This is a genomic window from Streptomyces sp. NPDC017936, assembly GCF_044328485.1.
Classification (GTDB): Bacteria; Actinomycetota; Actinomycetes; order Streptomycetales; family Streptomycetaceae; genus Streptomyces.
This window is the reverse complement of the sequence record NZ_JBIRHK010000003.1, coordinates 497,721-554,116: the sequence shown is the minus strand read 5'-3', so window position 1 is coordinate 554,116 and position 56,396 is coordinate 497,721. Positions and strand designations below refer to the sequence as shown.

Annotated in this window: 50 protein-coding genes, 3 tRNA genes and 1 pseudogene (2 of these 54 cut by a window edge); 29 read left to right on the top strand and 25 right to left on the bottom strand. The window is 72.1% G+C overall.

Going from position 1 to position 56,396, the window contains the following annotated elements; genetic code table 11:
- The 4 genes from ACH4F6_RS09040 to ACH4F6_RS09025 form a co-directional block, all read right to left on the bottom strand.
- Positions 1-221, bottom strand: the 5' portion of a protein-coding gene (locus ACH4F6_RS09040; RefSeq protein ID WP_397959236.1) for a type II toxin-antitoxin system VapB family antitoxin. Its footprint begins 13 nt before the window's first position; 221 of the gene's 234 nt are visible here — the first part of the coding sequence; its start codon is at positions 219-221; its stop codon lies off the left edge, out of view.
- A 332-nt stretch (positions 222-553) separates the two neighbouring features.
- A tRNA-Ile gene (locus ACH4F6_RS09035) sits at positions 554-630 on the bottom strand.
- Between the two features lie 192 nt (positions 631-822).
- Positions 823-895 (bottom strand) — tRNA-Asn (locus ACH4F6_RS09030).
- Between the two features lie 5 nt (positions 896-900).
- A tRNA-Asn gene (locus ACH4F6_RS09025) sits at positions 901-973 on the bottom strand.
- A gap of 155 nt (positions 974-1,128) precedes the next feature.
- On the opposite strand from ACH4F6_RS09025, the gene ACH4F6_RS09020 reads away from it, so the two are divergent.
- The 4 genes from ACH4F6_RS09020 to ACH4F6_RS09005 all read left to right on the top strand — a co-directional run bounded on the left by ACH4F6_RS09020 (position 1,129) and on the right by ACH4F6_RS09005 (position 6,716).
- Positions 1,129-1,434 carry a YtxH domain-containing protein gene (locus ACH4F6_RS09020; RefSeq protein WP_397959235.1) on the top strand — a complete coding sequence of 102 codons (306 nt, stop codon included), beginning with the start codon at positions 1,129-1,131 and terminating at the stop codon, positions 1,432-1,434.
- Positions 1,435-1,485: 51 nt separating this feature from the next.
- Positions 1,486-2,940, top strand: a complete 1,455-nt coding sequence (locus ACH4F6_RS09015) for an FGGY-family carbohydrate kinase (RefSeq protein ID WP_397959234.1) — start codon at positions 1,486-1,488, stop codon at positions 2,938-2,940.
- A gap of 114 nt (positions 2,941-3,054) precedes the next feature.
- A complete protein-coding gene (locus ACH4F6_RS09010; protein WP_397959233.1) occupies positions 3,055-4,788 on the top strand; it encodes an ABC transporter ATP-binding protein in 1,734 nt (577 codons plus the stop codon).
- The gene (locus tag ACH4F6_RS09005) at positions 4,788-6,716 is read left to right on the top strand and encodes an ABC transporter ATP-binding protein (RefSeq protein WP_397959232.1); all 1,929 of its coding nucleotides are present in this window, start codon (positions 4,788-4,790) and stop codon (positions 6,714-6,716) included. Before ACH4F6_RS09010 ends, ACH4F6_RS09005 begins: the two co-directional genes overlap by 1 nt.
- A gap of 222 nt (positions 6,717-6,938) precedes the next feature.
- Here ACH4F6_RS09005 and ACH4F6_RS09000 read toward each other — a convergent pair whose 3' ends face one another.
- From ACH4F6_RS09000 to ACH4F6_RS08980, 5 genes are all read right to left on the bottom strand, one after another.
- A complete protein-coding gene (locus ACH4F6_RS09000) occupies positions 6,939-8,195 on the bottom strand; it encodes a sigma-70 family RNA polymerase sigma factor (protein ID WP_397959339.1) in 1,257 nt (418 codons plus the stop codon).
- A 126-nt stretch (positions 8,196-8,321) separates the two neighbouring features.
- Positions 8,322-10,223, bottom strand: coding sequence for a DNA primase (gene dnaG / locus ACH4F6_RS08995; protein ID WP_397959231.1), 1,902 nt, complete (start codon positions 10,221-10,223; stop codon positions 8,322-8,324).
- Positions 10,224-10,380: 157 nt separating this feature from the next.
- On the bottom strand, positions 10,381-11,646 hold the full coding sequence (locus ACH4F6_RS08990) for an NAD(P)/FAD-dependent oxidoreductase (protein WP_397959230.1): 1,266 nt from the start codon (positions 11,644-11,646) through the stop codon (positions 10,381-10,383).
- A 143-nt stretch (positions 11,647-11,789) separates the two neighbouring features.
- Positions 11,790-13,094 (bottom strand): deoxyguanosinetriphosphate triphosphohydrolase, encoded by a 1,305-nt coding sequence (locus tag ACH4F6_RS08985; protein ID WP_397959229.1) that lies wholly within the window; start codon positions 13,092-13,094, stop codon positions 11,790-11,792.
- 86 nt (positions 13,095-13,180) lie between these two features.
- Entirely contained in the window at positions 13,181-14,047 is an 867-nt protein-coding gene (locus tag ACH4F6_RS08980; RefSeq protein WP_397959228.1) for a sirohydrochlorin chelatase, read from the bottom strand.
- Positions 14,048-14,227: 180 nt separating this feature from the next.
- Here ACH4F6_RS08980 and ACH4F6_RS08975 point away from each other — a divergent pair, with 180 nt between their 5' ends.
- Positions 14,228-14,905, top strand: coding sequence for a vancomycin high temperature exclusion protein (locus ACH4F6_RS08975; protein ID WP_397959227.1), 678 nt, complete (start codon positions 14,228-14,230; stop codon positions 14,903-14,905).
- Positions 14,906-15,206: 301 nt separating this feature from the next.
- The gene (locus ACH4F6_RS08970) at positions 15,207-17,768 is read left to right on the top strand and encodes a molybdopterin-dependent oxidoreductase (protein WP_397959226.1); all 2,562 of its coding nucleotides are present in this window, start codon (positions 15,207-15,209) and stop codon (positions 17,766-17,768) included.
- A gap of 40 nt (positions 17,769-17,808) precedes the next feature.
- On the opposite strand, the gene ACH4F6_RS08965 is transcribed toward ACH4F6_RS08970, so the two are convergent.
- Entirely contained in the window at positions 17,809-18,495 is a 687-nt protein-coding gene (locus tag ACH4F6_RS08965) for a DUF6215 domain-containing protein (RefSeq protein WP_397959225.1), read from the bottom strand.
- 134 nt (positions 18,496-18,629) lie between these two features.
- A complete protein-coding gene (locus ACH4F6_RS08960; RefSeq protein ID WP_397959224.1) occupies positions 18,630-20,276 on the bottom strand; it encodes a M4 family metallopeptidase in 1,647 nt (548 codons plus the stop codon).
- 169 nt (positions 20,277-20,445) lie between these two features.
- Between ACH4F6_RS08960 and ACH4F6_RS08955 the strand changes: the two genes are divergently transcribed.
- From ACH4F6_RS08955 to ACH4F6_RS08945, 3 genes are all read left to right on the top strand, one after another.
- Positions 20,446-20,880: a gamma-glutamylcyclotransferase family protein gene (locus ACH4F6_RS08955; RefSeq protein WP_397959223.1), complete on the top strand. Its 435-nt coding sequence runs from the start codon at positions 20,446-20,448 to the stop codon at positions 20,878-20,880.
- A 578-nt stretch (positions 20,881-21,458) separates the two neighbouring features.
- Positions 21,459-21,989 carry a hypothetical protein gene (locus ACH4F6_RS08950; RefSeq protein WP_397959222.1) on the top strand — a complete coding sequence of 177 codons (531 nt, stop codon included), beginning with the start codon at positions 21,459-21,461 and terminating at the stop codon, positions 21,987-21,989.
- Positions 21,990-22,119: 130 nt separating this feature from the next.
- Positions 22,120-22,743, top strand: coding sequence for a class F sortase (locus tag ACH4F6_RS08945; protein ID WP_397959221.1), 624 nt, complete (start codon positions 22,120-22,122; stop codon positions 22,741-22,743).
- A 159-nt stretch (positions 22,744-22,902) separates the two neighbouring features.
- Here the strand turns inward: ACH4F6_RS08945 and ACH4F6_RS08940 are convergent, their stop codons facing one another.
- Positions 22,903-23,685: a sulfite exporter TauE/SafE family protein gene (locus ACH4F6_RS08940; RefSeq protein ID WP_397959220.1), complete on the bottom strand. Its 783-nt coding sequence runs from the start codon at positions 23,683-23,685 to the stop codon at positions 22,903-22,905.
- Between the two features lie 535 nt (positions 23,686-24,220).
- Here ACH4F6_RS08940 and ACH4F6_RS08935 point away from each other — a divergent pair.
- From ACH4F6_RS08935 to nirD, 3 genes are read left to right on the top strand one after another with little or no spacing between them, the layout of a single operon-like run.
- The gene (locus tag ACH4F6_RS08935; RefSeq protein WP_397959219.1) at positions 24,221-25,450 is read left to right on the top strand and encodes an NAD(P)/FAD-dependent oxidoreductase; all 1,230 of its coding nucleotides are present in this window, start codon (positions 24,221-24,223) and stop codon (positions 25,448-25,450) included.
- A complete protein-coding gene (gene nirB, locus ACH4F6_RS08930; protein ID WP_397959218.1) occupies positions 25,451-28,060 on the top strand; it encodes a nitrite reductase large subunit NirB in 2,610 nt (869 codons plus the stop codon).
- The gene (gene nirD / locus ACH4F6_RS08925) at positions 28,057-28,416 is read left to right on the top strand and encodes a nitrite reductase small subunit NirD (RefSeq protein ID WP_397959217.1); all 360 of its coding nucleotides are present in this window, start codon (positions 28,057-28,059) and stop codon (positions 28,414-28,416) included. Before nirB ends, nirD begins: the two co-directional genes overlap by 4 nt.
- A gap of 106 nt (positions 28,417-28,522) precedes the next feature.
- Here nirD and ACH4F6_RS08920 read toward each other — a convergent pair whose 3' ends face one another.
- Positions 28,523-29,449, bottom strand: a complete 927-nt coding sequence (locus ACH4F6_RS08920) for an oxidoreductase (RefSeq protein WP_397959216.1) — start codon at positions 29,447-29,449, stop codon at positions 28,523-28,525.
- Positions 29,450-29,612: 163 nt separating this feature from the next.
- On the opposite strand from ACH4F6_RS08920, the gene ACH4F6_RS08915 reads away from it, so the two are divergent.
- From ACH4F6_RS08915 to ACH4F6_RS08900, 4 genes are all read left to right on the top strand, one after another.
- Positions 29,613-30,770, top strand: coding sequence for an alkaline phosphatase PhoX (locus ACH4F6_RS08915; RefSeq protein WP_397959215.1), 1,158 nt, complete (start codon positions 29,613-29,615; stop codon positions 30,768-30,770).
- A gap of 494 nt (positions 30,771-31,264) precedes the next feature.
- The gene (locus tag ACH4F6_RS08910; RefSeq protein WP_397959214.1) at positions 31,265-32,032 is read left to right on the top strand and encodes a hypothetical protein; all 768 of its coding nucleotides are present in this window, start codon (positions 31,265-31,267) and stop codon (positions 32,030-32,032) included.
- Positions 32,033-32,238: 206 nt separating this feature from the next.
- On the top strand, positions 32,239-33,009 hold the full coding sequence (locus ACH4F6_RS08905) for an SCO4225 family membrane protein (protein ID WP_397959213.1): 771 nt from the start codon (positions 32,239-32,241) through the stop codon (positions 33,007-33,009).
- A 653-nt stretch (positions 33,010-33,662) separates the two neighbouring features.
- Complete coding sequence (locus ACH4F6_RS08900) at positions 33,663-34,361, top strand: hypothetical protein (protein WP_397959212.1); 699 nt, start codon at positions 33,663-33,665, stop codon at positions 34,359-34,361.
- Between the two features lie 108 nt (positions 34,362-34,469).
- Here ACH4F6_RS08900 and ACH4F6_RS08895 read toward each other — a convergent pair whose 3' ends face one another.
- Positions 34,470-35,279, bottom strand: coding sequence for a GntR family transcriptional regulator (locus ACH4F6_RS08895; protein ID WP_397959211.1), 810 nt, complete (start codon positions 35,277-35,279; stop codon positions 34,470-34,472).
- A 300-nt stretch (positions 35,280-35,579) separates the two neighbouring features.
- Here ACH4F6_RS08895 and ACH4F6_RS08890 point away from each other — a divergent pair, with 300 nt between their 5' ends.
- Both ACH4F6_RS08890 and ACH4F6_RS08885 read left to right on the top strand, forming a co-directional pair.
- The gene (locus ACH4F6_RS08890) at positions 35,580-36,017 is read left to right on the top strand and encodes an ATP-binding protein (protein WP_397959210.1); all 438 of its coding nucleotides are present in this window, start codon (positions 35,580-35,582) and stop codon (positions 36,015-36,017) included.
- A 458-nt stretch (positions 36,018-36,475) separates the two neighbouring features.
- On the top strand, positions 36,476-36,706 hold the full coding sequence (locus ACH4F6_RS08885; protein WP_397959209.1) for a hypothetical protein: 231 nt from the start codon (positions 36,476-36,478) through the stop codon (positions 36,704-36,706).
- Between the two features lie 117 nt (positions 36,707-36,823).
- Here ACH4F6_RS08885 and ACH4F6_RS08880 read toward each other — a convergent pair whose 3' ends face one another.
- Positions 36,824-37,222: a hypothetical protein gene (locus tag ACH4F6_RS08880; RefSeq protein ID WP_397959208.1), complete on the bottom strand. Its 399-nt coding sequence runs from the start codon at positions 37,220-37,222 to the stop codon at positions 36,824-36,826.
- A 143-nt stretch (positions 37,223-37,365) separates the two neighbouring features.
- Between ACH4F6_RS08880 and ACH4F6_RS08875 the strand changes: the two are divergent.
- Together ACH4F6_RS08875 and ACH4F6_RS08870 are read left to right on the top strand one after the other, a co-directional pair.
- Positions 37,366-37,593: pseudogene (locus ACH4F6_RS08875) on the top strand (helix-turn-helix domain-containing protein); the annotation flags it as partial.
- A 492-nt stretch (positions 37,594-38,085) separates the two neighbouring features.
- The gene (locus tag ACH4F6_RS08870; RefSeq protein ID WP_397959338.1) at positions 38,086-38,484 is read left to right on the top strand and encodes an ATP/GTP-binding protein; all 399 of its coding nucleotides are present in this window, start codon (positions 38,086-38,088) and stop codon (positions 38,482-38,484) included.
- 249 nt (positions 38,485-38,733) lie between these two features.
- On the opposite strand, the gene ACH4F6_RS08865 is transcribed toward ACH4F6_RS08870, so the two are convergent.
- Together ACH4F6_RS08865 and ACH4F6_RS08860 are read right to left on the bottom strand one after the other, a co-directional pair.
- The gene (locus ACH4F6_RS08865; RefSeq protein ID WP_397959207.1) at positions 38,734-39,963 is read right to left on the bottom strand and encodes a tyrosine-type recombinase/integrase; all 1,230 of its coding nucleotides are present in this window, start codon (positions 39,961-39,963) and stop codon (positions 38,734-38,736) included.
- Positions 39,964-39,969: 6 nt separating this feature from the next.
- Positions 39,970-40,389 carry a helix-turn-helix transcriptional regulator gene (locus ACH4F6_RS08860; RefSeq protein WP_397959206.1) on the bottom strand — a complete coding sequence of 140 codons (420 nt, stop codon included), beginning with the start codon at positions 40,387-40,389 and terminating at the stop codon, positions 39,970-39,972.
- A 139-nt stretch (positions 40,390-40,528) separates the two neighbouring features.
- Here ACH4F6_RS08860 and ACH4F6_RS08855 point away from each other — a divergent pair, with 139 nt between their 5' ends.
- The 9 genes from ACH4F6_RS08855 to ACH4F6_RS08815 all read left to right on the top strand — a co-directional run bounded on the left by ACH4F6_RS08855 (position 40,529) and on the right by ACH4F6_RS08815 (position 49,844).
- Positions 40,529-40,750 carry a DNA-binding protein gene (locus tag ACH4F6_RS08855; RefSeq protein ID WP_397959205.1) on the top strand — a complete coding sequence of 74 codons (222 nt, stop codon included), beginning with the start codon at positions 40,529-40,531 and terminating at the stop codon, positions 40,748-40,750.
- 89 nt (positions 40,751-40,839) lie between these two features.
- Positions 40,840-41,322, top strand: a complete 483-nt coding sequence (locus ACH4F6_RS08850) for a hypothetical protein (protein WP_397959204.1) — start codon at positions 40,840-40,842, stop codon at positions 41,320-41,322.
- Positions 41,319-42,920 (top strand): phage/plasmid primase, P4 family, encoded by a 1,602-nt coding sequence (locus ACH4F6_RS08845; protein ID WP_397959203.1) that lies wholly within the window; start codon positions 41,319-41,321, stop codon positions 42,918-42,920. Before ACH4F6_RS08850 ends, ACH4F6_RS08845 begins: the two co-directional genes overlap by 4 nt.
- Positions 42,917-43,084, top strand: coding sequence for a hypothetical protein (locus ACH4F6_RS08840; RefSeq protein WP_397959202.1), 168 nt, complete (start codon positions 42,917-42,919; stop codon positions 43,082-43,084). The genes ACH4F6_RS08845 and ACH4F6_RS08840 overlap by 4 nt, the downstream gene beginning before the upstream one ends.
- Positions 43,081-43,326: a hypothetical protein gene (locus ACH4F6_RS08835; protein ID WP_397959201.1), complete on the top strand. Its 246-nt coding sequence runs from the start codon at positions 43,081-43,083 to the stop codon at positions 43,324-43,326. The genes ACH4F6_RS08840 and ACH4F6_RS08835 overlap by 4 nt, the downstream gene beginning before the upstream one ends.
- The gene (locus ACH4F6_RS08830; RefSeq protein WP_397959200.1) at positions 43,323-43,901 is read left to right on the top strand and encodes a hypothetical protein; all 579 of its coding nucleotides are present in this window, start codon (positions 43,323-43,325) and stop codon (positions 43,899-43,901) included. Before ACH4F6_RS08835 ends, ACH4F6_RS08830 begins: the two co-directional genes overlap by 4 nt.
- Positions 43,898-44,725, top strand: a complete 828-nt coding sequence (locus ACH4F6_RS08825; RefSeq protein WP_397959199.1) for a hypothetical protein — start codon at positions 43,898-43,900, stop codon at positions 44,723-44,725. Before ACH4F6_RS08830 ends, ACH4F6_RS08825 begins: the two co-directional genes overlap by 4 nt.
- A 355-nt stretch (positions 44,726-45,080) precedes the next feature.
- The gene (locus ACH4F6_RS08820) at positions 45,081-45,416 is read left to right on the top strand and encodes a hypothetical protein (protein ID WP_397959198.1); all 336 of its coding nucleotides are present in this window, start codon (positions 45,081-45,083) and stop codon (positions 45,414-45,416) included.
- Between the two features lie 375 nt (positions 45,417-45,791).
- Positions 45,792-49,844 (top strand): hypothetical protein, encoded by a 4,053-nt coding sequence (locus tag ACH4F6_RS08815; protein ID WP_397959197.1) that lies wholly within the window; start codon positions 45,792-45,794, stop codon positions 49,842-49,844.
- A gap of 132 nt (positions 49,845-49,976) precedes the next feature.
- Here the strand turns inward: ACH4F6_RS08815 and ACH4F6_RS08810 are convergent, their stop codons facing one another.
- The 8 genes from ACH4F6_RS08810 to ppdK form a co-directional block, all read right to left on the bottom strand.
- Entirely contained in the window at positions 49,977-52,175 is a 2,199-nt protein-coding gene (locus tag ACH4F6_RS08810; protein WP_397959196.1) for an FtsK/SpoIIIE domain-containing protein, read from the bottom strand.
- An 88-nt stretch (positions 52,176-52,263) separates the two neighbouring features.
- Positions 52,264-52,443 carry a DUF6257 family protein gene (locus ACH4F6_RS08805; RefSeq protein ID WP_397959195.1) on the bottom strand — a complete coding sequence of 60 codons (180 nt, stop codon included), beginning with the start codon at positions 52,441-52,443 and terminating at the stop codon, positions 52,264-52,266.
- 2 nt (positions 52,444-52,445) lie between these two features.
- Positions 52,446-52,751 (bottom strand): hypothetical protein, encoded by a 306-nt coding sequence (locus tag ACH4F6_RS08800; protein ID WP_397959194.1) that lies wholly within the window; start codon positions 52,749-52,751, stop codon positions 52,446-52,448.
- Positions 52,748-53,452 carry a hypothetical protein gene (locus tag ACH4F6_RS08795; RefSeq protein ID WP_397959193.1) on the bottom strand — a complete coding sequence of 235 codons (705 nt, stop codon included), beginning with the start codon at positions 53,450-53,452 and terminating at the stop codon, positions 52,748-52,750. Before ACH4F6_RS08795 ends, ACH4F6_RS08800 begins: the two co-directional genes overlap by 4 nt.
- 190 nt (positions 53,453-53,642) lie before the next feature.
- Positions 53,643-54,011 carry a DUF6907 domain-containing protein gene (locus ACH4F6_RS08790; RefSeq protein WP_397959192.1) on the bottom strand — a complete coding sequence of 123 codons (369 nt, stop codon included), beginning with the start codon at positions 54,009-54,011 and terminating at the stop codon, positions 53,643-53,645.
- Complete coding sequence (locus ACH4F6_RS08785; RefSeq protein ID WP_397959191.1) at positions 54,008-54,322, bottom strand: hypothetical protein; 315 nt, start codon at positions 54,320-54,322, stop codon at positions 54,008-54,010. Before ACH4F6_RS08785 ends, ACH4F6_RS08790 begins: the two co-directional genes overlap by 4 nt.
- A 115-nt stretch (positions 54,323-54,437) precedes the next feature.
- Positions 54,438-54,986, bottom strand: coding sequence for a DUF6907 domain-containing protein (locus ACH4F6_RS08780; protein ID WP_397959190.1), 549 nt, complete (start codon positions 54,984-54,986; stop codon positions 54,438-54,440).
- A 625-nt stretch (positions 54,987-55,611) separates the two neighbouring features.
- A protein-coding gene (ppdK, locus tag ACH4F6_RS08775) for a pyruvate, phosphate dikinase (protein WP_397959189.1) crosses the window boundary here: on the bottom strand, positions 55,612-56,396 show its final stretch. Its footprint extends 1,963 nt past the window's final position; the window shows 785 of its 2,748 coding nt (coding positions 1,964-2,748); its start codon lies off the right edge, out of view — the gene reads right to left on this strand; the stop codon is at positions 55,612-55,614.

Sequence of the window (56,396 nt, the reverse complement as noted above, 5' to 3'; positions counted from 1 at the left end):
TCGCGCCGCGCACGCTTCTCGGCTTCATGCGCCGCTGCGGCCTGCTCGAACTCGCCGCGCTCACCTCGCGCGGCCAGCTTCTCCGCGGCCTCAAGCCTCCTGATCCGCGCCACGTAGTCCCGAAGCGCCGCGTTGACGGTCTCCTTCTTCGTCGTGGCACCCATGAGCCGCATGGCCTCGGCCAGCGCCTCGTCGTCGAGATCAATCTGCGTGACGGACATCGGACACCCCCAACATCCACGATGTATGCATCCAAGATACGTCACCAACATCGGACGCAGCCATCGATCACCAACAGACCACGCGAGGGAAGCGTGCTGGATGTCGGGGCGTTCCCATGGGCCGCTTCCCGCCACGGGGCGAGCCGGCGGAGACCTGCTCGACGTCGACACGAAATACCGCGTAGGCGCCATGCCCGACTTGACCGGAATCGGCGTCCAGAATTCGTCCAGACGATCATGAAATCATGATCACGACAGGGTCGCCAGGCCCCCCACACCCTCGCCGCAACCGGCAAAGCTACTGGTCAGAAGGTTTCTTCTCACGTAGCGAGTGGTGGGGCGGGTGGGACTCGAACCCACGGCCGACGGATTATGAGTCCGCTGCTCTAACCGGCTGAGCTACCGCCCCATAGCGGCGTGTCGCGTACATGCGTGCGCGCCGTCTGCCGCAGCATAGCCGCTCATACGATCTCACGCTCCACCTGGTCCGACGTCGCACGACCAGGAGGACCGCGCTGCGACCTGCACGGTTCCCGCCGACGGGAAACCGATGGGGAGACCGACATGAAAAAGGACCCCTGTGGGGTCCTCGATCACGATGCTCCCCCGACTGGACTCGAACCAGTAACCTGCCGGTTAACAGCCGGCTGCTCTGCCAATTGAGCTACGGAGGACCGAGCTCCCCCGACTGGACTCGAACCAGTAACCTGCCGGTTAACAGCCGGCTGCTCTGCCAATTGAGCTACGGAGGAATGCCTCGTCGCATCGAACGTACCTCCCTGGGTATTCGCCAGGGGGCGGGCGCTCGCTGCGACACATACATTAGCGCAAGCAGGGGGGTGCTCCGCCAATCGGTTCCCCCGGCACCGATGCCGCACCACAGACCTCCACGGGAAGGGTGGCCGTCATGCGCTACCGGCTCACGTTCGTCGTCGGACTCGCCCTGGGTTACGTCCTGGGCACGCGAGCCGGACGCGAGCGCTACGAGCAGTTGAAGAAGTCGGCCCAGCAGGTCGCGCAGAATCCCGCGGTGCGCAACACCGCGGAGTCGGCGGCCCAGCAGGGCCGCCAGTTCGCGGGCCGGGCCTACCACGTGGTGAGCGCGAAGGTCGGGGACCGCATGCCGGACTCCGTCGCGGACCGGGTGCGGTCCCTGCGGGAGCGCTCCGCGCACAGCAACGGCTCGGACGACTGGGGCACCAGTAACACCTAGAGGTGCCGGAGCCGACACGGCCACCCCTCGCGGTGCGGCAGAATTTTCGCCATGGGGATAGTCGCCGGGTTGGACAGTTCGCCCGATTTCACTCGTATCGTCGTCTGCGACACGGACACGGGGGCCGTGCTCAGGCAGGGATATGCGCCGCATCCGGTGGAGAGTCCTCAGGCCGGGGGACGGCCCAGCGACGTCGATCCCCAGGCCTGGCTGCTGTCCCTCGGGGAGGCCGCCGGCGGCGGGCTGCTCGAGGGCGTCCAGGCCATCGGGGTGTCCTCGCAGCAGAACGCGGTCGTGCCGCTGGACGCGCAGGGCAACACCGTGCGGCCCGCGATGGTCGGCGGCGACAAGCGGGCGCAGGTCGCGGCGGCCGATCTGGTGGACGCGCTCGGGGGACGCGGGGCGTGGGCGCAGGCGGTCGGCTGCGTGCCGCAGGCCGCGCAGCCGGTGACCAAGCTGCGGTGGCTGGCGAAGAACGAGCCCGAGGCGGCGATGCGGACCGCCGTGCTGATGCAGGCCCACGACTGGCTGGTGTGGCAGCTGCTCGGGCGGCCGGTCCGCAGGACGACCGACCGGGGCGGGGCCTCCGGCACCGGGTACTGGTCGGCGGCGACCGGCGGCTACCGGCCCGACCTCGTCGAGCTGGCGCTGGGTCACCAGGTGATGCTGCCCGAGGTGATCGGGCCGTCCGACGCGGCCGGCACCACACCGGAGGGGCTGCTGATCTCCGCCGGCACCGGCGAGACCATGGCGGCGGCGCTCGGCCTCGGGCTCGGGGTGGGCGACGCGGTCGTCTCGCTCGGCGCCTCCGGGTCCGTGATGGCGGTGCACCCCGAGGCGCTCGTCGACCAGGGCGGGATGATCACCTCCCTGGCGGACGCGACGGGCATGCACCTGCCGGTCGTCACCACCCTGAACGCCGTACGGACCCTGCGCGGGGCCGCCGAACTGCTCGGGGTGCCGGACCTGGAGGGTCTGTCGGATCTGGCGATGAAGTCGACGCCGGGGTCCCACGGGCTGGTGCTGCTCCCCTATCTGGAGGGTGAGCGCACGCCCAACCTGCCGCACACGGCGGGCACGCTGGCGGGGCTGCGGCGCGAGTCGATGAAGCCGGAGCACTTCGCGCGGGCCGCCTTCGAGGGCATGCTGTGCGGGCTCGCGGACGCGCTCGACGTGCTGCGCGGGCGGGGCGTGGAGGTCCGGCGGATCTTCCTGCTCGGCGCGGCGGCCGAGCTGACGGCCGTGCAGGCGGCGGCGCCCGCCCTGTTCGGGGCGCAGGTCGTCGTACCGCAGCCCGCCGACTACGCGGCGATCGGGGCGGCGCGGCAGGCGGCCTGGGCGCTCGGCGTGTCGCAGGGGACCCTCGATCCGCGGACGCCGCCGGCCTGGCAGGGGGCGGCGGCCCAGGTGCTGGAGCCGGGCGAGGAGCTGGCCGTGGGACAGGCGGTGCGGCAGCAGTTCGTGTCGGTGCGGGAGCAGACGCATCCGTCGGCGTTCCGCCAGTGACGGCCAAAAGCACGTCCGCGCCGGGTTAATCGGTTGAGGTAACGCCGGTGGGGTGTCCGACGATAGGGGCCACGGGCAGCCCATGCCCCTCCCGCCGACTCCGAGAGACGTAGCGTGCTCATACGACTTCTGCGGACCTATCTCAGGCCCTACAAGAAACCCATCACCCTGTTGGTGCTGCTGCAGTTGCTGCAGACCTGCGCCACCCTCTACCTGCCCACGCTGAACGCGGACATCATCGACGACGGCGTCGTGAACGGGGACACCGGATACATCCTGTCCTACGGCGGCCTGATGATCGGCGTCTCGCTCGTGCAGGTGGTGTGCAACATCGGCGCCGTGTACTACGGCGCCAGGACCGCCTCCGCGCTCGGCCGGGACATGCGGGCCGGCGTCTTCGACCGGGTCCAGTCCTTCTCCGCGCGCGAGGTCGGCCACTTCGGCGCGCCCTCGCTGATCACGCGGACCACGAACGACGTCCAGCAGATCCAGATGCTGGCGCTGATGACGTTCACCCTGATGGTGTCGGCGCCGATCATGTGCGTCGGCGGCATCGTCATGGCGCTCGGTCTGGACGTGCCCCTGTCCGGGGTGCTGGTGGGCGTGGTGCCCGTGCTGGGCATCTGCGTGACGCTCATCGTGCGGCGGCTGCGGCCGCTGTTCCGGTCGATGCAGGTGCGTCTGGACACGGTGAACCGGGTGCTGCGCGAGCAGATCACCGGCAACCGCGTGATCCGCGCCTTCGTCCGCGACGAGTACGAGGAGCAGCGCTTCCGGCAGGCCAACGCCGACCTCACCGACATCTCGCTGAAGGCCGGCAACCTGCTCGCGCTGATGTTCCCGGTGGTCATGACCACGGTGAACCTGTCGTCGATCGCCGTGGTGTGGTTCGGCGCCCACCGCATCGACAGCGGCGGGATGCAGATCGGCGACCTGACCGCGTTCCTCGCCTACCTCATGCAGATCGTCATGTCCGTGATGATGGCCACCTTCATGTTCATGATGGTGCCGCGCGCCGAGGTCTGCGCCGAGCGCATCCAGGAGGTCCTGGGCACGGAGTCCAGCGTGGTGCCGCCGAGCGCGCCGGTGCGGGAGCTGCGCCGGCACGGGCACCTGGAGATCCGGGGCGCGGGCTTCCGCTATCCGGGCGCCGAGGAACCCGTGCTCAAGGCGATCGACCTGGTCGCGCGGCCCGGGGAGACGACCGCCGTCATCGGCTCGACGGGCAGCGGCAAGTCCACGCTGCTCGGGCTGGTGCCGCGGCTGTTCGACGCCACCGACGGCGAGGTGCTCGTCGACGGGGTGCCGGTGGCCGACGTCGACCCCCAGGTGCTGGCGCGGACCGTCGGGCTCGTGCCGCAGAAGCCGTACCTCTTCGCGGGGACGGTCGCCAGCAACCTGCGCTACGGCAATCCCGACGCGAGCGACGAGGAGCTGTGGCACGCGCTGGAGGTGGCGCAGGCCAAGGAGTTCGTGCAGAAGCTGGAGAACGGGCTCGACTCCCCCATCGCGCAGGGCGGGACGAACGTCTCGGGCGGTCAGCGGCAGCGGCTCGCCATCGCCCGCACGCTCGTGCAGCGGCCGGAGATCTACCTCTTCGACGACTCCTTCTCGGCGCTCGACTACGCCACCGACGCGGCCCTGCGGTCGGCGCTCGGGCGGGAGACCGCCGAGGCGACCGTCGTCATCGTCGCGCAGCGCGTGGCCACCATCCGGGACGCCGACCGGATCGTCGTGCTGGACGAGGGGCGGGTCGTGGGCACGGGAACGCACCGCGAGCTGATGGCGGACAACGAGACCTACCGGGAGATCGTGCTCTCCCAGCTGACGGAAGCGGAGGCTGCCTGATGGCGGGGCCCATGGGGCGGATGATGGCCGGGAGCGGCCCCGAGAACCGCTCGCTGGACTTCAAGGCGTCCGGGCGGCGGCTGCTCGCCCGGTTCGAACCGGAGCGGCTCACGCTCTACGGGATGCTGTTCTGCGTCGTGGTGAGCGTCGGCCTCAACGTCGCGGGGCCGAAGATCCTCGGCAGGGCCACCGACCTGGTCTTCGCCGGCATCATCGGGCGGGAGATGCCGGCGGGGGCGAGCAAGGAGCAGGTCCTCGACTCGATGCGGCAGCGCGGCGAGGGCGACGTCGCCGACATGCTCCGGAGCACGGACTTCACGCCGGGCGAGGGCATCGACTTCGGCGCCGTCGGGAACGTCCTGCTGTTCGCGGTGGCGGTGTTCCTGGTCGCCGGTCTGCTGATGGCGGTGGCGACGCGGCTGGTGAACAGGGCCGTGAACCGCACGGTGTACCGGATGCGCGAGGACGTGCAGACGAAGCTGTCGCGGCTGCCGCTGTCGTACTTCGACAAGCGGCAGCGCGGTGAGGTGCTGTCGCGGGCGACCAACGACATCGACAACATCGGGCAGACCCTCCAGCAGTCGATGGGCCAGCTCGTCAACTCGCTGCTGACGATCGTCGGTGTGCTGGCGATGATGTTCTGGGTGTCGTGGATCCTCGCCCTGGTCGCGCTGGTCACCGTGCCGCTGTCGGCGGTCGTCGCCACGAAGGTGGGCAAGCGGTCGCAGCCGCACTTCGTGCAGCAGTGGCGCTCCACCGGCCGGCTGAACGCGCACATCGAGGAGATGTACACCGGCCACACGCTGGTGAAGGTGTTCGGCCGGCAGCGCGAGTCGGCCCGGCAGTTCGCCGAGCAGAACGACGCGCTGTACGAGGCCGGGTTCAGGGCGCAGTTCAACAGCGGGATCATGCAGCCGCTGATGTTCTTCGTGTCGAACATCAACTACGTGCTGGTGGCGGTCGTCGGCGGTCTGCGGGTCGCGTCCGGGTCGCTGTCCATCGGTGACGTGCAGGCCTTCATCCAGTACTCGCGGCAGTTCTCGATGCCGCTGACGCAGGTCGCCTCGATGGCGAACCTGGTGCAGTCGGGCGTCGCCTCCGCCGAGCGGATCTTCGAGCTGCTGGACGCCGAGGAGCAGGAGCCCGACCCGGTGGCGGGCGTGCGGCCCGAGGAACTGCGCGGGCGGGTGGCGCTGGAGCACGTCTCGTTCCGCTACGACCCCGACAAGCCGCTGATCGAGGACCTCTCGCTGGTCGTGGAGCCCGGCCACACGGTCGCGATCGTCGGGCCGACCGGAGCGGGCAAGACGACGCTGGTCAACCTGCTCATGCGGTTCTACGACGTCTCCGGCGGGCGCATCACCCTCGACGGCGTCGACATCGCCGCGATGTCCCGGGACGAGCTGCGCGCCGGGATCGGCATGGTGCTGCAGGACACCTGGCTGTTCGGCGGCACGATCGCGGAGAACATCGCGTACGGGGCGTCCCGGGAGGTCACCCGGGGCGAGATCGAGGAGGCGGCGCGGGCGGCGCACGCGGACCGGTTCGTCCGGACGCTGCCCGACGGCTACGACACCGTGATCGACGACGAGGGCAGCGGGGTCAGCGCCGGCGAGAAGCAGCTGATCACCATCGCGCGGGCGTTCCTGTCCGACCCGGTGATCCTCGTCCTCGACGAGGCCACCAGCTCCGTCGACACCCGTACCGAGGTGCTGATCCAGAAGGCGATGGCGAAGCTGGCGCACGGGCGGACGTCGTTCGTCATCGCTCACCGGCTGTCGACGATCCGGGACGCGGACACCATCCTCGTGATGGAGAACGGGTCGATCGTCGAGCAGGGCGCGCACGCGGAGCTGCTCGCCTCCGGCGGGGCGTACGCCCGGCTGTACGAGGCGCAGTTCGCCCAGGCGGTGGCCGAGGTGGACTGAGTCGGCGCCCGGCGCCGGGCCCGGGCGGGGGGTGGGTGCGCCGGCCCGCGCGTGCGGGGTGCCGCCGCGCCCACCCGTGCCGCCCGGGGCTCCCCCAGGGCCTCCAGGCTCTGGGGGAGGCACGACTGCCCGCGGCCACGGCGGCACGAAGGCGCCGGGAGCCGCGCGAGCCGGAAGGGGCGCGGGGAACCGCGCGACCGGCCCCGCCGGCCGGCAGCCGCCCTAGTCCAGGTAGCCCCTCAGCTGGTCCGCGAAAGCGTGGTCCCTGAGCTTGTTCAGGGTCTTGGACTCGATCTGCCGTATCCGCTCCCGCGTCACCCCGAAGATGCGGCCGATCTCCTCCAGGGTGCGCGGGCGGCCGTCGGCCAGGCCGTAGCGGAGCTGGACGACCTTGCGCTCCCGCTCGCCGAGCGTGGAGAGGACCGCCTCCAGGTGCTCGCGCAGGAGCAGGAACGCCGCCGACTCGACGGGGCTCGCCGCGTCGCCGTCCTCGATGAGGTCGCCGAGGGCCACGTCGTCCTCCTCGCCCACCGGGGCGTGCAGGGAGACCGGCTCCTGGGCGAGGCGGAGGACCTCGCCGACGCGTTCCGGCGGCAGGTCCAGCTGGCCGGCGACCTCGTCGGCGGTCGGTTCGTAGCCGCGTTCCTGGAGTATGCGGCGCTGGACGCGGACGACCCGGTTGATCAGCTCGACCACGTGGACGGGGACGCGGATGGTGCGGGCCTGGTCGGCCAGGGCCCGGGACATGGCCTGCCGGATCCACCAGGTGGCGTACGTGGAGAACTTGTAGCCGCGGGCGTAGTCGAACTTCTCGACCGCCCGGATCAGGCCGAGGTTGCCCTCCTGCACGAGGTCGAGCATGGTCAGGCCGCGCCCGACGTACCGCTTGGCCACGGACACGACCAGCCGCAGGTTGGCCTCGATGAGGCGGCGCTTGGCCATGCGGCCCCTGACGACCAGCCGGTCGAGGTCGACGGCGAGGTCGCTGTCCAGGTCGGGGGTGCTGCTCAGCTTCTCCTCGGCGAAGAGGCCGGCCTCGACGCGGCGGGCCAGTTCCACCTCCTCGGCCGCGGTGAGCAGCGGGATCCGGCCGATCTCCCGCAGGTACTGGCGGAACAGGTCCGAGGACGGGCCGGCCGTCTCGGCGGCGCGGGGCGCGGGCGCCCCGACGGGCTCGACGGCCTCGGGGAGGTCGGAGGGTTCGGGGGCTTCCTCCAGCGCCTCGGCGGGCGGGCCCTGCGGTTCCGCGGGCTCCGTGTGCTCGGTGCCGGGGTCCGGGCCGGCCTCCGCCGGCGTCCCCGTCTCCGTCCCCGGGTGGTGCGCGGCGCGGTTCTGCGGCGGGACCGCGGCCAGGACGTCCGGCTCGGCGTCCGGTTCCGTGTCGTCGGCGGCGCTGCCGGTCGTGCGGTGGGTCTGCGTCAGAGTCTGGGTCTGCACGGGGGCGACCTCCAGGATGATCGCTGCTGAGGTGAGCGGCAGCGGTGCTCCGTGGGCCGCTCCGAGGACTCAGGCACCGGACCCAGTGTGGAGTACGACACATCCCCGCCACGAGGGGCGTGCGGTGACTTTTTGGGTCCGGTCCGTGACGGCCTGTCGACCGGATCGTCAGAGGGCGGACGGGCCCTCGTCCTGGAGCGCCCTGTCGTACCTGGTGAGGATCATCATCTCGTTCTGCACCGCGGCGGACCGGGCCGGGTCCGTGTGCCCGAGGCGGGTCAGCAGGCTCTGCAGCTCGGTGAGGCGGCGGGCCACGGCCCGGCGGCGGACGGTCACCAGCTGGAGTCCTGCGTACTGCTCGTCGACCGTCCTGCGCATGATCGCCTCGACGGCCAGCTCGGTGACCATGGCGCGGACGGTGTCGTCGGGGGCCGCCTCCCGGACGCGGACCAGGTAGTCCTGCGGGTCCTGGACGCCCCACTCGGCGCCGCCCGCGTCCAGGATCGCCTGGCGCACGGCGGCGTAGGGGGCGGCGGTGAACTCGTCGACGCCGTACGCGTCGAACGCCGGGGAGACCAGCTCGGGGCGCTGGAGGGCGAGTTTGAGGAGCTCGCGTTCGGTGGCGTAGACGGGGTTGCGCAGGGTGAGGGCGGGCCCCGGGGCGGCGGGGCGGGGGGCGGCCGCGTAGGGCTGCGGGGCGCCGCCGCGGGCCGGGGCCGGGGGCTTGCCGCCGCGCTCGCGGGCCCACCGGGCGAGCTGCGCCACGCGCTTGACGACGAACTGGGTGTCGAGGATGCCGAGCAGGCCGGCGAGCTGCACGGCGACCTCGTGCTGGGCCCCGCTGTTCTTGATGCGGGCGACGACCGGCGCGGCCTCGTCCAGCGCCGCCGCGCGGCCGCCCGGGGTGTCGAGGTCGTAGCGGCTCACGATCTGGCGCAGCGCGAACTCGAAGAGCGGGGTGCGGGGTTCGACCAGGTCGGCCACCGCCTCGTCGCCCTTGGTGAGGCGCAGGTCGCAGGGGTCCATGCCGTCGGGGGCGATCGCGATGTACGTCTCGGCGGCGAACTTCTGGTCGTCCTCGAAGGCGCGCAGGGCCGCCTTCTGGCCGGCCGCGTCGCCGTCGAAGGTGAAGATGACGCGCGCGCTGCCGTTGTCCATCAGCAGCCGGCGGAGGATCTTGATGTGCTCGCCGCCGAAGGCCGTGCCGCAGGTGGCGATGGCGGTGGTGACCCCGGCGAGGTGGCAGGCCATGACGTCGGTGTAGCCCTCCACGACGACCGCGCGGGAGGCCTTGGCGATCTCCTTCTTCGCGAGGTCGATGCCGTAGAGCACCTGGGACTTCTTGTAGATCGCGGTCTCGGGGGTGTTGAGGTACTTGGGCCCGTTGTCCGTCTCGTACAGCTTGCGGGCGCCGAAGCCGACGACCTCGCCGCCGATGTCGCGGATGGGCCACATCAGCCGGCCGCGGAAGCGGTCGATGGGGCCGCGGCGGCCCTCCTGGGCGAGGCCGGAGAGGATCAGCTCCTTGTCGCTGAAGCCCTTGCCGCGCAGGTAGCGGGTGAGGTGGTCCCAGCCCTGGGGGCTGTAGCCGACGCCGAAGTGGACGGCGGCGGCCTGGTCGAAGCCGCGCTCGGCGAGGAAGATCCGGCCGGTGTCGGCCTCGGGGCTGACGGCGAGCTGCTCCGCGTACCACTCGGCGGCGATCTTGTGGGCCTCGACCAGGCGGATGCGTTCGCCGCGCTGGTGGGAGGGGTTGTAGCCGCCCTCCTCGTACCGCAGGGTGATGCCGGCCTGGGCGGCGAGCCGCTCGACCGCCTCGGAGAAGGTGAGGTGGTCGACCTTCATCACGAACGTGATGGTGTCGCCGCCCTCCTGGCAGCCGAAGCAGTGGAAGAGGCCCTTGCCGGGGCTGACCTGGAAGGACGGCGACTTCTCGTCGTGGAACGGGCACAGGCCCTTGAGGTTGCCGCCGCCCGCGTTGCGCAGCTGGAGGTACTCGGACACCACGGCGTCGATCGGGACCGCGTCCCGTACCGCCTTCACGTCCTCGTCGTTGATCCGTCCTGCCACGCGTGAATTCTACGGTGGCGCGCCGACAGCTCCGGCGGGCCGCGGCGCCCCCGGAGGGGCGCGGGGCCGTGCCGCCGTGCGGCTCCGCCGCGTGGCGCGACCCGCCGCACACGGCCGCACACGGCCGCACGCGGGGCGGCGGAGCCCCCGTACGGGCCTAGGCGCCGAGGCTGCCCAACGGCACGTGGGGATCGGCGAGCGCCTCCGTGTCCACGGGGACCCCCGCGCGGATCAGGTTCTGGATCGCCTCTGTGACATCCCACACGTTCACGTTCATCCCGGCCAGCACGCGCCCCTCCCGCACCCAGAACGCGATGAACTCCCGCTTCGCGGCGTCGCCCCGGATCACCACCTCGTCGTACGTCCCCGGCGGAGCCCACCCGCTGTACTCCATGCCCAGGTCGTACTGGTCGGTGAAGAAGTAGGGCACCCGGTCGTAGGCGACGTCCCGGCCGAGCATCGCGCGGGCGGCGGCCGGGCCGCCGTTGAGGGCGTTCGCCCAGTGCTCCACGCGCAGCGTGGTGCCGAAGAGCCCGAGCGGGAACGACGCGACGTCGCCGGCCGCGAAGATGTCGGGGTCGGAGGTGCACAGCCGCTCGTCCACGGCGACGCCGCCGCCGTGGGCCCGGTCGGCCAGCTCCAGCCCGGCCGCCTCGGCCAGCGCCGTGCGGGGGGCCGCGCCGATCGCGGCGAGGACGTCGTGGGCCGGGTGCTCCTCGCCGTCGTCGGTGCGGGCGGCGAGGACCATGCCGTCCTGGCCGACGATCTCCGTCAGCCGGACGCCGAAGTGGAAGCGGACGCCGTGCTCGCGGTGCAGCTCGGCGAAGACGTTGCCCAGCTCGGGACCGAGGACGCCGTGCAGCGGGGTCGGCTCGGGCTCGACGACGGTGACCTCGGCGCCGTACTCGCGGGCCGCCGCCGCGATCTCCAGGCCGATCCAGCCGGCGCCGACGATGACGAGGTGGCCGTTGTCGCGGCCCAGGGCGCCCAGGACGCCCTTGAGGCGCTCCGCGTGCGCGAGGCGGCGCAGGTGGTGCACGCCGGCCAGGTCGGTGCCGGGGACGTCCAGGCGGCGGGGCTCGGCGCCGGTGGCCAGCAGCAGCTTGTCGTAGTGGACGAGGGTGCCGTCGTCGCCGTAGCGGACGGTCTTCGCCGCGCGGTCGACGGCGTCGACGGTCTGGCCGAGGTGCAGCTCGATGTCGTGCTGCGCGTACCAGGCGGGCTGGTGCACGAAGACGCTCTCGCGGGTCTCCTTGCCGAGGAGGAAGCCCTTGGAGAGCGGCGGGCGCTCGTAGGGGTGGTCGCGTTCGTCGCCGATCAGTATCACGCGGCCGGTGAAGCCCTCCGCCCGCAGCGTCTCGGCCGCCTTGGCACCGGCCAGGCCTCCTCCGACGATGACGAATGTCTGATCCGCGTCGACCACGTGATGCCTCCTCGTAAACGTGTCGCCACCCGAGCGTCCCGCACGCGGCGTGAGGGGGGAAGGGGACGTGACCCGATCAGGCCACCCGACGTCACCTTCGGGTCGTTCTGTCCGCGTTCACCCCGTTGTCGGCGGCGTCCGTGTCATGCGTGTCCGGTCAGGCGGGCGTGCAGGGAGCGGGCCGAGGCGTCGGTGAGGGAGGCGATCTGGTCCACGACGACCCGCTTGCGGGCCCGGTCGTCGCCGGCCCGGTCGAACAGGGCGCGGAACTGCGGGTCGAGGCCGTCGGGGGCGCGGGCGGTGAGCGCCTCGGCCAGTTCGGTGATGACCACGCGCTGGTCGGCGCGCAGCCGCGCCTGCTCGGCGCGCTGCATGACGTACCGGTCGGCGACGGCCTTGAGGACCGCGCACTCCAGGCGGGTCTCGCGGGGGACGACCAGCGCGGCGTCGTAGCGGGTGAGGCGCCCGGGCCCGTACCTGTCCCGGGTGGCGGTCTCGGCGGCCAGGCAGAAGCGGCCGATGAGCTGGCTGGTGGCGTCCTTCAGGCGGGCCTGGGCGACCGCCGAGCCGTCGTAGCCGTGCGGCCACCACTCCTGGTCCTGGAGGCGGTCGAGGGCGGCGGCCAGTTCGGCCGGGTCGGTGCCGGCCGGGGCGTAGCGGCGGACGGCGACCTGGAAGACCTCCTGGCGCTCCGGCTCGGCGTGCAGGCAGTTGGGGTCGATGTGGCCGGCGTGCAGGCCGTCCTCCACGTCGTGCACCGAGTAGGCCACGTCGTCGGACCAGTCCATGACCTGCGCCTCGAAGCAGGTGCGGGTGCCCGGGGCCGTCTCGCGGACCCAGTCGAAGACGGGACGGTCGTCCTCGTAGACGCCGAACTTCACGGAGTGCGGGTCGGTGGGGTGGGCGCCCCGGGGCCACGGGTACTTGGTGGCGGCGTCGAGGGTGGCGCGGGTGAGGTTGAGGCCGACGGAGCCTTCGGGGGTGAACCGCTTGGGTTCGATGCGGGTGAGGAGCCGGAGGGACTGGGCGTTGCCCTCGAAGCCGCCGCAGTCGTGGGCGAAGTCGTTCAGGGCCTGTTCGCCGTTGTGGCCGAAGGGCGGATGGCCGAGGTCGTGGGAGAGGCAGGCGGCCTCCACCAGGTCGGGGTCGCAGCCGAGGGCCGCGCCCAGCTCGCGGCCCACCTGGGCGCACTCCAGGGAGTGGGTGAGGCGGGTGCGGGGGGCGGCGTCCCAGACCTGGCTGTGCTCCCCCGGCGCGACGACCTGCGTCTTGCCCGCGAGCCTCCTGAGCGCGGAGGAGTGCAGGACGCGGGCGCGGTCCCGCTGGAAGGCGGTGCGGCCCGGACGCTTGTCGGGCTCGGGGGCATAGCGGGCCACGGACGGGGGGCCGTAGGGGGAGGGCGGGACGTGGTGGGCGTGCGGGTGCGGTGCGGGTGCGGTGCCTTCCATGTCTCGACATTAAGCGGCGGCGGTGACGATCGGGGCGTCGCCGGAGCCCGCCCGCGCCCGGACGGCGGCCGCAGGCGCGCGTCCTGTCAGGCGGCGTTGCTCGTGCCCCCCACGTCCAGTGACCGCTCGTAGCGGTGCAGGACCAGGCGGGCCATGGCCTCGTGGGTGCCCAGGGGGGCCGAGGCGATCCAGGGCGCGGCCTGGGCGCACTCGGTGGCGAAGCGGCCGGGGGCGGTGAAGCAGGACGCGATCGCGACGCGGTGGCGGCCCCGGGCGGCGAGGGACCGTACGGCCGCGGGGACCGTCGGGACGGCCGTGGTGGCGTAGGCCGGGACCACCGGGACGCCGAGGCGCGCGGCGAGCAGGTGGGCGGTGCGACCGGTGTCGACGGCCGAGTCGGGGTCGCGGGAGCCGGCCGCCGCCAGGACGACGGCGCTCTCGCGGCGCTCGGTCTCCGTGCCGGGCGTGCGCCAGCCGGCCTCGACGAGGCGGGCGTGCAGGGCGTCCACGAGCAGCGGGTGGGGGCCGAGCGGGGCGGCCACACGGGTGCGGACCGCCACGGCGGCCGCCATCTGCGGGATGTCCCGCTTGACGTGGTAGCCCCGGCTGAGCAGCAGCGGCACGAGGACGGCCTCCTCCGTGCCGCGGGACTCGAGGCCGGCGAGGGTGTCCGTGAGCAGGGGCTCGTTCAGTTCGATGTGGCCGAGGTGCACGGGCACGTCCGGGCGCAGGGCGCGGACGCGGTCGAGGAGGGCGCGGACGGTGCTCAGGGCGCGCGGGTCGCGGCTGCCGTGGGCGACGACGACCAGCGCGGGCGCGCCGGGGCGTCGGCGGCCGGCGAGGGAGACGAGGCCGAGCCGGCCGGCGAGCTGGGTGCTGATCCGGTTCATGAGGTGCGCCGTACTGTCGAGGTGGGCTTCGGATTCGTCGTGCGGGGAGGGCGACGCCGTCATGGACCGATCCTGCCGACGCGAGGTTGCCCCTCCGTTGCCTGACCGTCACGAGTGTTTTCCGGGCGTTCACCGCGGGCCCGGCGGCGCTGTGAGGTCGGGTGCGGGCCGGGGCGCTGAACCGGATCACCGTACGCCGCGTCTTCCCGTGCCGAAGGGTTCGTCTACCCGGAGGGACACCGTATGAACATCCGTCGACCGCGGCTGCCGCGCACCCGCAGGGGCCGGCGGCGGCTGGTGCAGGGCGTGATGGCCGGGTGCGTGCTCGGGCTGCTGCCGGCCACGTGGCTGTTCGTGTCGACGGCGGACCGGCTGGGCACGACGGCCGACGCGCCGCGCGCCGAGGTCGCCGTCGTCTTCGGGGCCGGGCTGTGGAACGGCGAGCCGTCGCCGTACCTCGCGCACCGGCTGGACGCGGCGGCCGAGCTGTACCGCGAGGGGCGCGTCGAGGTCCTGCTCGTCACCGGCGACAACAGCCGCGAGGACTACGACGAGCCCGACGCGATGCGGACGTACCTGACGCGGCACGGCGTCCCGGACGCGCGGATCGTCAGCGACTACGCGGGCTTCGACACCTGGGACTCCTGCGTCCGCGCCAAGAAGATCTTCGGGGTGGACCGGGCCGTCCTCGTCAGCCAGGGCTTCCACATCCGGCGGGCGGTCGCGCTGTGCCGGGCGGCGGGGGTGGACTCGTACGGCGTCGGCGTGGACGCCGTGCACGACGTGACCTGGTACTACGGGGGCGCCCGGGAGGTCTTCGCGGCGGGCAAGGCGGCGCTGGACGCCGTGTTCGAGCCGGACCCGCGCTTCCTCGGCCCGAAGGAACCCGGGGTGTCGCGGGCGCTGGCCGCGGCCGGGTAGACGGCCGGACGGCGCGCCCGGCCACCGCGGCGGCCCGAGCGGGGCCGGTCCGAGCGGGGCCGGTCCGAGCGGGGGTGGTCCGAGCGGGGGTGGTCCGAGCGGGGGTGGTCCGAGCGGGGGTGGTCCGAGCGGGGGTGGTCCGAGCGGGGTGGTCCCGAGCGGGGGTGGTCCCGAGCGGGGTGGTCCCGAGCGGGGGTGGTCCGTGCCTCACGCGGGGCGGGCGGCGCCGGGGAGGTCACCAGCACACCGCCGTAACAGGACGCCGCACGGGGCGTAACACGGGCGAAGCACGCTGAACGGCATGCAGACCGCCTCGACGCCCACCCACTGCCCGTACTGCGCCCTGCAGTGCGGGATGAATCTGTCGCCCCTGCCACAGGGGGGCGTCGAGGTGGTCGAGCGCACCGACTTCCCCGTGAACCGGGGCGCGCTGTGCGGCAAGGGCCGTACGGCGCCGGCGGTGCTCTCGTCCCGGGTGCGGCTGACCTCGCCGCTGGTGCGCTCCGGCGGCACGCTCGTGCCGGCCGGCTGGGACGAGGCGCTGGACCGGATCGCCGGGGAACTGGGCAGGATCCGGGCGGAGCGCGGTCCCGACGCGCTCGGCGTGTTCGGCGGGGGCGGGCTGACCAACGAGAAGGCGTACGCGCTCGGCAAGTTCGCCCGGGTCGTGCTCGGCACCTCGCAGATCGACTACAACGGCCGCTTCTGCATGTCGTCCGCCGCGGCCGGCGGCATCAAGGCCTTCGGCCTGGACCGGGGGCTGCCGTTCCCGCTGGAGGACGTCCCGAGGACCGGCTGCGTGATCCTCGTGGGGTCCAACCTCGCGGAGACCATGCCGCCCTCGCTGCGCTTCTTCAGCGAACTGCGCGAGAACGGCGGCACGCTGATCGTCGTCGACCCGCGCCGCACGAAGACGGCCGAGCAGGCCGACCTGCACCTGATGCCCCGGCCGGGGACGGATCTCGCGCTGGCGCTCGGGCTGCTGCACCTGGTCGTCGCCGAGGGACGCGTCGACGAGGAGTACGTGCGGGAGCGGACCGTCGGCTGGGAGGACGCCCGGGCGGCGGCGATGGCCCACTGGCCGGAGTACGTGGAACGGATCACGGGGGTGTCCGTTCCGCAGCTCCGGGAGACCGTGCGGCTGTTCTGCGAGCCGGAGTCCGCGATGGTGCTGACGGCCCGCGGGCCCGAGCAGCAGTCCAAGGGCACCGACACCGTGGGCGCCTGGATCAACCTGTGCCTGGCCACCGGGCGGGCGGGGCGCCCGCTGTCCGGGTACGGCTGCCTGACCGGGCAGGGCAACGGGCAGGGCGGACGCGAGCACGGTCAGAAGGCCGACCAGCTGCCCGGCTACCGCAAGCTGGACGACCCGGCGGCACGGCGGCACGTGGCCGGGGTGTGGGGCGTGGACCCCGACGCGCTGCCCGGGCCGGGGCGCAGCGCGTACGAACTGCTGGACGCGCTGGGCACGGACGTCCGCTCCCTGCTGCTGATGGCGTCCAACCCGGTGGTGTCCGCGCCGCGCGCCGCGCACGTCGAGGAGCGGCTGAGGTCCCTGGAGTTCCTCGCCGTCTGCGACGTCGTGCTCTCGGAGACCGCCGCCCTCGCGGACGTGGTCCTGCCGGTCACCCAGTGGGCGGAGGAGACCGGGACCACCACCAGCCTCGAGGGGCGTGTGCTGCTGCGGCGGCAGGCGATCACCCCGCCCGAGGGCGTGCGCAGCGACCTGGAGGTCCTGCACGAGCTGGCCGCCCGGCTGGGCGTGGAGAAGGGCTTCCCGACCGACCCCGAGGAGGTCTTCGACGAACTGCGCCGGGCCAGCGCGGGCGGTCCCGCCGACTACTCCGGGATCACCTACCGGCGGCTGGTGGAGGAGAACGGGGTGTTCTGGCCGTGCCCGGCCCAGGACGGCGCCGACGGCACGCCGGACGCGGACGGCGTGCTCGGCGGGAACGGCGGGAACGGCACGGACGCCGTGGTCGGCACGACGGGCACGGACGCCGTGGTCGGCACGACGGGCACGGACGCCGTGGTCGGCACGACAGGCACGGACGCCGTGGTCGGCACGACAGGCACGGACGCCGTGGTCGGCGCGAGGGACATGGACGCCACGGCCCGCACGACGGGCGCGGACGCCACGGCCCGCACGACGGGCGCGATCGCCGGGGCCGGCACGACGGGCACGGACGCCATGGTCGGCGCGAGGGACATGGACACCGTGGTCGGCACGACGGGCGCGGACGCCACGGCCCGCACGACGGGCGCGGACGCCACGGCCCGTACGACGGGCGCGATCGCCGGGGCCGGCACGGCGGGCGCCGGCGGTCCGGTCCGGGGCGAGGACCGCGCCGGCGGCCGCGGCGGACACCGCGTCACGTCCCCGCACCCGGGCACGCCCCGCCTCTTCCTCGACCGGTTCGCCACCCCGGACGGCCGGGCGCGCTTCGTGCCCGTCTCGCACCGGCCGGCCGCCGAGGAGCCCGACGACGAGTACCCCGTCCTGCTCACCACCGGCCGGGTCGTGGCCCAGTACCAGTCCGGCGCCCAGACCCGGCGCGTGGACGAGCTGAACGCCGCCGCGCCCGGCCCCTTCGTCGAACTGCACCCCCGGCTCGCCGCCCGGCTCGGCGCGGCCGAGGGCGATCCGGTGGCCGTCGTCTCGCGGCGGGGGCGGGCGGTGGCGCCGGCCCGGATCACCGCGGGCATCCGCCCCGACACCGTCTTCATGCCCTTCCACTGGCCCGGCGAGGGCCGCGCCAACACCCTGACCAACCCGGCCCTGGACCCGGCCTCGCGGATGCCGGAGTTCAAGGTGTGCGCGGTGCGGGTGGAGGCGGTGCGAGCGGAGGCGGTGACGTCCTGAGCTCCGTAGGGGATCCCGCCGGAGCGGTCGGGGACGGGCCTCAGCCGGTGGTCCAGCCCGGGACGGTGGGCAGCACCTTCTCGGCGACGCGGAGCAGCGCCGCGTCGTCGGGCAGGAGGGTGTCCTGGCGCCAGATGGCGAGCTCGTAGGAGCCGCCGCTGTCCTTCGGGTCGGGGGCGATCAGCAGGCTGCGGGCGGTGCCGCCGGGGCCGGTCTCGGACTCGCCGCCGCCGAGGCTGAAGCGGATGGCGATCGTCGGGCTCGAGTACAGGACCGCGGGGCGGCCCAGGACCGTCTTCTTCTCCGCGCTGTTCAGCAGGTGTTCCGTCCCCGCGACCGGGAGGTCGTCGTAGGAGCGGGAGAGCTGCACGGTGTAGGTGCCGAAGGTGACGGTCGCCTCGGGGGTGGCTGTCTCGGTGCCGTTCGCCGTCTTGACCGAGCCGTCACCGCCGTGCGCGGTCTTCGCGTGCTCCCCGGGTGTGCCGAGGAGCACCGGCAGGTCGGCGCGGTTCAGGGCCGTGCACAGCTGCGCTCCGGAGATCCGCTCCGACGGCTCGGCGTCCTCGTCGGTCGAGCAGGTCGCCGGCGCGTCCGGGTCCGTTCTCCCGGCGTCGTGCTGCTGCATCACCCACAGCCCGCCCCCGAGCCCCCCGATCAGCACCAGCGCCGCGACGGCCTGCCCCCACGCGTTCGGGCTCTTCTCCGCCGCGGCGACTTCCTCGCTCATGTTCCCCATGACCCCTGGTTTCCCCTGGTCACCCAGGCCCCCGGCGCGCGCCGGACGCGCGCGCCGGGGGAGCCTAACGGGTGATCGGTTCACGGGGAAGCGGGTTTGCCCATCCGTGCGTTCCGTACGGGCGGTCAGTTCACGTTCACCGCGCTCCACGCGGCGGCCACCGCGTCGTGCTCCGTGCTGCCGGCGCCGTAGAGGTCGCGGGCCGCGTCGAGGGTGGCCGCGCGGGCGCCCGCGTAGTCCGTCGAGGACGTCATGTAGACCGTCAGGGCCCGGTACCAGATCTTGCCGAGCTTGTCGCGGCCGATGCCCGTCACCGTGGAGCCGTCGTAGGTGGGCGAGTCGTACGTGACGCCGTCGACGGTCCTGGTGCCGCTGCCCTCCGCGAGGAGGTAGGCGAAGTGGTTGGCGACGCCGGAGGAGTAGTGGACGTCGAGGCTGCCCACCGAACTGCTCCAGTAGTCGGCGGAGGCGCCGTCCTTGGACGGCTCGTCCATGTAGCGCAGGGCGTCCCGGCCGAAGCCGGAGCGGACGATCTTCTCGCCGATCAGGTAGTCGCCGGCGTCGGAGGAGTTGCCCGCGTGGAACTCGACCAGCGTGCCGAAGATGTCGGAGGTCGCCTCGTTGAGGCCGCCCGACTCGCCCGAGTACGTCAGGGCGGCGGTCTTCGAGGTCACGCCGTGGCTCATCTCGTGGCCGGCCACGTCCAGCGACACCAGCGGGCCGAGCCGGGTGCCGTCGCCGTCGCCGTAGGTCATGCAGAAGCAGCTGTCGTCCCAGAAGGCGTTGTTGTAGCCGCTGCCGTAGTGGACGCGGTTGTAGGAGCCCTTGCCGTCGCCCGCGATGCCGCTGCGGCCGTGGACGTCCCGGTAGTAGTCCCAGGTCGCGTCCGTGCCGTACTGGGCGTCCACGGCGGCCGTGGCGCGGTCGTCGGCCGCGCCGGTGCCCCAGTGGTTGTCGGCGTCCGTGAAGAGGGTCGAGGGGGCGCGGCTGATGCAGATGCCGAGGATGCACAGGTCGGTCCTGCCGGCCGCGTCACCGGTGTGGGTGTTGCCGCGGGTGGGGTCCTTGAGCTGGTGGGTGGAGCCGGAGGGGGTCGTCTCCAGCGGCACCGTGCCGCTGTACAGGGACCGTCCGTCGCCGGTCGCGGTCTCCAGGGTGTCCCAGGCGTCGATCCGGGCGCCGCTGCGGGCGTCGGTCAGGACCGCGCGGGCGACCGGGTTGCCGGCGGAGTCCAGGGCGACGACGTTCGTCTGCCAGGCCAGCCGGGGGGCACCGTGCAGGGCGTCGACGACCAGGCGGGGCTTGGCGGTGAGCTTCCTCAGGGCCTCGCCGAGGTGCGCGGCGCGCAGGGCGTTCGCGGCGACGTCGGCGGCCTTGGGGGCGGAGAGCGCGGGGGTGACGGTGGCGAGGGAGATCTCGCTCCTGGTCGCGCGGTCGGCGTCGCGGTACGTGCCGTCGGGGGCCAGGTGGACGACGAAGTCGCCGCCCAGCACCGGCAGCTGACGGTACGTCCGGTCGTAGCGGACGTGCTGGGCGCCGTCCTCGTCGACGACGACGTCCCGGACGGTGGTGCCCTGGGCGGCGGTCAGTCCCAGACTCGCGGCGTGTTCGGCCAGGGCCGAGGCCGCGTTGTCGATCGCGGTGGCCCGGCTCGGCCGGCCGGCCGCGCCGGCGGTGGGGGTGAGTACGGCGGCCAGGACGGTGGCCGCGGTGGCGGCGATGCCTGCGGTGGCGAGACGGGAACCTCGGACGTGCGGCCGTATCCGGCTCATCGGTCTCCTCGGGAAGGCGCCGGGGGCGCGTGGGGGCGGCGCCGGGGCGCCGGGGCGCGTGGGGGGTGGCGCTGACGTGGTCCTGAGATTCAAGAGGGCCCGACATGTCATGTCCATAGCCATGCGTGGTGAAGGAGTGCGGGTGCGGTGAGAGGAGAGAATCGTTTCCGTGAGCGCCCCTGAACTGCCCTTCTTCGTCTACGGCACCCTGCGCCCCGGTGAGGCCGACCACGGCCTCTTCCTGCGCGGCCGCACCCTCGCCGAGGAGCCCGCCCGCCTGCGGGGCGCGGTCCTGTACGACGGCCCCGGCTACCCGTACGCCGTCGAGGAGCCCGGCGGGGTGGTGGCCGGCGACCTCGTCACCGCGCTCCCGGAGACGTACGACCGGCTCCTCGCCGAACTCGACCGCCTCGAGGAGTACCGGCCGGGCGACCCGCGCAACCTGTACGAGCGGGTGGCGCGCGAGGTCGTCCGGGGCGACGGAGGGCGGCCGGCGCGGGCCTGGGTGTACCTCGCCGCCCCGGCGGTGGCGGCCGGGCTGCGGCAGCGGGGCACGTCGATCGGGAGCGGGGACTGGAGGGAGCGGGAGGGGCTCGGACGGTGAGCGGGCGAGCGCGACGTACGCGCCGTCGCGGCCCGCCGGCCGGCCGGCGAACGCCGGAGCGCGGTCCTGGGGCGAGCGCGCGAGCGCGCGAGCGCGGCGAGCAGGCCGCCGGGGCGCGTCGGTGAACCCCGCGAACACGCGAGCGCGGCGGCCCGACCATGCGGCGAGCGCGCCGTCGCGGCCCGCCGGCCGGTCGGCGAACGCCGGAGCGCGACAGCGCGGCGAGGGGTGACCGCGGCGCCCGGGCCCGCGGCGCGCCGGACCACGGCAGCGCGGCGGGCGCGGTGAGCCGGCGGGCGCGGTGAGCCGGTGGGCGCGGTGAGCGCGGTCACCCGTTCACACCCCCTCCCGCCGCTTTTCCGCGGGGTCTTCGCCGCACCGCGGTGACCTGCCGAAACGACCGCGCGGGGCTGCTCCCACCGCCCTGCCCGACACCCGTTCGCCCCATTCCCGACGTCCCCTCAGGAGGCGCGTCGGCGCCGCGGGGACTTACCTCTGAAGGGCAGGGACGCGACCGACGCAGCGGCACATGGGGGTGCCGCGGGCCGTGCTCCCTCGACGAGCTCGGAGGAGCACCGATGCGACCCACCGCCGTCCGCCTGCTGACCGGCACCGTGCTCGTCGTCGCCGCCGCGGGTGGGGCCGCCGCGCCCACGCACGGCGCGGGGATCGGCAGCGGCAGCCTCGAGGTGTACCCCTCCACGGCGGTCCCGGGCGACCAGGTGTCCGTGAACACGGCCGCCTGCGGGGAGGCCGGATCGGCGGCGGGCGACGCCGGCGCGGTGGGCGCCGGGCGCTTCACGCTGGCGCCCAGCTCGCACGAGGACGAGGCGGTCGGGCAGTTCCGGGTGCCGCCGAGCGCGCAGCCGGGGACGTACGAGATCGTCGCGCACTGCGCCGCGGACGGGCGGAAGGTCACCGGGGACCTGGAGGTCACGCTGAGCCCCGCGCCGCAGCAGGTGTATCCGCGAGGAAGTGTGAAGACGGGGGTCGGCGGCGCTCTGGGCCCCGACCCCGTGCAGACCGCGGCCGGCGTGGCGGCTCTCGCCGTCGCCGCCGCGGGCGGTACCTGGCTCCTGCATCGCCGGGCGAGAGGCGACGGGATCTGACGGACACCCTCCGCTGTCCGTCCGCCGGTACCGCATGTCCCCTCCCCCTCCGGGTCCGACGCCCCTCGCGGCCCGGAGGGGGGCACGGGGGCCCGTCCATCGGGACTCGGCCAGGAGAGGGGCCGCACGGATGCGCAAGGTCGGCAACACCCTCATAGCGACCGTCACCGCGGCCGCCCTGTGCTGCGGGGCGTGGCTGCTGCACAACGGCGCCGAGACCCACGCCCCGCCGCAGCCCTCGGCGGCCCAGGCCCACCCCGGCCGCCCCGACCCGCGTTCCGCGCCCGCCCTGCCGCCCTCCCCGCCCGACCGCATCCGCATCCCGTCGATCCACGTCGACGCCCCGCTGAGGGGCCTGGGCCTCACGGAGTCCGGCAGTCTCGACGTCCCGCCCGCCGGGGACGCGAACCTCGCCGGCTGGTACGAGGCCGGCACCACCCCCGGCGAGACCGGCACCGCGATCGTCGCCGGCCACGTCGACACCGCCGACGGTCCCGCCGTCTTCTACGACCTCGGCGCGCTCGAACGGGGCGCCGTCATCGAGGTGGACCGGCAGGACGGCAAGGTCGCGCTGTTCACCGTGGACGCGGTCGAGATGTACGAGGCCCGCGACTTCCCCGACAAGAAGGTGTACGGAGCGGCCGCCCGCCCGGAGTTGCGCGTCATCACCTGCGGCGGCGGCTACTCACGGGCGACGGGGTACGAGGGCAACGTGGTGGTCTTCGCGCACCTCACCGGGGACCGGGCGGGCTGACCGCGGCGGCCCCACGCCCCCGACGGACCCCTGACCACCCCGGCACCCCGGCACCCCGGCACCCCGACGGCCCGACGGCCCGACGGCCCGACGCTTTGACCATCCGGCGCTCCGACGCCCTGACGCCCTGACAGGCCGCCGCCCGACGCTCCGGTGCCGTCACGCCACCCACTGCTCGTACGCCATGTTCGCCACGAGCGCGAACACCACCGTCAGCAGCACGACCCGGACGAAGCCGCTGCCCTTCTTCAGGGCCGTGCGGGCGCCCAGCATCCCGCCCGCCAGGTTGAAGGCGGCCATCAGGACCGCCAGTTGCCACAGCACCGCCCCCTGCCAGGCGAACATGGCGAGGGCGCCGGCGTTGGTGCAGCAGTTGACGATCTTGGCGGTGGCGGAGGCGGTGACCAGGTCGAGGTGGAGGACGGCGGTCAGGGCGAGGACGAGGAACGTGCCGGTGCCGGGACCGATGAAACCGTCGTAGAAGCCGATGCCGATGCCCGCGAGGCCGATCGCGGCGAGGACGCGGCGGGGGCCCGCCGGTCCGGTCGCGGGGGCGGTGCCGAAGGCGGGGCGCAGGATGACGAAGGCGGCCACCCCGAGCAGCACCACCATGATCACCGGTTTGAGGACCTCGGTGCTCATCCCGGCCGCGAAGAAGGCCCCCGCGGACGACCCGGCGAGCGCCGCGAGCCCGATCCGGACGGCGACCCCCACGTCGACCGGCGCCCTGCGGACGTACGTCACCGCCGCCCCGGCCGTGCCGACGATCGCCACCGCCTTGTTGGTGCCGAGCGCGTGCGCGGCCGGGCTGCCGGCCGGCAGGCCCAGCAGCAGCGCCGGCAGCAGCAGGAGCCCGCCACCGCCGACCACGGCGTCGATCCAGCCGGCCGCGAGGGCGGCGAGGCAGAGGAAGGCCACCATGGCCAGGGATATGTCGGGCATGAGCGCGACCTTACGGGACCGGATACGTGCTCTGTCCATGCACCTGAGGATCTTCTGAGCAACGGGCCCGGCGCCCGGCCGCGTCCCGCCCGGAGCCCGGTCCCGAGCCCGGTCCGGGGCCCGGCTCGGCGCTCAGCCCGGCGTCCGGCTCGGGATCCGTCGACCCCGCGGGCCCCCAGGCTAGGCGGGCCCACCGGGCTCGGCGGGTTCAGTGGGCTCGGCGGGTTCAGTGGGCTCGGCGGGCTCAGTGGGCTCGGCGGGTTCAGTGGGCTCGGCGGGTTCAGTGGGCTCGGCGGGTTCAGTGGGCTCGGCGGGCTCGGCGAACTCTCGGCGGCTCGCGGGGCTCCGCGTGCCGCCGACGCCCGCCGACGCCTGCCGACGCCCGCGTCGAACGGCCCGCTCCCGCGCCTCACTCCCGGCCCCCGAGGCCCCCGAAAACCCTCACACCCCCACCCCGTCCCCGCTGAGGGCAGCGTTCCTCGCGGGAAACAACGGTGATGCGGCCGGGTAACCTCCGCACCGCACGCTCGATCGCATGACCTCGAATTCGCGTGTGGTGGTGATCGGCGCCGGCCTCGCGGGCGTACGTCTCGCCCGACGGCTCGGTGAGCTCGGCACGCCCGCGCTGCTGATCGGCGACGAGGAGCACGTCCCGTACAACCGGGTGCTGCTCGCCGAGGTGCTGTCCGGGCGGTACGCCCCCGAGGTGATCGCCCTGCCCGCACCCGCCGAGCTGGTCCGGGCCCGGGTCACCGGCATCGACCGCGACCGGCGGACCGTGTCCTGCGCGGACGGCGCGGAGATCGCATACGACACGCTGGTGCTGGCCACCGGCTCCAACCCGGTGCTGCCGCCGCTGCGCGGCCTGTTCACGCCGGACCACGTGCTGCCGGAGGGCGTGCACGCGTTCCGGACCATGGACGACTGCCTGGGCCTGTCCAAGGCGGTCCGGCCGGGGGCGCGGGCCGTCGTCGTCGGCGGCGGGCTCCTCGGGGTCTCCGCGGCCCGTGCGCTCGCCGTGCGCGGCGCCCAGGTCGTCCTCGCCCAGCAGGCCGAGCGGCTGATGGAGCGCCAGCTCGACCCGAACGCCTCCCGGCTCGTCCGGCGGCACCTGGAGGACCTCGGCGTCGAGGTGCACACCGAGTGCCGGGTGCGCGACGTGCGCTGCGTCGGCGGCGCGGTCCGCTCGGTGGAGATGGCCGACGGATACGCCCTCGACGCCGACCTGGTGGTGCTGGCCTGCGGGGTCCACCCGCGCGCCGGCCTCGCCGAGGCGGCCGGGCTCACCGTCCGCAAGGGCGTCGTCGTCGACGACGAGCTGCGCACCAGCGACCCGCACATCCGGGCCGTCGGCGACTGCGCCCAGCACGACGGGAACGTCTACGGCCTCGCCGCCCCCGCCCTCGAACAGGCGGACGTGCTGGCCGAGGCGCTGGCCGGGAACACCGCCGCCCGCTACACCGGCACCCGTTCCCTGACCCGCCTCACGCTCGACGGGCACACCGCGTTCGACCTCGCCGCCTTCGACCTCGCCGCGTTCGGCGAGACCGAGGCGCGCCCCGGCGACGACGTCGTGCAGCTCGCCGACGCCACCCGGGGCACCTACCGCAAGGTCGTCGTCCGCGACGACCGCCTGGTCGGCGGGGTGCTCGTCGGCGAACTCGGCACCGTCGGCGCGCTCGCCCGCGCCTGGGAGGGAGCGGAGCCGCTCCCGCGCGACGGCGCCCCCCTGCTCCACCTGCTCACCAACGATGGAGGCTCCTGAATGACCGCCACCCCGGGGGCCACCCCCACGATCGTGCTCGTCGGCCACGGCATGGTCGGCCAGCGCTTCCTCGAAGCGCTCGCCGAGCGCGGCCTGACCGCCACGCACCGCGTGGTCGTGCTGTGCGAGGAGCCGCGCCCGGCGTACGACCGCGTCGCCCTCACCTCGTACTTCTCGGGCAGGACGCCCGAGGACCTCTCGATGACGGACCTGCGGTTCATCGAGGACCACGGCATCGAGCTGCACGTCGGCGACCCGGCGGAGACGGTCGACCGGGACGCCCGCAAGGTGACCGCCCGCTCCGGCCTGGTCGTCGACTACGACGTCCTCGTCCTGGCCACCGGCTCCTTCCCGTTCGTGCCGCCGGTGCCCCACAAGGACGCCGAGGGCTGCTTCGTCTACCGCACGATCGAGGACCTGCTCGCGATCGAGGAGTACGCGAGGACGAGGGCCACCACCGGCGCGGTGGTCGGCGGCGGTCTGCTCGGCCTGGAGGCCGCGGGCGCGCTGAAGGGCCTCGGCCTCGACGCCCACATCGTGGAGTTCGCGCCCCGGCTGATGCCCGTCCAGGTCGACGAGGGCGGCGGCGCCGCGCTGCTGCGCACCATCGAGGACATGGGCCTGACCGTGCACACCGGTGTGGGCACCCAGGAGATCGTGGTCGGCGAGGACGGCGCGGTCACCGGCATGAAGCTGTCCGACGGCTCCGAACTCGCCACCGACATGGTGGTGTTCAGCGCGGGCGTCCGCCCCCGCGACCAGCTGGCCCGCGACTGCGGTCTGGCCGTCGGCGAGCGCGGCGGCATCACCGTCGACGAGCAGTGCCGCACGGTCACCGACCCGCACGTGTTCGCGATCGGCGAGTGCGCCCTGGCCGCCGACGGCCGGGTCTACGGCCTGGTCGCGCCCGGCTACGAGCAGGCCGAGACGGCCGCCGCCACCATCGCCGCCGACGAGGCGTCCTTCACCGGCGCCGACCTGTCCACCAAGCTGAAGCTGCTCGGCGTGGACGTGGCCTCCTTCGGCGACGCGCACGGCACCACCGAGGACTGCCTGGACGTCGTCTACTCCGACTCCCGCTCGGGCCTGTACAAGAAGCTGGTCATCGGCCGCGACGGCACGCTGCTCGGCGGCATCCTGGTGGGCGACGCCGACGCCTACGGCACCCTGCGCGCCCTCACCGGTTCGGTCCCGCCGGTCTCGCCCGAGTCGCTGGTGCTGCCCGCCGGAGCCGGCGGCGGCGCCCAGCTCGGCCCGTCCGCCCTGCCCGACGACGCGGTGATCTGCTCCTGCCACAACGTCACCAAGGGCGCCATCCGCGGCGCGGTCACCGAGCACTCCTGCACCACCGTGCCCGAGGTGAAGAAGTGCACCAAGGCCGGTACGGGCTGCGGCAGTTGCGTCAAGGTCCTGGGCCAGCTCGTCACCGCCGAGCTGGAGGCGTCCGGCGTCGAGGTCGACAAGGGCCTGTGCGGCTGCTTCGCGCAGACCCGCGAGGAGCTGTACGAGATCGTCCTCGCCCTGCGCGTCACCACCTACCAGGACCTGCTCGACCGCTACGGCCGCGACGGCGCCCGCGGCGGCGACGGCTGCGAGGTCTGCAAGCCCGCGGTCGCCTCGATCATCGCCTCCCTCGCCCCCACGATCGGCGCGAGCGGCTACGTCCTGGACGGCGAGCAGGCCGCGCTGCAGGAGACCAACGACCACTTCCTCGCCAACCTCCAGAAGAACGGCTCGTACTCGGTCGTGCCGCGCATCCCCGGCGGTGAGATCACCCCCGAGGGCCTGATCGTGATCGGCGAGATCGCCCGCGACTTCGGCCTCTACACGAAGATCACCGGCGGCCAGCGCATCGACATGTTCGGCGCGAGGGTCGAACAACTCCCGCTGATCTGGACCCGGTTGGTGGACGCCGGCTTCGAGTCGGGGCACGCCTACGGCAAGTCCCTGCGCACGGTGAAGTCCTGCGTGGGGCAGACCTGGTGCCGCTACGGCGTGCAGGACTCCGTCCGCATGGCGATCGACCTGGAGCTGCGCTACCGGGGCCTGCGCTCCCCGCACAAGCTGAAGTCCGCGGTCTCCGGCTGCGCCCGCGAGTGCGCCGAGGCCCAGTCCAAGGACTTCGGCGTCATCGCCACCGCCAACGGCTGGAACCTCTACGTGGGCGGCAACGGCGGCGCCACCCCGCGCCACGCGGACCTGCTGGCCCAGGACCTCACCGACGCCGAACTGATCCGCCTGATCGACCGGTTCCTGATGTTCTACATCCGCACCGCCGACCGGCTGGAACGCACCTCGACCTGGCTGGAGCGGATCCCCGGCGGCCTGGACCACGTGCGGGACGTGGTCGTGGAGGACTCCCTCGGCATCTGCGAGGAGCTGGAGTCCCTGATGGCGGCGCACGTGGCGCACTACGCCGACGAGTGGGCGACGACCATCAACGACCCCGAGAAGCTGGCCCGTTTCGTGTCCTTCGTGAACGCGCCCGACACCCCGGACCCGGTCGTCGGCTTCGTTCCCGAGCGCGACCAGATCAAGCCCGACCTGCCGCTGCTCTCCCTCGGCATGCGGCCCACGGAAGACGTCCTGGAAGGAAGTGCCCAGCGATGACCCTGGCGCCCGAGACGACCGACCTGAAGGTCCAGCTGCGGCTGGGTCCCGCCGAGGACGGCTGGTTCACCGTCTGCGAGCTGACCCGGCTCGTCCCCGGCCGGGGCGTGGCCGCCCTGCTGCCGGACGGCCGCCAGGTCGCCCTGTTCCGCGACCGCGGGGGCGAGCTGTACGCCGTCGGCAACCGCGACCCCTTCGGCGGCGCGGCCGTCCTCTCCCGCGGCCTGACCGGCACCCACCGGGGCCGCCCGTTCGTCGCCTCCCCCCTGCTCAAGCAGCGCTTCGACCTGCGCAGCGGACAGTGCCTGGACGACGCGTCGGTACGCATCCCGACGTACGAGGTACGAGCGGCCTGACGACCGGCCACCCCCCGCCGCGGGACACGGCCCGGACCCCGGCCCCCGCCCCGCGGCGGCCCCGGCCGCGCCGGGCTCACGGACGGTGAGCGCGGCGCCGTACGGGTCAGGACCTCAGGGCCTCGTAGGACACGCCGGTCAGCTGCTCGGAGGCGGCCCAGAGCAGTTCCCCGGCCCGGTCGTCGCGGGTCCAGGGGGCCCGCCACGACGGTGCGGGCGCCCCGCGCCACATCGCGCGGGACGGCCCGGTGAAGGAGTCCGGGGCCACCCCGGGCGCGGTCGCCGCGTACAGGGCGGGCAGCGCGCCCGCCTCGGCCGGCTGGGCGAAGACGCGGTTGCCGAGCTCCATGAGCCGCTCGGCGCCCCGGCGGCCCTCCGCGCGCGGCGCCGCGGTCTGGAGGTCGGTGTCCGCGTACCCCGGGTGCGCGGCGGCCGCGACGACGTCGGCGCCGCTCGCCGCCAGCCGGCGCGCGAGCTCGTGCGTGAAGAGCAGGTTGGCGGTCTTGGAACGGCCGTAGGCGACCCAACGGCGGTAGCGGCGCTCTGCGCCGAGGTCGTGGAGGTCGATGTTCCCGAGCAGGTGGGCCATGCTGGAGACGGTCACCACGCGGGCGCCGGGCGTGGCGAGCAGCGCGGGCAGCAGCAGCCCGGTGAGGGCGAAGTGCCCGAGGTGGTTCACCCCGAACTGCGTCTCGAACCCGTCGGCGGTCGTGCCGTACGGCAGCGCCATCACGCCCGCGTTGTTGACGAGCAGGTCGAGCCGTTCCTGGGGCAGGGCCGCCGCGAACTCCCGCACGGAGGACAGGTCACCGAGGTCCAGCGCCCGCAACTCCACCTCGGCGTCCGGCACTTCCCGCAGCAGCCGGTCGACGGCCGCCCGCCCGCGCGTCTCGCTCCGGCAGGCGAGGACGACCCGGGCCCCCTTCCGGGCCAGCTCCCGCGCGGTGACGTAGCCGAGGCCGCCGTTGGCTCCGGTGACGACGGCGGTGCGTCCGCCCTGGCCGGGGATGTCGCGCGTGCTCCAGCCGGCCATGACCGTCCTCCTCCGCCCGCCTCCGCTGCTGTCCTCAGCCTAGGCACCCTCCCGTTACGGCGCGTCCACGACACGGCCACCCCGCGCTCCTAGCCTCCCTGACCGCACGACCCCGCGGCCGGTCCCGGCGGCGGGGCTCTCACGACACCCCTTGGGAGTGAGCGTGGAACGTCGTACCCTCCTGCGCGCGGCCGCCGTCGGCGGGTCCGCCGCCGTCTTCGGCGGAACCCTGTCGCGCGGCGCCGCGTACGCCGCACCGGCCCAGCCCGGCACCGGCCCGTACGGGGCGCTCGGCGCACCGGACGCCAACGGCATCCGTCTGCCGAGCGGCTTCACCAGCCGGGTCATCGCCCGCTCCGGGCAGACGGTGCCCGGCACCTCGTACACCTGGCACAACGCCCCCGACGGCGGCGCCTGCTACGCCGACGGCACCGGCTGGATCTACGTCTCCAACTCGGAGATCAACCCCTCGGGCGGGGCGAGCGCGGTGAAGTTCTCGTCGACGGGCACGGTGACGGGCGCGTACCGCGTCCTGTCCGGCACCCGCCAGAACTGCGCGGGCGGCAGGACGCCGTGGAACACCTGGCTGTCCTGCGAGGAGGTCGACCGCGGGTTCGTCTACGAGACGGACCCCTGGGGCGTGAACGCGGCGGTGCAGCGGCCCGCGATGGGCCGCTTCAAGCACGAGGCCGCCGCCGCCGACCCGGTGCGCAGGGTGATCTACCTGACCGAGGACGAGACGAACGGCCGCTTCTACCGCTTCGTCCCGACGACCTGGGGCGACCTGTCCTCCGGCACCCTCCAGGTCATGGTCGCGGGCAGCGCCACGTCCGGCTCCTTCAGCTGGGCGAACGTCCCCGACCCGGGCGGCTCCCCCACGAGCACCCGCACCCAGGTGTCGGGCTCGAAGTCCTTCAACGGCGGCGAGGGCTGCCACTACGCCGACGACACGGTCTGGTTCACCACCAAGGGCGACAACCGCGTCTGGCAGCTGAACCTCACCACCGACACCTACGAGCTGGCCTACGACGACTCCCTGGTCTCCGGCACGGCCCCGCTCACCGGCGTCGACAACATCACCGGCTCCGCCTCCGGCGACCTGTTCGTGGCGGAGGACGGGGGCACCATGGAGATCTGCGTGATCACCCCGGACGACGTCGTCGCCCCCTTCCTGCGCGTCGACGGCCAGTCCGCCTCGGAGATCACGGGCCCGGCCTTCTCCCCCGACGGCACCCGCCTGTACTTCTCCAGCCAGCGCGGCACGTCCGGCAGCTCGACGGGCGGGATCACGTACGAGGTGAGGGGTCCGTTCCGGACGTAGGGCCGGCCTCGAGCGGCCCGGCAGGAACCCGACAGCCGATCGACCGGATCGACCGGATCGACGTCGGATGGAAAGGAACCCGACAGCAAAGCGGAGGAACACGGTCGGACGGCGGCTCGTTACTCACCGACGAAGCGCACGACGGAAGCACGCCGGAAGCGCAGCAGTCGCACAGCGGTCCATGCCGAGTCCGCCGCCCGACCCCACCCCCGGAGGCACCGGCATGACCACCACCCCGTCCCGCACCATCACCTCCCCCCACTTCGACGTCCCCACCACGGCCACCGCCTCTACCTCGTCAACGCCCGCTCCACCAGCCCGCAGACCCCGGAGACGACGTTCACGGGGGTGACGGTCCCGCTCTGACCGCGGCCTCCGCTCACCGCGGTCCGCTCCCCTCCCGGAGCGACCGGCGCGAGGCCCCGCCTCAGCGGGTAAGGTGGCGATCTTCGGTCGGCGGAAGCCGTACGGAGTCCTCGAAGGCCGGGCACCTCATGCATCTCGCCGACCGTCCCGCACGCCGCCGCCTCAGCGCCGCCCTGGAGAACCTCTCCGTCACCTTCCGCGGCATGACCGCGCATCCGGACGAGCACAACTGCGCATGCCACTGGGGCAGCCCGGAGGAGCTCTCCCTCCTGAAGACGCCGGACGCGGAACTGGAGCCGGACCTCCTGTGCCGAACCTGGCAGGCCATCGACTGGACCGATCACGCGGCCGTGCTGCGCCGCATCCTGCCGCAGTTCGCCAGGGCCCTGGTCACCGGTCGCGCGGAACCCCTGTTCGGACCGGAAGAGGCCGGAGACTCCTTCGCCCGCGGGCACTGGCAGCAGTGGCCCGGCGAACAGGCCGATTCGGTCCGCGAGTTCCTGCATGCCTGGTGGATCCAGAGCCTCACCGATCCGGATGCCGCCGTCCCCGCGCACCAGGTCCTCGCCGTGTGTGCCGAGGCGTCCGGAACGCTCGGCCCCTGGCTCGCCGACTGGGAGAACCAGACCGGGGACCTCAGCGACCGGCGTCTCGCCGAGGCGGCCGCGGAATGGGAGTACGCGTTGCGGGGGGACAGGCTGCCGTGGAGCGTCGGCTGGTACGAGCACGACGAGGAGGACATGCGCGCCGAACTGGTCGCCTGGCTCCTCGGCCACGCTGCGGCACGGCTGCGCGAGGCGGGCGCACCGGCGGATCTGCAGCACCGGATACGGCTGCTCGGCCTCACCGGCGAGGACCGCTGGACGGATCCGCACCGGCCCGGCCACCGCTCCTGACGACCGGTGGGCGCGAGGGCCGCCGGCAGCCGATCGCTCGCCGGGTCGGCGCCCGGTGTTCCCCGTGGGTCCCCGCACGATCCGGCACGGGACCGGCACGGCCTCCGTATTCCGCCGTCCTGCGGATGGGTACCCGTACTCATGCCTGAGCGTTTCCTTCGGTGCATCGTCAGGATCACCGACCCGGACGGACCGAAGGAACCCCGATGCCGAACGCCTCCCGCCGGCGCCGCGTCCCGCGCCTGCGTCGACTCCTCGTGTTCGCCACGGGCCATTGGCTCGCCCGCGGCTATCTGGCTGGGTTCGCCGCCTCCGTGCTGGTCATGTTCCTCTTCCCGGGCAGCGCCTTCGCCTCAGGCCCTCTGATGCTCACGGCACCGCTCTCCCTCCTGAGCCTGGTTCTCCCCTTCGGCCCCGGCACTGAGGGCAGTGGGGCGGCCGCGGTGTTCGCTGTCGGTTCCTGGACCGTTTGGCTCCTGTCGTGCGCCCTCGTGAACGCCGCTGTGCTGGGTGCCCTCGTGACGAGATCCGTGACCACCGCACCGGCCGGCGCGCATGACTCCCTCCCCCGTGGCACGGCCCTCCCCGAGCAGGGGGAAGCGGACCGGACGCCTTCCGCGCGTCCTCGCCCGCACGGCGTTCGGGCCCTGCTGGCGCCCGCCGTCGACAACTGGCTCGCGCGCGGTTACCTCGCTGTGGTCGCGGTGGCGCTGGGGTTCTTCCTGTACGCCGTGTACCTGTCGTCGGACCCGGGGTTCGCCGGGATCTGGCCGCTCATGGCCACGGCGCCGTTCAGCATCCTCGCCCTCCTGATGGCGTCACCCGTGGAGTACTTCTCGTCCTCTTGGCTGAGCCCGCTGGTCTTCTCCGCCGGTGTGACACTGTCCGGGCTGGTCAACGCCGCGCTGCTCGGCTCGCTCGCACGCAGACTGCGGGCGCCGGGAGCCCGTCCGGTCAGCCGACGTCAGGCCCTGTAGCCCGACGTCACGCTCTCGACACCCGCTTCAGGAGTTCGGTCTGACCGCCTGCCCACCCGTGCTGCGCGGGCGGCCGTGGCCGTGTCGGACCGCACTGCGCCGCCGTTGTCCGCTGTCGTTGATGTCAGCCATGGATGTCACCTCGCATCCGCTGGGGTCACTTGCGACGCTTGCGTGTCTTCGCCTTGCGTTCGGCTTCCTTGCGCTTCTCGATGGTGTACGACGACCACTCGCCACGGTGCAGGTCGCATCGCGACGCACCGACCATCGCCAGCCGCTGACACCGAGTGCCCTTCTCCGTGAGCGCTCCACACCTGGACTGCGTACGAGCCACGTCTCCCACCCCCGGTCTCGACCGTTGTGCGGACCAGTGCAGGATTGCCGGGCACATGTCCTCTGTGGAAGGCGCGCTGCTCCGCGCAGCGGTGCACGGCGGCCCAGGGAGGTCGCTCAGGGGCGCACGCTTTCCCACTGCGGTGGCGGCGCCGGGGGTCTCGGACGGGACCGTTCACCTGCGTTCATGGGCGGCCGGCTGAGCTAGCGGCTACTGGCTCCGGTCTCGTCTGAACGTCCGCGAACGACGGCGAACGAGACGGAAGAGAGCCGAACCTCCTTCCTGACTCGGTGACTGTCCCGCGTGCCATCATCTGCACATGCTCAAGATCCCCGGATACGAAGGCGGCCCCTTGGTCCGGGGTGACGCCTACCTGGACGACCCGTTGTTCTGGCCTGTGCACCTCGGCTCCTGCCTGCGGGGGGAGGACGCACAACGAGCCGCGTTCGGCGCAGACTGGGATGCGGCCATGGAGCTGTATCGCACACTGTCCGCCGAGCATGAGTGGCCGGTGTTCAGTGTGCCGCTGCGCTCTGGTCATACCATCTACGTCGTCTACCGCAACTTCGTGGACGAATGGGGCGTGGACTATCTGATCCATCAGCCGGCTTGGTCCGAAGCGGAAACCCTCGCTGTGGTCGACGGTCACTTCATGGGGCCCGGCATGGCCTGGCCGGAACTGCTGTCCGCTGCTCGGCAGTCGGCAGCAGAAGGCATTGGTGATGCTGACGCCCGTCTCTTGCTGCTCTTCCCCACGCTCGGCGACGCGCTGCTTCCCGACGATGCAGCCGCGGCTCTCACCACTTCGCTCGCGGCTCTCACCCTGATCGAAGAGCCCGCCGAGGTGGCAAGGATGCTCCTTGAGAACCAGGGTCAATGGGCTCCCGTTCGGTGGAGGTCGGCAGGCGGCGTCTGGACCAACGACGGTGGGCACTCCTACCGAAACCCAAGCAACGCATTCGCTCTGCCCGAGGGGCGCCTTCTGGAGATCAGTAGCGCACTGCACAGCGGGAGCTGAGCACCACGTCAGGAAAGAGGCAGGGCGATCTGCCGGCTGAGCTGCGGCTTCGTCGCCCGAGGAAGCGGGTAGCTGCTCGACCGTGAGCCACCGGCGTTGACCGTTGAATCAGTGCGGGTCTGTGGGTGCCGCGTCGTCGGCGTTGGGTGAGGTGGGTTTCTGGCTTGCGTCGAAGTCGTATTCCAGGACGTAGGAGGCGGCGTCCAGGGTCATTTCGTTGACCTCGACAGGGCGGCCCTGGTCGGTGAACGCGGTGCGGCAGATGAGGATGACCGGGGTGCCCGGGGCCATGCTCAGATGTGTCATCTCGTCCGGCGACGGCATGCGTGAGCGGATCTCTTCGCGGAAGTGTACCGGCTCGTAGCCGAGTTCGGTGAGCCTGGCGTACGTGCCGCCCGGTCCGGTGTCCTCCTGGGTGATGGCGGACCCGGCGACCAGGGACAGGGGGAGGTAGCTCGTTGCGAGCAGGACCGGCTTGCTGTCGACGACGAAGCGCCGGCGCCTCACGCACGTCACCTCTTCGTCGGCCAGGTCCAGGACCGCGCTGATGTGCTCGGGGGCTGCCTCCTCGGACACGGAAACCTGGTCGACCTCGAGTGCTCTCTGATCCATGTCCGCCGACCAGATGGAGCGGCCGTTACCCCACTGGTCGCGCGCCAGTCGTTGGATGCCGTGGCGGCGAAGCGGGCGGAAGGCGCGGACGAATACGCCGGCACCCTTCCGGGCCTCGGCGAGGCCCTCGTCGCGCAGGACGCCGAGTGCCTGGCGGGCTGTCATGCGAGCCACGCCGTGCGTGGTCATGAGGTCGTTCTCTCCCGGAAGCCGATCACCGGGACCGTACTCGCCCGACTGAATCGCCTTGCGCAAAGAATCCGCGATCCTCTGGTACTTGGGCCGACGGTCATCGGTAACAGCCATTCCGGAACCCTCCTCGCTTCTCTAGACACCTTAGGCCATAGGTCGGGTGCGGGCTCGCAGCGTGTAGCCGTGCGGGACTCCGTTCGGGCGGACTGCGAGCGATGGGGTTGCCATCTCTAGAGACGTACCGAGAAGGTGATGATGTCTAGAGAGGTTGCTTCTGGTCGCTGGACAAGGGACATTCGCGTGCCGTCATCGCGTAGCGAACTCCTCTTCGGGCTGTCGGCGGGACCGTCAGACGGTCCGGCGTCCGGATTCAACGCCGCCGTGCACGTGACGGCAGCGGTAGGGAGAGTGCAGATGGCTTTTGTGATCGACCGGGACCCCTGCGAGGGTTCACCGAGCCTCGGATCGATGACCTTGCACCCGGCTCCGGAGTCCGTCCCCCAGGCGCGACGCTGGTTCCGGAAGCTCATCGTCCCGTACCACCCGCGCTGTTCGGTCGACGACTGCACGCTGATGATCTCGGAACTGGTGACCAACGCGATTCTCCACGGGCGGTCCGACGAGGAGTGGGTCGTGCGCGTCGAGTGGTTCCGAGAGGGAACGTCGCTGCGCGTGGAGGTGCACAATCCGGGCTTTCCGGCGAGCGTGCGCCTTCGCCGGCCGGACGCCGATGAGGCTCACGGACGCGGACTGCTCCTGGTCGACTCCATCGCCACGTCCTGGCACTCCGGACCGAGCCGCTTCGGAGGAACGGTCGTCTCCTTCGAGCTGGCGGACGCCTGGCCCTCATGACGCCCCGCGCAGCGCGGCCGTGGTCGCGCCCTGTGGGGGAACGGGAAGCCTCGGGCGCTCCCGGATCGCCGCCAACGTCCACCCGCACGTCGTGCAGGACGCGCAGGGGGAGGTCACGAGCCACACGGGCCGACTGCTCAGGAAAAGGTGTCCTCGCTGGGAGCGAACGCCCTCGTCGATGTCAGACGTGGATGTCGAAAGGCCCAACACTCACGAACCATCGCACGTGTTGGGCCTTTGGCCTGGTGCCCCCGGCAGGATGCGAACCTGCGACACCCACTTCAAGAGTTCGGTCATCCGACGGTTGCGGCCCCTCAACGGCACCTTGAGGGCGGCCACTCTCAACTCCTGGCGGAGGGACCGACGTTCGCCGGTCAGCCCCCCCCTTGCGCACACCTCACGCAGTGGGCGTACCGCAGGCGTCAACAGCCGCCGTGGGCCGGATACCGTTCCCCGACATGAAGATCGTGATCTGGTCCTTCCTCTCCCTGTTCCTCGTCGTCGGCGCCATCGGCGGCTTGCTCAGCGCCGTCAACGGACACGACGCCCCGGACGTCATCCGTGGACTGGCCGTCAGCGCACTGTTCTCCCGAGGGGCCTGGGGCAGCTGGAAGCGGGCATCCCGCCCCCGGCCCCCGGAAATCGCCCGTGTCGTGGAACCGCGCGAGAGACCTTGGCGGCGACGATGACCCCGCTGCCCGACACCGCCCTGACGCCTCCCGACAGGCGTGCGGCGTCCCTCGTGCGAGAAGACCTGCGCGTCAGCGAAGACGGCACCGCGCCCCGAGCTCGAGCGGCCGGGGAGGTCATCCGAGGAAGTGCGCGGCCAGGCCGACCAGCGTCGTGATCGCGGTGAACGCGCCGCCCGAGGTGTACCACCGCTTCGCTCTGCCCATGTACGCCGCGCCCGTGCCGGGGTCGGTGCCGCCCGTCGCGCAGTACGCGCCCACCGCCGCCGCGATCGCGCAGACCTCCCCGAAGACGACCCAGCCGATCCGGGCGACATCCGGCGCACCGTCGGGCAGGCCTAACGCGGCGGCCACAGCGGCCACGTCGACCAGCGTGCCCACGAACCCGCTGCCCGCGGGCAGCAGCGCCAGCCTGGTAGGGGCGCCACCGCTCACGGCGAGCTGAAAGCCCAACAGGCCGATCATCGACGCGACGAGGGTGAAGGTCCCCAACAGCGCGGGTGCGAGACTGGACACGGCACTGCCCCCCAGGGCCACGGGTCGGTGAAGTTCTCGGGGCACGCCGAAAGAGCGCCAGTGGGACGTCCGACACCCCCCGAGGGTGTTCCATAGATTACGCAACATTGGAACAGAGGGGAAACAATGGAGGTGAGAGCCTGATGTCCCCACGCCGCGTGAACCCGGTATCCCCTGCCGTCCCGCCCGCCAACCGGGAACTCGTCCTGCGCTTGCGCGGCCTGTGCGGCGAATCGGGTCTGACCTACGCCCAGTTGGCCGAGCTGACCCGCACCAGCGTGTCATCGCTCTCCCGGTTCCTCGGCGGATCCCGTCTTCCTGCGGAAGACGCTCTGAACCGCCTGTTCCAGGTTCTCGGAGTCGAGCCCGAGGAGCAGCGGCAGCTCACGCAGTTGTGGCGCCGCGCCCTCGACGAACGGCACCGGCCCGGGTCCACGCCCGGCGAGCAGGCCTCCGCCGCCACAGGGCTGAGGACGATGCTGGAAGGACTGCGGGAAGCGGCAGGCCGTCCGAGCCTTCGCCGTATCGCGGCCCTGACGGACGGTCTGTCCACCACGACGGTTCACCGCGTGCTCCGAGCCCCGGAAGGGCGTCCCGCTCTCGTGGTCCCGGTGGCCCGTGCGCTGACGCGGCTGCTGCCGGAGACAGCCGACCGGGACCGCGCTCTCGACAGCGTCCGTGAGGCAGTCAGCGACGCCTTCCCCGGACCGCCCCCCACGGTCGGGGAGTGGTCGCGGACCGTGCGGAACCTCTTGGCGCACAGTGCGGAACTGGAGCGGCAACTGGCCGAGCGGCTGTCCACCGGCGAACGGGACGCCCTCCTGGCCGACAGCCGGCGCAGTGCCGAGGAAGCCCGTGCCGTCCTGCGGCGTGCCCACCAGCAGGACGAAGGGGAATCGCCCGGCACGACCTCCCCGGCGGTCCGTGCCGTCCGTCCCCTCGCGGAGGCCGGCGACGACCGTGGCGAAGACGGCGGCAGGCCCGGAAGGCCGGCGCCCCGCTCCGGGTCCCTCGAACGCAGAGAGGCGCGGCGAGGCGAGGAGTGGGTGGTTCGACCGGTGGCCGGTGCCGGCGGCAAGGCCTACCGCTGCCCCGGGTGCGACCAGGAGATCGCGCCCGGGGTACCGCACGTGGTGGTCTCACTGGCGGACGGGAACGTCGACGACCGACGGCACTGGCACACAGCCTGCTGGAACGCCCAGGACCGTCGGACCGGGAAGCTGCGGCGGTCCGCGCCGAGCAGCCTGCGGCACCCGCTCTAGGGTTTCGGTTCGGGAGGACGGGATCGCGCACTGCCACGCCCGCGCTTCGGCCCACGCCCCCGGTCGGTGACGGCGGTGGCGCGTGCGGCGGACAGGCCGGTCACGTGGCGGCTCCGCAGGACGGGCGGCGGGTGGATCGCATGACGCGGGACAGCACGAGAGGGCGGCACCCCCGCACAGGGTGTATGGCTGACTTCCTGAGCTGGGAAGTCAGCCTTTTTCTATGCCCTCAGGGCACTCTCAGGGCACTCAGCTGAGAGCCGCTTCCATCATGTCGGCCGTCTTGTCGACGTCCGTCTCCCACAAGTGGGTGTAGACGTTCAGCGTGATCGATGGCTTAGCGTGACCAAGCCGCTTCTGTACCTGCTTCGGCGTCGCCCCGTTCTGGATGAGCACGGAGGCATAGAAGTGCCGCAGGTCGTGCAGCGTCGCGTCGTCCGGCACCCGCGCCGGGTTGCCGGCGTCCTTGAGCGCCTTGTTCGCCCGCTTCACGATCCGTCCCCACATCTTCGACCAGCTGGCACGGCGGATCGCCTGGCCGTCCTGGTTGGTGAACAGCAGATGGGCGGTACGCCAGACCGGCTTCCGCGGGTCGGTGCGGTCCTCGATGCGCACGGCCCGGGGCGGGAACTGCTTCCGGTACGACTCGACGTCGTCGGCGGCCGACCGGGCGAGCGGCACCGTGCGGTAACTCTGGCTCGTCTTCGGCTCCCCCAGGTACGGCACGCCCTTGTCGGGGCCGACCAACTGCCGGGCAACGGTCACGCCCGCGGCGGTGACGTCCTCGGGCTGCAGGCCGAACAGCTCACCCTGCCGCAGGCCCGTCACGGCGGCCAGGCGGACGAGGGGGCGATAGCGGTCCCCCGCGGCCTCGATGAGCGCCTTCACCGCGTCGGGGTGCAGCGGGTGCACCTCCGGATAGAAGATCTCCGGCAGGTCGATGTCGACGCACGGGTACTTGGCGATCGCCCCCTCATGGTGGGCCATCTTCAGAATGGACGACAGGCAGTTGTACGGCGTGGCCAGGGTCGACGGCTTGATGACCTTCTGCCGCTCCTTCACCCATCGCTGAATGTCCGTGCGTTGAATGCTGCCGATCTGCCGGTTCCCGAAGAACGGATAGACGTGCAGCCGGAGAGCGCGCTCGACGTTGGACTCGGTGCGCTGCCGGTGAACCGTCAGCTCACGCCAGCGCTCCCCCACCGCACGGAACTTCTCCTTCCCCCGCTCGCGGTTCACGAAGGTGCGGTTGTCCAGCTGAGCCTTCACCTCGGCCGCACGGGAGTCGGCCTGAGTGCGCTTCTCGAAGTTCTCCTTGCACTGCTCGCCGGCCAGATCCCGATAGCGCACCTGCCAGCGCTTCCCGACGCCGTGTTCCGCGCTCGCGTATACCGGCTTCGTCTTGGTGCTGTGCTCCTCGCACGGCTCGGCATCGGCCGGCGGCCTGGACAGGTGCCAGCGGTCATACACCTTCGCCATCGAGCCTCACTCCTCCGGCACCGACCGGTCATCGCCGCTCCACGCTCGCAACTCAGGGAGGGGCACTTCGGTATGAAAGATGCGCGGGTCCATTCCCGGCAAAGGCACAATGCCCCTGACCCATGGCCTCACCCGATGGGCTGGCAGCACCTCGTTCGGCGTCACTCGGTACGGCTGCTGGTCCTCGATTGGTACCAGCAGGTTGATCGGTGCGACGTCGAGGACACGGGCAAGCGCGAGCAGCTCAACGACGGTGACGTTCTGCCGCTTGCCGTTCTCCAGGCTCGACACGGTAAAGCGATTCCACTCGACGCCGGCCGCGGTCATCGCTTCACCGAGTTGCTGCCGGTTGAGTCCCTTCCGTTGCCGTAGGGCCGAGACCCTGCGTGCGATCGCTTCCGTAGGCCCCTCGGGCGGCGTCGTCATCTGGCAGGCTCCTGTCGTCTATGTGACTTGAGTTCACGGTAGCGAGCACTTGCGTCACGCGCAATGACGGTGCATCATCGCTCGCAACGGGCAGTTGAATGCTCGCCAATGTGAATTCATCTCACAACTTGGAGCGCTCATGGCACGGGCAACACTCCCGTACTCACGTCGCCCCCTCGCCACCGTCCCAGACCTTGCCGAGCACTACGGCGTTCCCCAAGCGACCGTTCGCCGCTGGCACCACACCCAGACCTACATCGGCCCCTTGATGTTCCGCGTCGGCAAGTACCTGCGGGCCAGGTGGGACGACATCGATCGTTACGACGCCGAGCAGGCGGGCGGAGGTCAGCGCGCGGCATGACCCTGAACAGCAACGATCCCCGGGAGTCCCTAGCTCCCGGGGATCGTGAAAGCAACGCGGCGGGCGAAGCTGCTGCCAGCGTAGACCAGGTGCGCCGCCGACGCGAAGCCGCCGACCGGTGCGAACCCCTCGACTGCGGCCACCGCGACCCGCTCGACTGCACCGCAGCCGAAGGGTCGGAGACAGCCCCCACCTCCGACCCGGACGCCGACCCGGACGCCATGACCGAACTGTGGGCCAACGCCAAGGCCGCATGGACCGCCCGCGACTTCCCCAAGTACGGGTCCCGGGCCTGGATCGCCCTCAGCCCCGACGACCCCCGCCGGCTGGCGGGCGCCCTCGAGGCCGCTGAGATGTGGCGGAAGTACGGCGACGAGGAAGAACTCATCGCCTGGCTGAAGAACTTGGGCCGCCAGCCCAACCTCGTCGACACGCGCAGCCGCGCCGAGCTCGACGCCCTCGCCAAGCCCAAGCCCCCGCACCAGTTGCAGGCCACACCCGGCTGGCCCCCCATCCGCGTACCGGGCAAGCCCGGCCGGTACCTCACATGCCCCAGGAAGGAGGCGGCGTGACCGACGAGCACGAGATGCCGCCGCCCACCAACCCGATGGCCGTGGCCCGCGAGCTGGCCCCGGCCTGGCGGCACGCTGACACCGGCCTGCTCACCCGCCGCCACTGGCGCGGTACATGGATGCGCTGGGAAGGGTCCTACTGGCGGGAGATGGACGACCAGGAAGTCCGGGCCAGCCTCTACAAGAAGCTGGAGCACGCCGAGTACCTGGCCGGGTACGACAAGCACGAGCGTCCGGTGTACCGGGCCTGGTCGCCCACCAAACGGAAGATCTCCGATCTGATGGAGGCGATCTCCGCTGTCACCCATCTGCGGCCGTCCGTCGACGCACCGCAGTGGATCACCCGAGACGGGATGAGTCGGGACTCTGGCAGTTCTAACGCGCACGGTGATGAAAGTCCCATCGTGGCTTGCACGAACGGTCTGCTGCGCGTCGCCGACCGCGAATTGCTGCCGCTCACCCCGGGGTTCTTCAACCTCGTGTCGGTGCCGTTCGACTATGACCCGGACGCCACCGCTCCGAACTGGGAGCAGTTCCTCAAGCAGGTCTGGCCGGACGACGAGACGTCCATCAAGGCGCTGCAGGAGTGGTTCGGCTACGTGCTGTCCGGGCGTACCGACCAACAGAAGATCCTGCTGATCGTCGGCCCCACCCGGTCCGGTAAGGGCACCATCGCGCGCATCATGACCAACCTGGTCGGCAAGGGCAACATGGCCGGTCCGACGCTCGCCGGCCTGGCCACCAACTTCGGTCTGGCGCCGCTGCTGGGGAAGTCCCTCGCCGTCATCTCTGACGCGCGGCTGGCCGGGAAGGACGGGCATCAGGTCGTCGAGCGGCTGCTCACCATCTCCGGTGAGGACACCATCGACGTGGACCGGAAGTTCCGGGAGGCGTGGACGGGCAAGATGCCCACCCGGCTGATGATCCTGTCCAACGAGCTGCCCAACTTCGGCGACGCCTCCGGTGTCATCGCCCGCCGCTTCATCGTGCTGAACATGACCGTGAGCTGGCTCGGCAAGGAAGACACTGCCCTCACCGACAAGCTGGCCGCGGAGATGCCCGGCATCCTCAACTGGGCGCTGGACGGGCTGGCCCGGCTGGAGCGGCAGGGCCACATCACCGAGCCGCCCGGGTCGGCTGAGGCCGTCACCACCATGCAGGACACCGCGTCGCCGACGTCGGCGTTCGTCCGTGAGTGCTGCGACAAGGGCCCCACCCGTGAGGTCACCGTCGACGAGCTGTGGGACGCCTGGAAGGAGTGGGCGGAAGACCAGGGTGTCCGCCACGGCACCAAGGCCATGTTCGGCCGCAACCTTCAGTCGGTCGTCCCCCAGGTGAAGCGGACCCGGCCCCGCGGCGACGACGGCAAGCAGGTCCCGACCTACTCCGGGATCGCTCTGAAAAGTACCGCCCGCAATGACGTGAGTCCCGACTCAACCCGTCTCAGCGGCTACGGGAGCGGCCTGAGTCGGGCTGAGTCGGGACTCAGCCCATTGCAACTCCAACACTCCGACCACCCGAAGTGCACCGGCTGTGGCTTCCCGTTCGAGCCGCTGGAGCCCGGCCAGACCACACACCCCGGATGTGATGCCGCATGACCAGCCACGTCGACCAGCAGGTGCAGGCCCGGATAGCGGCCGCCGCGCAGAAGCGGGCCAGGCGCCGCCAGCGGCGCGCCGAGCTCGACGAGGCCCGGCAGCACGGGCTGCAGGCCCGGCACAGCGCCAAGATGCGGCGCTGGGCAGACGAGGAGCAGCCGTGAGTATCCAGCCCACCCGGACGGTGTCCCTCGTCTGCGCGGCCGCCCTCCGCGGCGACGACACCGCAATGCGGCACCTCCTCTACACCTGCCCGCCCGACCTCCTGCCCGTCATCGCCGAAGCGTCCGTCCTCGCCCTCGCCGACCTGCTGCGGGAGTTCCTCCCGCCCGACGCCATCACCCGCGCCGTGCGCGAAGCACAGAACATCGCCCAGACCGAAGCCACCGAAAGGACCCACCGATGAACCGCGAGCAGATCATGACCGCCTACAGCCGCAAGCTGGAGCAGATCGAGAACAGCCGCACGTACAGCGACCACGCCAAGCGCGTCATGGCCGCCAAGGCGTACACGGCCGCCCAGGACGCCATGAACCAGCTGCGGGAGGCTGAAGTGCAGCAGCTCACCAGTCGCCGCAGCGACCTGCGCCGCCGCATGTTCGGGCACCCCGACACCAGCGACGCCCAGACCCTCATGGCCCGCCGCAACGCCACCGAGATGGCCGGGCAGCTCGACAACCCGCGCATCGCCGCCGAGGAGCTGAACAAGGCGCTCCAGCAGGGCGACAGCATCATGGCCCGGGCCATCGCCCAGCGGGCCAGCGACTGGAACTGGGGTGACGTCCTCACCACCTACGCCGACACCCGCACCGACTTCCGCCGGCTCGTCGACGAGTACAACTCGACCCCCGACCCGGCAGACCAGAACTGGCGGCTCGGCCACAACTTCGCGCACGTCGTCCCCACTCCGGACGTCCTCGGCGGGATGCCGCACCACCAGGTCGCCAGCCTCGCCACGCAGGAGCTGGAGGACGTCGCGTGAGCCGCATCCCCGCCGCGCTCACCGCCGTGGAGGCCGCGGAGCGCAGGAAGCTGCCCGTACCGGCGGACGTGTATGAGACGTCCGCCGTGCGCGGCGCCATCTTCCAGACCGTGCAGCAGCCGGACCCCGAACGGCCGGCGCTGCCCGGCACGGCCGCCGACGTCGAGCAGGTCATCCGCGAGTACGCGGCCACCCTGCAGACCCTCGACCTCACCCGGCGCGCAGCCGGCCGGTTCCAAGACGAAGCCGACGCCCGGTTCGTCGAGGCCGTTCGGGCGGCCGTGCCCGGCTGGATCGCCGGCCTGCGCAAGGAGTTCACCACCCTCGTGGGTGTCGTCAGCAAGGCCGCCGAGAAGCTGCCCGAGTCCCTCGACCTCATCGACCCGCGCCGTATGAACTGGGCCAACCCCAGCCACATGGCCGCCTACACCAAGGCCGAAGGCGCGGTGGTCCAGCTGGAGCAGCTCGTCGCCGACAGGACCTGCATCGTGAAGGTGGCAGGCGGAGACGGAGGCAAGGACAACGCCCTGTTTGCCGTCGCTGCCCTGCCTCAGCCCACCACCGAGCGGGTCATGGCCCATGACTGGAAGCAGCTGTCGCCCACCCTCGTGCAGTGGCGGGAGCTCAGGCAGCAGCCCGTCGCACGGTGGGTGTACCTGACCAGGCAGCAGGAGCTGACCCTGTCGCTGGCCACACCAGGTGAGGTCAGGCAGCGGTCCATCCAGGTGGAGCGCTGGCGCGAGGCAGGCATGGCCATGCGGTCGGCCCTGACCACAGCAGGCGGACGGCAGGCAGTGCAGACGTACCTCGCACAGACGGCATGACCCATGAACACGGCGTCAAAGGCACCGAAGCTCGCAGGTCATGACGAGCGGAGGACCCATGGAGCAGGGCTCTTTCCGGCTTTCTCGCCCGCTCCAGCGCCGTCCCCGGTCCCGGCCGGCCCCCACACCGGCCGGGACCACCAAAACGGACATAGGGGGCATACCCCCTCCCCATGATCCTTCCGGATCGGGGACGTATAGAAGCTGACTGTGGCTGACACCTGAAACGATCCCATGCACCCCGCTGACCTGCGGGTTTACCCGATACGCTGACGGACCGTCAGAGATGATAGGAGGACCGATCATGACTCATCTGAACGTTGCCGCAGGTCAGGGCGCTGCATCCGTAACGCCCGTGCCGGACGGCTTGGACGAGTCGGGCACCCGGTTGTGGGAGTCGGTGGCCGACGGCTTCGACTTGGACGTGCACGAGCAGCTGCTCCTGCTGCAGGCGTGCCGTACCGCGGACCTGCTGGACCGGCTGTCGAGGGAGGCGTCGCGGGGCCGGCTGACGATCCGGAACGCCAAGGGCGAGGAGGTGACGAACCCGGTCATCACCGAGCACCGGCAGCAGTCCCTCGTGCTGGCCCGGCTGCTGGCTTCGCTGCGGATGCCGTCGGGCGAGGAGGACGAGCGGCCGCAGCGCCGCGGCGCTGCCCGGGGCAGCTACGGCGTGCGGCGGGTGTCGTGAGGCGCCGCTCGCCGCAGGCCCGCGGCATGCCGGAGTATCTGCTCCGGTACGACTGGAGAGACTGGCGTCCGCCGGCCGATCCGGACGATCCGCAGCCCTGGTATTCGACGTGGTACCTCGGGCTGGCCGACTGGCGGGCGGCCCGGGAGGCGTGGGCGTCGGGCCGTGAGGTCCCGGTCCGACAGCTCCCGCGTGAGGTGCCGCCTCCCCGGGGCGACTTGACGGCCGCCTCCCCTGAGCGTCCGCACCGGAGCAAGCCCGGTCCTACTGCTCTCAACCGTGGGCCGCACTACCCGAGAGCCCGCGTCATCAAGCCCTGATCAAGAACAGACCCCCTCGAGGCCCGCGCCGCACGACTGCCAGAGAGGGGCAGCCATGGCGGCAATCTCCGTCGGCTCCGTTGAAGTCGACGTCGTCCCCAATGCACGCAACATCCGTCAGCGCCTGCAGCAGCAGGTCGTACCCGCAGCCGACTCGGTCGGCGACGAGGTAGGCCGGGTCCTCGGCCGGTACATCACCCGGCATATCGGCCAGGCCGTGGTGCAGGGCATCATGCAGGGCGGCCGGCAGGCGCAGGCCCCGGCGGCCCGGCAGGGCACGCAGACCGGCTCGGCGTTCGCCCGCGGCTTCAAGGGCCGTCTCGAGGCCGCCCTCCGTGATCTGCCGGAGGTGCGTCTCCACGCGAACTCCTCAGACGCGGACCGGGAGATCGCGCAGATCCGCACACAGCTGCAGGCCCTGCGGGATGCCCGTATCGGCATCGATGTGGACGCGGGCACGGCGACGGCAGCGATGGCCCGGCTGCAGGAGCGGCTGGAGCGCCTGTCGGCGTCGAGCGCGAACGTGCAGGTGCGCATCGACACGGCGGCGGCCGCCGCGCAGTTGGCGGCGATGCAGGCTCAGGTCAACTCGTTGGACGGGCAGACCGCGGACGTCGACGTCGACGCCGACACCCGTCCGGCGATCCAGGGCTTTTCGGCCCTGACGACGGCCGCCCTCGCGTTCGGCCCGGCGATCCTGCCCGTCCTCCCGGTCGTCGCGGCCGGCCTGGGCGCGATCGCCGCGGCCGGTGTCGCGGCGGCGGCCGGCATCGGCGGTATCGCCCTGGTCGCCGTTCCGGCGTTCAAGCAGATCGGCACCGTCTTGCAGGCACAGAAGGCGGCGCAGGACGCGGCCGCGCAGTCGACGGCGGCGGGCGGGCAGGCTGCGGCGCAGGCCGCCTCGAGGTCGCTTCAGTTGGCGTCGGCTCAGCAGGCCGTGGCGTCCGCCGAACGCAACGGTGCCCGGCAGGTCGCTCAGGCTCAGGCTCAGGTGACGCAGGCCCGGCGTGCGGCGGCTCAGGTGGCCGCTCAGGCGTCGCAGAGGGCGCAGCAGGCCGCACGGGCCGTCGAGGACGCCGAGGACGCCCTGAGCGACGCTCAGAAAGCGGCAGCGCGGGCGCAGCGGGATCTGACGGACGCCCGCCGCACGGCCGCGCAGGAGCTCCAGGACCTCAACAACCGGCTGACGGATTCGGTCCTGAGCCAGCGGGACGCCGAGCTGTCGCTGACGGAGGCGACGCGGGAGCGGGATGCGGTCCTGTCGTCGGCGACGTCGACGGAGCTGGACAAGCAGCGCGCGATCCTCGCCTACGACCAGGCGGTGCAGCGGCTGAAGGAGCAGACCACCGAGACGGCGCGGCTGAAGAAGGAGACGGCCGCGGCGAACAAGGCCGGCGTCGAAGGCTCGAAGACGGTGCGCACCGCTCAGGAGCAGCTGGCCGCGGCTCAGGAGGCCGTGGCGGACAAGGCGCAGGCGCTGCGGGACGCGCAGGCCGACCAGGCCCGCCAGCAGATCGAGAGCGCGCAGGCCATCGCGGACGCCCAGCAGCGCATCGTCGACGCACAGGCGAACGTGGGGGTGGCGCAGGAGCAGGCGGCGGAGCAGGCGGCGTCGGCGGCCCGCCAGCTGCAGCAGGCGCAGCTGTCGGCGGCCGGCGGCACGGATGCGGCCGCCCAGGCTCAGGCCAAATACCGGCAGGAGTTGGCGAAACTGACCCCGGCGGCCCGGACGACGATGACGGCGTACACGAACCTGCGCGGCGCGTTCTCCGCCTGGTCGAGGAGCCTGCAGCCGCAGGTGATGCCCATTTTCACCCGCGCCCTTGACGGCATGCGGCGCGCCCTGCCGGGTCTGACCCCGCTGGTCACGGGTGCGGCGGACGCCATCAGCGGCTTGCAGGACCGGGCCTCGCAGGGCTTCAAGTCGCCGTGGTGGAAGACGTTCAAGAAGGATCTCGACACGTCCGTGAAGCCCGCGATCACCGGGCTGGGTGTCGCGTTCGGCAACATCTTCAAGGGGATCATCGGCGTCATCGGCGCGTTCCTGCCGCACATGAACGGCATCAGCGGCGGCCTGCAGGACGTCACCAAGCGGTTCGCCGACTGGGGGACGAGCCTGCGCGGCTCGGACCGCTTCGAGCGGTTCCTGTCCTACGCGGCGGAGATGGGCCCGCGGGTGTGGAAGACGTTCAAGGATGTGGCGGGCGCCGCCCTGGACATCGCTACCGCCCTGGCACCGGTCGGCGCCGTGGTGATGCGCGTCATCCAGGGTGTCGCTCAGGGCTTCAGTTGGGTCGCCGAGAAGGCGCCGTGGCTGGTGCGGGCGGTGTGGGGCGTCATCGTCGTGTGGGGGGTCCTCAACGCGGTGATGGGCCTCAGCCCGTTCACGCTCATCGTGATCGGGGTCGGCCTGGTCGTCGCCGCGCTGGTGTATGCCTACAACCGGTTCGGATGGTTCCGCACCGCGGTGCAGGCCATCGGCGACGTCTTCGTGTGGCTGTGGAAGTCCATCATCAAGCCCTACGTCGAGTTCATGATCGGCTATTGGAAGATGGTCGGCCAGGTCGCCATGTGGCTGTGGCAGGAGGCCATCCGCCCGGCAGTCAACTTCATCATCGGCGCCTTCAAGCTGTGGTGGTCGGCGGTCAAGCTGTACTTCAAGGGCATCGAACTCGCCTTCAAGACGCTGGCCGCCGGGTTCTCGGCGATCTGGACCGGCATCAAGGACGGCTTCAAGAACAGCTGGGACTGGCTGAAGAAGTGGGTCCTCAACCCGATCGGCACCTTCTTCACGAAGACGATTCCCGGCTGGGCGACGACGCTGAAGGACAAGACCGTCGAGGCGTTCAACCTGGCCAAGACCGGCATCAAGACCGCGTGGGATCAGATCCAGGACATCACGAAGAAGCCCGTCGAGTTCGTGGTGAACACGGTCTACAACGACGGCATCCGCAAGGTGTGGAACCTGGTCACGGACGCGTTCGGCGGGAAGAAGCTCGACCCCATGAAGTTCGCGTCCGGCGGCATCATGCCCGGCTACACCCCGGGCCGTGACGTCCACCTCGTCCCGTCGGCCGCCGGCCCGGTGGCCCTGTCGGGCGGCGAGGCCATCATGCGCCCGGAGTGGACGCGGGCGGTCGGCGCCGGCTACGTGACCGCGATGAACGCCGCGGCCCGCTCGGGCGGGGTCGGCGGCGTTCAGGCCGCGCTCGGCTTCAAGGACGGCGGCATCTTCTCCGGCATCGGCAGCGCCCTGTCCGGGGCGTGGGACTCCGTGAAGAAGGGCGCATCCTGGCTGAAGGAGTCGTTCGGCTCCGCCATCCAGGCCGGTGTGAAGTCCGTGGTCAATCCGCTCATCGACAAGATTCCCGGCGGCAGCATCGGATTCGTGGGGCTGCTCAAGTCGCTGATGAAGTCGGCGGTGACGAGGCTGGTCGGCGCTGGGAAGAAGGGCGACGAGCAGATCACACCGAGGGTGTCCTACACCCCGTCGGCGGGCGTCGAGCAGTGGCGGCCCGTCGTCCTGCAGGCGCTGAAGGAGGTGGGTCAGTCCGCGGGCCTGGCGGACACGACGCTGCGCCGGATGCAGCAGGAGTCCGGCGGCAACCCGACGATCGTCAACAAGTGGGATTCCAACTGGATCGCCGGGCACCCGTCGGTGGGTCTCATGCAGGTGATCGGCCCGACGTTCCGTTCCTACGCCGGCAAGTACCTGCGCCGCGGCCCGTTCTCCTACGGGGTGTCCGTGGACCCGCTCGCCAACATCTACTCCTCGATGCGGTACGCGCTGGGCGCCTACGGCAGCCTCAGCAAGGCGTACAACCGGGCCGGAGGCTACGACTCGGGCGGCTACCTGCAGCCGGGCTTGAACCTCGCGTTCAACGGCACGGGGAGGCCGGAGCCGGTGTTCACCACCAGGCAGGCGAACGCCCTCACGTCGATGGCCGCCCGCGGTTCGTCCGGGCCGGCTGGGCTCCAGCCGGGCGACCAGCTGCAGCTGGTGGTCGACGGGCAGGAGTTCTCCGCCTACGTCGACGTCCGGGCGAACAACCGCCTCGACGCGACGCTGCGCCCGATGGCCGCTCAGATCGCCGGCCGGAGGGGATGAGCTCTCCCGAAACGCAGAAAGGCCCCCGTCCGTGGGTTCGGACGGGGGCCTTCTGCACCCCTCTACGGGCACTACTTCGCAGATCACAGCCCTCTACCGGCCCCGCTACCGGGGTAGCGGGGCCCCTCTACATCAGGCGCCCTCGACGCTGTCGCCGGAAGGGGTGTCCGTAGCGGGGTCGGTAGAGGGGGACGGGTCTACCCGGCGTGCGGACAGCAGCAGCTCGGCGGGCACGGCGGCCTCGAGGTCGGAGCGGCGGTAGCCGGCGAGGTTCTTGCCGTCGACCTTGACCTGCCGGGTGGTGCGGTCGACGCCGGCCCGGTCGAGCTCGGCGGCCAGGCGCTCGGCGTCCCAGTCGCCGTAGCGGTCCTCGTCGAGGTTGACCAGCCTGTCCAGCAGCACGACCGTGTGCATGCGGTCGGTGTGCCGCATGACGTCGAGGCAGTCCGACAGCACCGGGGCGATGGACAGGCCGGCGTCGTCGGCGGCCGCGGTGACGTCACCGACGGCGTCCCCGGTGAGCTGGCCCGCCTTCTGCCGCAGCAGGCGGCCGCGCTGGCACAGCTCGGCGAACGCCGGGCCGTCGAGGAAGTCCGCCCGCACCGTCACGAACGAGGCCGGGCCGGTGACGAGGACGCCCGTACCGCGGTGGTCCTCGGACAGCACGGAAGCGTCCGCGCCCTGCGCGGCCTTGCCCTTGCCGAGCACCATGTCGGAGGACGTCTGGTCGACGACCTGCGTCGAATACCTCAGGGTGATGATCTCCCGCAGCTTCGTCGGCACGCTCTCCGCGTCCGGCCGCTGCGAGGCAAAGTTGCTGATGAACCCGGCGGCCGGCCCGCGGCGGGCGATGCGGCACAGGTCGTTGATGACCTGCTCCCGGTCTTCCTTGTCCATCGCGGTGAAGAACTCCTGCAGCTCGTCGATGGTCACGAAGATGACCGGCAGGTTGTACCGCTCGACGATCGCCGGGGTCAACTTGCCCTCAGGGCACACCGACACCGGCAGGCCGCGCAGCAGGACGAACCGGCGCTCCATCTCCGCCAGCAGCTCCTTCAGCATCGCCTTGAGCGCCTCGACGGCGTCGTCCTCGGCGCCCATCACCAGCCGGTGCGCGACGGCCTTCATGGGCATCCAGTCGGCGCCGCCCTTGCCGTCGGCGACGTAGTGCCGGACGTAGGGGTCGAGGAGCCCGGCCGCCGTCATCAGGCGCTGCGTGAACGTCTTGCCCCTGCGCGGGAGGCCGCCGAAGAAGAGGGACTGCCACATGACCGGCACGGTGATGCGGTTGCCGCGGGCGTCCTGCCCGAACGGGATCGGCTCCCACACCGAGAACCGCTCCAGCTTCTCCAGCGGCGACTTCACCGGCGCCCCCAGATAGGGGTCGTCGTCGGCAACCCACATCGACACCCGTCCGGCGTTGCCGCCGGCCGCAGCCCGCACGCGGGAGGCGATGACCTGGATCTCGTCGACGCCGAGCTCGGCGGCGATCGTGGTCCGTTTGGCGAGGACGTCCGCGGCCGTCTTCCCGCCGCCCTTGGGCAGATCGAAGATGACCGCCCACCCGTTGCCGTCGCGCACCGGGCCCATCACGCAGGTGACCCGGGGCCCCTCGTCGTCGCCCTTGCCCGCCTTGAGCAGGCCGGCCGCCCGCAGCGCGTCGTTGAGCTGCTGCGCCGTCATATCCACCCGCAGCGGCGGCGTCGGGTTGTCGAGGAGCTGGACGTCGTCGCCGCGCCCCAGGTAGGCGAGGGGGAGAGCGGCGGCCGCCAGCATGCCGGCCTGCACCGGCAGGGGAGCCAGCCACCAGCCGACGGCGGTAGCGGCGACGGCCGTGGCGGCGGTCCCCCACCGCCAGCGGCGGGCGAGGGTGCGCTCGCGGTGCAGCAGCGCGTAGCGGACGGCGAGGTCGACGTCGTCCGGCTTGGCTTTCACCTGCGCCCTCAGTGCCTTCACGGCGGCGCTCTGGTCCTGTGCGGCCAGCGTCGGCCACAGGCCGCGCATCCCCCGGACCAGGCCCTTCACGGCGAGCCAGGCGAGACGGACCGCGTACTTCGGTGCCCGGAGGGCGTGGTAGCGGGCGTGCCAGGCACACAGCCGTCCCAGGGCCACCGCGTTGGCCTTCAGCGAGGCCGCCGACCTGGCCCACACGGGCAGGATCGGCACGTCCGGCACGGTCAGCCAGTCGGCCAGCGGGTTGTCAGGGCGGTCGACGGCCTCGACGACGACGTCCTCGACTGCGGCCGGCACCGGCTCCGGGGCGAACTTCAGCAGGGACACGGCCGGCTTGGCGTGTCCGTTGACTACGGGCGGCGGCAGGGTGTCCGTCATGATGTGATCTCCGGTTGCTCGTAAGGGCGGTCGGGAGGCCCGGGGACGGCGGACAGCTTGGCGGTTGAGCGCCGTCCCCGGGGCGTGGTCAGGTGTTCTGCTGCTTGCGGCGGCGGGCGGTGTTCTCGATGCGCTCGATGCGCCGCTGCAGGTCGCTGATGTCGACGCTGTCGCCCGCCAGTCCGCGCTTCGCCATGCGGGCCGTCAACGCGGCGACGCGGGCCTTCTCGGCGGTCGTGAAGTCGGAGAACCGGATGTCGTCGGGCATGGTCACTTCCCCTTCTGGAAGTCGGCCCACAGGCCGCGGAGGATCAACAGGCAGGCGGTCGCGCAGACGGCACCGATGGCGATGGCCACCGCGAACAGCGCGCCGACCAGGCCGACGGAGACGACCACGCCGCCGATGACGAGCCACTGAGTGGCGTTGAACTCCCGCCGTACCGGCTGCGGGGCGGCCGGCTGCTGAGCGGCAAGCAGCTGCTGAGCGGCGAGGATGGCGGCGATCTGCTTGACCATCTCGGTGTTGTCGGCGGCCTCGACGGCGTCCCGGGCGGCTTTCTCGATGGCGTCGCTCATGACCGCTCCCCCACCACTTCACGGCGCAGCTCAGTCGCCTCACGGCGCGACAAGCCGAGCTCGTCCTGAAGCGTTCGGATGGTCACCGGCCGATTCGTCGACATGACCGCCTGCCGGTGCAGGCTGCGCGCCTTCCTGCGCAGCTCAGACGGGGACAGCGTCACCACCTCCGTGACCACCTCACGGGCCGTCTCAGCGGGCACCGCGGCGGTCACCTTGGTGTACAGGTCAGATCCCTTGGTGGCATCCCAGTACGTCCCGGACTCCAGCGCGGGCACCGACGGGATGACCACCGGGGCAGGCTCGGTAACCATGTCCGTCTGAGCAACGGTTGGCTCGGCGACCGTGTCGATATCGACACGGTCGACGGTCACCTCGGCCTGGTCGTCGCCCAGGCTGTGCACCCGCCACAGCACGAGCGGCGCGATCGCGGCGACCGCGACGACCAGCCACACGTTCACCGGCAGCAGCCCGGTGGTGACCAGATGCGAGGCGGCGTTGACGCCGATCATCGCGGCTACCGCGGCCAGCACCTCCCGGTGCGCCCGCAGCGCCCGCACGGTGTACAGGTCCAGGGCGGCCGGCACCGCGGCGGCAACCCACTGGTTGAAGCCGACCGCGCGGGCCAGCTCGTACTCAGCGGACGCCGTCGCCACCAGAGCAGCGGCCAGGGCACCCCACTTCAGGTAGTCGTGCTTCACTCGCCCACCTCCGGGGCAGCGGCCCGCACCACACGGTGCGCGGCCAGGCAGACGCCCTCACGGTCACGCCGCTCGTTCGCGTCGAGCAACGCGGCCATCAGGGCAGGGACAGACGGGGTCGGCCGGGCCGACCGGCACACCGCGCGCAGGGCGGCGTGCTCGGTCGGCCGGCGGATCGGCCAGCGGGCGGTCACGAGATCTCGCCCCGCAGCCGGATCGTCTCGGCGGCGACCCGCTCCATGCGGGTGGCGGCCGTGCGCAGGACACCCGCCAGGTGCGTGATCTCCTCGGCCTCGTACTCGCCCGCCAGGTCCAGCTCGACGACGACCCGCGGGACCAGCTCCACGAACGGCGCCCACGACGTGTGCACGCACAGCAGCGTCTGCACGCCGTAGGAATACGTGTCCGCCGCCGCCTTCACCCGCACGCTGTTGTGCGTGATGTCGTTACGGCCGATACCGGCACCCATCTGCCAGCCGTGGCCGACGCACCACGCCGGCTCCTCGAAGACGACCAGCCCGTGGTCGATCGTCTCCAGGGCCACCGTGCGGGCGCTCACCGCTCCTCCCCGTCGGGGAGGGCGACGGCCTCGGACCAGGACTTGCCCAGGGCGAGCGCGGCGTGCGCCTGGGCGACGGTGACGTACCCGGTCGCCGGGTGCTTGGCCAGCTGCTCACGCAGGTAGGCGGTCGTCCACTCCACGTCCATCAGCGGCTTGTCGTCGAGGACGGAGCGCAAGGCCACCACCACGTGCGTGGCGCGGTCGTTGCGGATCCGGTCGTAGACCTTCTCGCCGCCGGCCGCGGCCGGGTGCGGGATGTCCAGGGCCTCGAGGACCGCGGCGAGCAGGCCGCGGATGTCGTCGTTCACGCCGACCACCGCCGACGGCGGGCCTTGGCGGCGAGACGGCGCGCGTCCCGCTTCGACAGCTCCTCGACGGCCACCCGCTGGCGGCTGCGGTCGACGTTCCCGTTACGGCGCGGCATCAGACGGCACCGCCCTCGCGGACCCGGCGCAGCGCCTCGTCCATGTCCGGCTCCGAGTCGCCCTCGGCGGCCGTGGCGCGGGCGGCACGGGCCAGCGCCCGCAACTGCTCCATCGCCGCCTGCATCCGGTCGCACATCTCGTCGATGTGGTCCGGGTCCATGTAGCGGCCGTGGACGCCCTCGCCGTCCTCGCCGTACACGAACGTGCGCCGCTTGTCGGCGTCGCTGCTGTACGGGTCGAGGCCCAGCCGGAAGTAGGCGAGGAGCTCGGTGCCGTCGCGGTGCGGCAGGACCAGGTCGACGAAGTCGCCCGAGTGCCACACGTCCTCGATGGCGATCTGGCGGTCGTTGGCGTGCTCAAGGGTGCACCACGTCGGGCACTCGATCCACACCGTGGCCGGGTTCGGGTCGGACGGCCGCCCGATCAGCGTCGGGACGAGCCGGAAGCCCGGCTTGATGGCCGGCTGCGCCTTCTCGGCGGCCGTCGGCTGGCTGGGGATGGCGCCCACGAGGGCGGCGACGTGCTGGCTGATGGCATGATGCGTCACAGCGGTTCTCCTGTGTCAGCAGGTGATCCGTCAGGCCCTGCCTTGCGTGTGTCAGCACGCAGGTAGGGCCGTTGACGTTCCGGGAGGTTCCCGGTGTCATGACACCCACCGTAGACCCTGGTGTCATGACACCGCAAGAGGCTACGCTCAGGCCATGCCGAACGTAGAGAAGACCCCGAGACAGACCGTGAGGGTCGAAAAGGAGCTGTGGGATAAGGCCGGCGCTATGGTCGGCGCCCGGAACCGCGGCCAGTACATCCGGGACTTCCTGCGGTGGCTCACGCACGAAACCGATCAACTGCCCGCGCGACCTGACACACAGCGTGAAGAAGCCCCCGCTGTACCGGCAGGGCACAACGAGGGCACAGTGCAACGGGAAACGACGAGTCACGACGGGGCACACTGAGCTACATTTCAGCAGGTCAGAGCGCGATTTGACTTAACACAGCAGATCATGCACAAGAGGGCGGCACCCCCGCACAGGGTGCCGCCCTCCTCTTGCGTGCCGGAGCCGCCGCGATCGGTACTGAGGGTCGGGGACCGCGGCGGCTCCGGGGTCGGGGGGATCGGCGGCGCCCGTCGCCGGTCCCGTGAGGGTCAGCCGTGGGCGCCGCTCCCGTGAGGCTCAGCGGTGGTCGCTGCCCGCCGACTGCGTGGCCGCCCGGCCCGCCTCCAGGCGCGCCACCGGGATCCGGAAGGGCGAGCAGGAGACGTAGTCGAGGCCGGCCTCGTGGAAGAAGTGGACCGACTCCGGGTCGCCGCCGTGCTCGCCGCAGACGCCGAGCTTCAGGTCGGGGCGGGTGCGGCGGCCGGCCTCGGCGGCGGCCTTCACCAGGGAGCCGACGCCGTCCTTGTCGATGGTCTCGAAGGGGGAGACGCCGAAGATGCCCTTCTCCAGGTAGGCGGTGAAGAAGGAGGCCTCCACGTCGTCGCGGCTGAAGCCCCAGACCGTCTGGGTCAGGTCGTTCGTGCCGAAGGAGAAGAACTCCGCGGCCTCGGCGATCTGACCGGCGGTGAGCGCGGCCCGCGGGAGTTCGATCATCGTGCCGATGGCCAGCTTCAGCTCGACGCCGGTCGCGGCCTCCACCTCCGCGATGACCTGGTCGGCCTCCTCGCGGACGATCTCCAGCTCCTGGACGGTGCCGACGAGCGGGATCATGATCTCGGCGCGCGGGTCGCCCTTGGCGTTGCGGCGTTCGGCCGCCGCCTCGGCGATGGCACGGACCTGCATGGTGAACAGGCCGGGGATGACCAGGCCCAGGCGGACGCCGCGCAGGCCGAGCATCGGGTTCTGCTCGTGCAGCCGGTGCACCGCCTGGAGCAGACGGAGCTCGTTCTCGTGGGGTTCCTGGCGGGACTCGGCGAGGGCCACGCGCACGGACAGTTCCGTGATGTCCGGCAGGAACTCGT

What these genes read in the sequence shown, in the direction of transcription:
- ACH4F6_RS09020 (WP_397959235.1), top strand. Translation starts at nt 1,129, where the DNA reads ATGCGCTACCGGCTCACGTTCGTCGTCGGACTCGCCCTGGGTTACGTC.
- ACH4F6_RS09015 (WP_397959234.1), top strand. Translation starts at nt 1,486, where the DNA reads ATGGGGATAGTCGCCGGGTTGGACAGTTCGCCCGATTTCACTCGTATC.
- ACH4F6_RS09005 (WP_397959232.1), top strand. Translation starts at nt 4,788, where the DNA reads ATGGCGGGGCCCATGGGGCGGATGATGGCCGGGAGCGGCCCCGAGAAC.
- ACH4F6_RS08985 (WP_397959229.1), bottom strand. Translation starts at nt 13,094, where the DNA reads ATGGAAGGCACCGCACCCGCACCGCACCCGCACGCCCACCACGTCCCG.
- ACH4F6_RS08980 (WP_397959228.1), bottom strand. Translation starts at nt 14,047, where the DNA reads ATGACGGCGTCGCCCTCCCCGCACGACGAATCCGAAGCCCACCTCGAC.
- ACH4F6_RS08975 (WP_397959227.1), top strand. Translation starts at nt 14,228, where the DNA reads ATGAACATCCGTCGACCGCGGCTGCCGCGCACCCGCAGGGGCCGGCGG.
- ACH4F6_RS08970 (WP_397959226.1), top strand. Translation starts at nt 15,207, where the DNA reads ATGCAGACCGCCTCGACGCCCACCCACTGCCCGTACTGCGCCCTGCAG.
- ACH4F6_RS08965 (WP_397959225.1), bottom strand. Translation starts at nt 18,495, where the DNA reads ATGAGCGAGGAAGTCGCCGCGGCGGAGAAGAGCCCGAACGCGTGGGGG.
- ACH4F6_RS08960 (WP_397959224.1), bottom strand. Translation starts at nt 20,276, where the DNA reads ATGAGCCGGATACGGCCGCACGTCCGAGGTTCCCGTCTCGCCACCGCA.
- ACH4F6_RS08950 (WP_397959222.1), top strand. Translation starts at nt 21,459, where the DNA reads ATGCGACCCACCGCCGTCCGCCTGCTGACCGGCACCGTGCTCGTCGTC.
- ACH4F6_RS08945 (WP_397959221.1), top strand. Translation starts at nt 22,120, where the DNA reads ATGCGCAAGGTCGGCAACACCCTCATAGCGACCGTCACCGCGGCCGCC.
- ACH4F6_RS08940 (WP_397959220.1), bottom strand. Translation starts at nt 23,685, where the DNA reads ATGCCCGACATATCCCTGGCCATGGTGGCCTTCCTCTGCCTCGCCGCC.
- ACH4F6_RS08935 (WP_397959219.1), top strand. Translation starts at nt 24,221, where the DNA reads ATGACCTCGAATTCGCGTGTGGTGGTGATCGGCGCCGGCCTCGCGGGC.
- nirB (WP_397959218.1), top strand. Translation starts at nt 25,451, where the DNA reads ATGACCGCCACCCCGGGGGCCACCCCCACGATCGTGCTCGTCGGCCAC.
- nirD (WP_397959217.1), top strand. Translation starts at nt 28,057, where the DNA reads ATGACCCTGGCGCCCGAGACGACCGACCTGAAGGTCCAGCTGCGGCTG.
- ACH4F6_RS08920 (WP_397959216.1), bottom strand. Translation starts at nt 29,449, where the DNA reads ATGGCCGGCTGGAGCACGCGCGACATCCCCGGCCAGGGCGGACGCACC.
- ACH4F6_RS08910 (WP_397959214.1), top strand. Translation starts at nt 31,265, where the DNA reads ATGCATCTCGCCGACCGTCCCGCACGCCGCCGCCTCAGCGCCGCCCTG.
- ACH4F6_RS08905 (WP_397959213.1), top strand. Translation starts at nt 32,239, where the DNA reads ATGCCGAACGCCTCCCGCCGGCGCCGCGTCCCGCGCCTGCGTCGACTC.
- ACH4F6_RS08900 (WP_397959212.1), top strand. Translation starts at nt 33,663, where the DNA reads ATGCTCAAGATCCCCGGATACGAAGGCGGCCCCTTGGTCCGGGGTGAC.
- ACH4F6_RS08895 (WP_397959211.1), bottom strand. Translation starts at nt 35,279, where the DNA reads ATGGCTGTTACCGATGACCGTCGGCCCAAGTACCAGAGGATCGCGGAT.
- ACH4F6_RS08890 (WP_397959210.1), top strand. Translation starts at nt 35,580, where the DNA reads ATGGCTTTTGTGATCGACCGGGACCCCTGCGAGGGTTCACCGAGCCTC.
- ACH4F6_RS08885 (WP_397959209.1), top strand. Translation starts at nt 36,476, where the DNA reads ATGAAGATCGTGATCTGGTCCTTCCTCTCCCTGTTCCTCGTCGTCGGC.
- ACH4F6_RS08865 (WP_397959207.1), bottom strand. Translation starts at nt 39,963, where the DNA reads ATGGCGAAGGTGTATGACCGCTGGCACCTGTCCAGGCCGCCGGCCGAT.
- ACH4F6_RS08860 (WP_397959206.1), bottom strand. Translation starts at nt 40,389, where the DNA reads ATGACGACGCCGCCCGAGGGGCCTACGGAAGCGATCGCACGCAGGGTC.
- ACH4F6_RS08855 (WP_397959205.1), top strand. Translation starts at nt 40,529, where the DNA reads ATGGCACGGGCAACACTCCCGTACTCACGTCGCCCCCTCGCCACCGTC.
- ACH4F6_RS08840 (WP_397959202.1), top strand. Translation starts at nt 42,917, where the DNA reads ATGACCAGCCACGTCGACCAGCAGGTGCAGGCCCGGATAGCGGCCGCC.
- ACH4F6_RS08830 (WP_397959200.1), top strand. Translation starts at nt 43,323, where the DNA reads ATGAACCGCGAGCAGATCATGACCGCCTACAGCCGCAAGCTGGAGCAG.
- ACH4F6_RS08815 (WP_397959197.1), top strand. Translation starts at nt 45,792, where the DNA reads ATGGCGGCAATCTCCGTCGGCTCCGTTGAAGTCGACGTCGTCCCCAAT.
- ACH4F6_RS08810 (WP_397959196.1), bottom strand. Translation starts at nt 52,175, where the DNA reads ATGACGGACACCCTGCCGCCGCCCGTAGTCAACGGACACGCCAAGCCG.
- ACH4F6_RS08805 (WP_397959195.1), bottom strand. Translation starts at nt 52,443, where the DNA reads ATGCCCGACGACATCCGGTTCTCCGACTTCACGACCGCCGAGAAGGCC.
- ACH4F6_RS08800 (WP_397959194.1), bottom strand. Translation starts at nt 52,751, where the DNA reads ATGAGCGACGCCATCGAGAAAGCCGCCCGGGACGCCGTCGAGGCCGCC.